Genomic DNA, 55376 nt, shown 5'->3' on the forward strand with positions numbered 1-55376 from the left:
CAAACCATCGCGATGGGCGCAATTCGGGGCTTCAAGGATGCGAAGACTACCTTCCTGATCGGGCTGGCGAGCTACTGGATGGTCGGCGCGCCGCTGGCGTGGGGCCTCGGGTTTCCCGCTCAGCAAGGCGCGGTTGGCGTGTGGTGGGGTCTGGCGGTGGGCCTGCTGTGCTCGGCAGTGGCGCTGACCTACGCGTTCGAGCGCAAGAGCGCGCAATTACTGCGCAAGGAGGCCACGGGCGTCGTGGTGATGGGCTGACCCACGAACTGCGCGGCTTACAAGCCTCGGCTCAACCGCGCCTTGCCCTGATCGAACATCAGGTAGTCGAGCAGTTCCGGCAGCGCCAGCGGGTGGCTGATCAGATAGCCCTGAGCCTGATCGCAGTTGAAGCTGCGCAGCAGCGCCAACTGTTCCGGTGTTTCGACGCCCTCGGCCACAACTTCCAGACTGAGGTTATGCGCCAGATTGATCATGGCGTGCACCAGCTTGCGGTTTTCCTCGCGCTGCTCCATTTCTCCGACGAAGCTTTTGTCGATCTTCAACAGCGTGATCGGCAGGCTGTTCAAGTGGACGAACGACGAGAAACCGGTGCCGAAATCATCGAGGGAGAAACGCACGCCCAGTCTGCCCAACGCGTCCATGGTCTGTTTGACCAGATCACTGCGACGCATGACGGCCGTTTCAGTAAGCTCGAACTCCAGCCATTGCGCGTCGATGCCGCGTTCGGCTATCAGCCGGCTCAATGTAGCCAGCAGTTGGTTGTCCTGGAACTGGCGGAACGACAGATTGATCGCCATGTGCAGCGGCGGCAGGCCTTTCTCGCGCAGGGTCTGCATGTCGCGCAGCGCGCGCGAAATAACCCAGTATCCCAATGGGACAATCAGCCCGCTCTGCTCGGCCAGCGGTACGAACTCGCTGGGTGGCAGCAGACCTCGCTCTGCGTGACGCCAGCGCACCAGCGCCTCCAACCCCAGAATATGCCCGGTTTTCAGGCACAGCCGCGGCTGATAATGCAGCTCAAGCTCGTCGCGACGCAGCGCTCTGCGCAACTCGCTTTCCAGGTCGGCGAGGCTGCGGGCGTTGCGGTTGATGCGTTCATTGAAGACATGAAACGTGCAGCCCTGAATCCCTTTGGCCTGTTGCATCGCAATGTGCGCGTGCCACATCAACGGGTCGGCGCCGCCATCGGCACGGGCGTGAGCGATGCCCAGGCTGCAGCCGATCAATAGGCTTTCTCCGTCGACCCAGTAAGGCTCAGACAATGCCTCAGTGATGCGCTCGGCGACACATTCGGCCCGGCCTGACGCGCGTCGCGTGTCGATCAAAAGGGCGAACTCATCACTGCCCAGGCGGGCCAGTTGATCGCACGCTTCCAGCTGGCTTTTCAAACGCGCAACCACCTGCAGAATCAGCCGATCACCCGCCTGATGACCCAGCGCATCGTTTGCACGGCGGAAGTTATCCAGATCCAGATGCCCTAACGCCAGACCACGGCCATTAAACTCGGCCAGGCGCGCGGCGAGCAGCGTCTGAAAGCCCTGCCGGTTGGCGATGCCGGTCAGCGGATCCTGCTCGGCGAGGCGATTGAGCGTGTTTTCGAGCACACCGCGCTCGCGCACATGGCGCAAGCAGCGCCGCAGGCTTTGGGTCGTGAGCGTGTCACGCACGAGCCAGTCGCTGACGCCGATGGGATCGTGATCGGGTTCATCATCGAGCAACAACACTGTCGGCCAGTTGCATTGGCCAGCGGCCGGCTGCAATGCCACGGTGGTGAGCAGAATGCGCGATTGAAGGGGCTCGTCTGGATGGGCGATAGCTTCCCAGCTCGACGCGCAGTCAAGGATCGCGGCGTCTCCAAGCGGCGCCATGCACTCGCGCAGCAATGCCGGCCATTCGGGCGATTCCGCCAGAAGCAGCAAACGCAAGGGTTCGACAGGCGTAGACAAGCTAGCTCCCCACACAAACGAAAGACATTGGCGAGCCCTCAAACGAGGGTCGTCAAACGCGAGTATGAATCGCGCGATGCGCAAATGTAACAAAACGGCGAAATATAGATAGCGTGACGCATCACAGTGTCGGACGGTCGCTGCACAATCCGCCGACCCTGTTAAAATGCCCGCCCTTTTTACAAGCGATCCCATTTTTCCTCATGTCCCGACTCAATCCCCGGCAACAAGAAGCCGTGAACTACGTCGGCGGCCCTCTTTTGGTGCTCGCCGGTGCAGGCTCCGGCAAGACCAGCGTGATCACGCGCAAGATTGCTCACCTGATCCAGAACTGCGGCATTCGCGCGCAATACATCGTGGCCATGACCTTCACCAACAAGGCGGCGCGCGAAATGAAAGAGCGGGTCGGCACCCTGCTGCGCGCAGGCGAAGGGCGCGGCCTGACAGTGTCGACGTTCCACAACCTGGGTCTGAACATCATCCGCAAGGAGCACGCACGCCTGGGCTACAAGCCCGGTTTCTCGATTTTCGACGAAACTGACGTCAAGGCGCTGATGACCGACATCATGCAGAAGGAATACTCGGGCGACGACGGCGTCGACGAGATCAAGAACATGATCGATTCCTGGAAAAACGACCTGATCCTGCCCGCAGAAGCCCTGACCAACTCGCGCAATCCCAAGGAGCAGACCGCCGCCATCGTCTACACCCACTACCAGCGCACGCTCAAGGCGTACAACGCGGTGGACTTCAACGACCTGATCCTGCTGCCAGTGAAGCTGTTCCAGGAACACGCCGACATCCTCGAAAAATGGCAGCACAAGGTCCGCTACCTGCTGGTGGACGAATATCAAGACACCAACGCCAGCCAGTATCTGCTGGTGAAAATGCTCATCGGCACGCGTTGCCAGTTCACCGTGGTGGGCGACGACGACCAATCGATCTACGCATGGCGTGGTGCGCGGCCAGAAAACCTCATGCTGCTCAAGGACGACTATCCGTCGCTCAAAGTGGTGATGCTGGAGCAGAACTACCGTTCGACCAGCCGCATTCTGCGCTGCGCCAACGTGCTGATCTCCAACAACCCTCACGCGTTCGAGAAGCAGCTGTGGAGCGAAATGGGCCACGGCGATGAAATCCGCGTGATCCGCTGCAAGAACGAAGACGCCGAAGCCGAACGCGTGGCGGTCGAGATTCTCAGTCTGCACCTGCGCACCGACCGTCCATACAGCGATTTCGCCATCCTGTATCGCGGTAACTATCAGGCCAAGCTCATCGAGCTGAAGCTGCAGCACCATCAGATTCCCTATCGTCTGTCGGGCGGCAACAGCTTCTTCGGGCGTCAGGAAGTGAAGGATCTGATGGCCTACTTCCGCCTGCTGGTCAATCCGGATGACGACAACGCGTTCCTTCGGGTGATCAACGTCCCGCGTCGGGAAATCGGCTCGACGACACTGGAGAAACTCGGTAACTACGCCACCGAGCGCAAGGTGTCGATGTACGCCGCCACGGACGAAATCGGCCTGGGCGAACACCTTGACGGCCGTTTCACTGACCGTCTCAAGCGCTTCAAACATTGGATGGACGGTGTGCGTCAGCAATGCGCGACCCAGGATCCGATTGCGGCGCTGCGCAGCATGGTCATGGACATCGACTACGAAAACTGGATTCGTCAGAACAGCTCCAGCGACAAGGCCGCCGATTACCGCATGGGTAACGTGTGGTTCCTGATCGAAGCGTTGAAAAACACGCTGGAGAAAGACGAAGAAGGTGGCATGACCATCGAAGAGGCGATCGGCAAACTGGTCCTGCGCGACATGCTCGAACGTCAGCAGGAAGAGGAAGATGGCGCCGAAGGTGTGCAAATGATGACCTTGCACGCGTCCAAGGGCCTGGAATTTCCCTACGTGTTCATCATGGGCATGGAAGAAGAAATCCTGCCGCACCGCTCCAGCATCGAGGCGGACACCATTGAAGAAGAACGTCGTCTCGCCTACGTGGGCATCACCCGCGCCCGTCAGACGCTGGCGTTCACGTTCGCCGCCAAACGCAAGCAGTACGGGGAAATCATCGACTGTCTGCCGAGCCGCTTTCTCGATGAGTTACCGCCGGATGACCTCGCCTGGGAAGGCAACGATGACACGCCGACCGAAGTGAAAGCCGTACGCGGCAACACTGCGCTGGCGGATATACGGGCCATGCTCAAACGCTAAGCTTTGACAGACCCAAAACCACCGTTCAAATTTTTATTTCGCGCATTTGCGCCCTGAGGACCACCCACGTGGAAGCACTGCACAAGAAAATTCGCGAGGAAGGCATCGTACTTTCCGACCAGGTATTGAAGGTCGACGCGTTTCTCAACCATCAGATCGATCCGGTCCTGATGCAGCAGATCGGTGACGAGTTCGCCACGTTGTTCGCAGACTCAGGGATCACCAAGATCGTCACCATCGAAGCTTCAGGCATCGCGCCAGCGGTAATGACCGGTCTGAAGCTCGGCATTCCGGTGATCTTCGCGCGCAAGCATCAGTCGCTGACGCTCACCGAAAACCTGTTTTCGGCAACGGTGTATTCGTTCACCAAACAGACTGAAAGCACCATCGCGATCAGCACCCGTCACCTGAACAGCAGTGATCGCGTGTTGATCATTGATGACTTTCTGGCCAACGGAAAGGCGTCGCAGGCGCTCATTTCAATCATCAAACAAGCGGGTGCGTCGGTGGCCGGATTGGGCATCGTGATCGAGAAGTCATTCCAGGGCGGCCGTGCCGAGCTGGATTCGCAGGGCTATCGTGTGGAATCGCTCGCGCGGGTGAAATCGTTGAACGGTGGAGTGGTCACCTTCGTCGAATGATACCCCGCGCTCGTACAGCGCCTCACACCCAGTGTGAGTGGAGTTGCTCACGAAAGCTGGCCTTCGGACGCTGATGCATCTGTGAACGTAACGGCCCCTTCGTGAGCACGCTCGTTCCCTCAGGTCCTGTGTACCAAGTAGAACTGGAGATAGCTTATGAACATCGGCGAAAAACTGAGCGTTGAAGCCTTCTTCGACCCGCAGACCTCGACCATCAGCTACCTGGTCATCGACCGCTCGACAGGCAAAGCCGCGCTGATCGACAGCGTGCTGGATTACGATCCGAAATCCGGCCATACCCGCACGGAGTCTGCAGACAAGCTCATCGCTCGCGTGCGTGAACTGGCGCTTGAAGTGGAGTGGATACTCGAAACCCACGTTCATGCCGACCACATCTCCGCTGCTGCTTACCTGAAGGAACAGCTCGGCGGCAGCATCGCCATCGGCAGCCATATCACCCGCGTGCAGAAGGTCTTCGGCACGCTGTTCAACGCAAAGGGTGAGTTCGCACGCGACGGCAGCCAGTTCGATCAACTGCTGGAAGACGACGCATCGTTCGGCATCGGTACGCTTCGGGGCAAGGCGATGCACACGCCCGGTCACACGCCGGCATGCATGACGTACCTCATCGAGACCGAAGATGAAAGCGTCGCGTTCGTTGGCGACACGCTGTTCATGCCGGACTACGGCACCGCCCGCTGCGACTTTCCGGGCGCTGACGCTCGCACGCTGTATCGCTCGATCGGCCGGATACTCAGCCTGCCGCCGCAGACACGGCTGTACATGTGTCACGACTACCTGCCAAACGGCCGGGAGCTGATGTACATGACGACCGTCGCCGAGCAACGCGCCAGCAACATCCATATCCGCGAAGGCATCGATGAAGATGCGTTCGTCGAAATGCGCGAAAAACGCGACGCCACCCTTGAAATGCCGGTGCTGATCTTGCCTTCGGTGCAGATCAACATGCGTGCAGGTCATTTGCCGGAAGCCGAGGACAACGGCGTGCGCTATCTGAAGATTCCGATCAACGCGTTGTGAATAACTGGCGTACAGACCGATTGAAGAACCTTGTCATCGCGCACCTGAAAGTCTCTCTCAACTATGGATGAACACGAACTGATCGGAGCCGGCCTCGGCACGATCATCGGAGCGATATTGGCGCTGACCGGCGCAGGCGGCGGCATTCTTGCGGTCCCGCTGCTGGTGTTTGCCTTGCACTTGTCGATGGTCGAAGCCGCCCCGGTGGGACTGTTGGCGGTGGGGCTGGCCGCGGCAGTTGGCGCGCTGCTCGGCCTGCGACAAGGCATCGTGCGTTATCGTGCCGCGCTGTTCATCGCGATGATCGGTATTTGTTTTGCACCTCTGGGGCTGTGGCTCGCCCATCAGGTGCCGAATGCGCCGCTGGCGCTGGGATTTGCGCTGATATTGACGTATGCGTGCGGCCGCATTTATCGCAAGGCCGCTCACGAACTGCGTCACGGAAAGCCGCCGGAACGCGCGGATTTCCTGCCTTGTGTGCTGAACCCGCTTGAAGGTCGACTGCGCTGGACGCTGCCTTGTGCCCGTTCACTGGCAATCACGGGCGTGTGTTCCGGCGTGTTATCCGGATTGCTGGGCGTCGGCGGCGGGTTTGTCATTGTCCCCGCATTGACCCGTTACACCGATCTGGACGTCAAAAGCATCGTCGCCACATCGCTGACCGTAATCGCGCTGGTTTCCACAGCCAGTGTCGTGACCGCCAGCGTTAGCGGCGTAATGCACTGGACCGTCGGCCTGCCCTTCGCCGCAGGTGCAGTGGCTGGATTGCTGGCTGGACGGCAGCTGGCGGGCTTTCTGGCAGGCCCTCGGCTACAGCAGTTGTTTGCGATCAGCGGGTTCTGCGCGGCGGTCTTGCTGATCATCAAGACCCTGTCCTGATCACCCACATCGGTAAGAACGCGCCTCCCGCGATGATTGCATGTCTGTCACAGCCACGTTGACTGACATATCGCATTCGCGGGCAAGGAGGACCGCCACGCCGGTCGCTCCTACGGTGGGGAAAATTCAGACGTGAGTGGCCTGCAACCCTGCCAGCAACAGGCGCTGGTACAGCTCCTCGCGCAAGCCCTGTGGCCGATCCAGCCCCATGCGCTGCAAGTGCTCGGGAAACGCCTCACCCTCGGACGCTTCGAGCGTCGCTTTACCCAGCTCGATGATTTCAGTGAGCTTGAATTTGCTTTTGATCCAGTTCAAAGCCCGCAGCAAATCACGCTCCTCGGGCGTGAAGTCTGTGCCCAGCGGGTATTCGATGAACAGCGAGGCAAACCGGCCACGAATATCTTTCAGACGCTCCGGGGTGTTCTGCGTAAAGAGCGGGTCGAGACGGAAACCCTTCGGTAACTTGCCAGCCTTCTGCGCCTGATCGATCAGGCCGGGCTGAAAGCGTGAATCGCTGACATTGAGCAGCGCCTCAATGACCGCTGCGTCGGTCTTCCCGCGAAGGTCGGCAATGCCGTACTCGGTGACGACGATGTCGCGCAGATGCCGAGGGATGGTGGTGTGCGCGTAATCCCACACGATGTTCGAACTGACTTCCCCGGCAGATTCGCGCCAGCTGCGCAGGATCAGCACCGACCGCGCACCTTCCAGCGCGTGGGCCTGAGCGACGAAGTTGTACTGTCCGCCGACGCCGCTGACCACTCGCCCATCCGCCAGTTGATCCGACACCGCCGCGCCCAGCAGCGTGACCGTGAAGGCGCTGTTGATGAACCGTGCATCGCGACGCTGCGCACGCTTGAGCGCTTCATCGCCATACAGCTCATTGATGTAACTGATGGCCGTCATGTTGATCTGCGCCAACTGCGCGCTGGGCAGCTCGCGCAATCGCTCATAGAAACTGCGCGGCCCCAGGAAGAATCCGCCGTGGATCAGCACGCCCTCCGGATGCGCCGATTCGTCCAGCACACCGCTGTCTGCCAGTTGCTGCAGCGCGACATCCGGGTAAACCTTGCGCCGAATGATCCCGGCGTCGAGCAGCACCAACAGCCCGTTCACCAGCATCTCGCTACAGCCGTAAAGGCCGGTGGCGAATGGCATTACCCCGCCCTGCGCTTCAATCAGCGGCCGCCATGTGGAAATGCCGTCCAGCTCGGCGAGGCATGCGCGGTAGGTTTCGTTGTCTGCCTGACGTGCCAGCAACGCGGCGGTCAACGCATCGCCCATCGAACCGATGCCGATCTGCAAGGTGCCGCCATCGCGCACCAGCGTACTGGCGTACAAACCGATGAAATGGTCCTGGAAACCAACGGGCATATTCGGCGTGGAGAACAGCGTGCTGCGTTCTTCGTGCTCGATCAGCAGGTCGAACGTGTCGATATCAACCTCCGAATCACCCGGGATATAGGGCAGATCAGCGTGAACGTGACCCAGCAGCAAAATGCTCTCGCCTGCCGCTCGACGCTTTTCCAGCATCGGCAGCAGGTCGAGGGTGATGTCCGGATTACAGCTCAGGCTAAGGGTCCCCGGACGTGTCGAGTCGGCGGCCACCAGTTGCGCGACGAGATTCAGACCGCTGGCATTGATGTCCCGGGCCGCGTGGCTGTAGTTGCTGCTGACATAGTCCTGCTGCGCCGACGTGCTATTGAGCAGGCTGCCGGGCTGCATGAAAAACTGCTCGACCTGGACGTTGGAAGGGAGGTTGTCCTTGCGCAGATCGGCCAGAAAGTCGAGTTCGGGGTAGTCGCCAAACACCCGCTCCAGAAAAGGCTCCAGAAACCGGCCCTGCAAGCCATCGCCCGCATCCGGGCGACCCAGACACAACGCCGTATAGATCGTGAGTTGCCGCTCGGGAAGCGTTTTGATGCGCGCGTAAAGCGCGTTGGCAAACCGATTGGGCTTGCCCAGTCCTAGCGGCATGCCCAGACGAATATGCGCGGGTAACTCGGCCAGTACATGATCGACAGCTTGCTCGATCGAGCAGGAATGCGGCATCCGGCCTCTCCTGGTTTGTTATTCGATGGTGCTTGGACCGGGCATCGACGGGATTTGCTGCAAACCGTCAGGGAGGAAAGCCGATTTGATTCCGGGTGACCTGCGCAGGCGCAAGTTACCTTGCGCCGCAGTACAGTCGTCGAGCAGCTGCAGCATCAATCCCGGCGGGTATCAATCGCCACCAGCTTGTCTTCGATGAATTTCAGATGTTGAGAGGCGCCATTGCGCGGCCCGTAGACCCAAAGACTGACCTTTACGGCATTGAGCTTGGGCACTCCGTTGACTCGGGCAACCGGATTCTGGTCCTCGCTGCGATCAGGCGCCCCGCACTTCTCACGCACAACGCTCGCCGTGTCTCCCAGGCTGACCAGCGCTGTCCCGCAGCGCATGGTCGCGCTGGCAACGCCTGTGAACATCAACAACGAAAGTCCCGACAGCAGCAGTGATTTTCTGAACATGAAGCCTCGTTTCTGGCAATGCTCCCGGCGTGTTACAGCCCGGACATCTTCTTGATCGCACCTTTGAGCTCGTCATCCGAACAATCGGCGCAAGTGCCTTTAGGCGGCATGGCGTTGATGCCGGTGATGGCTTTGGCCAGCAGCCCGTCCAGCCCGCCCTGCTCCTTGGCGCGCTTGTCCCACTCCGCGTTGTCGCCAATTTTCGGCGAGCCCAGCAGACCGGTGCCATGACAGGCGTTGCAGTGTTTGCCGATGACATCGTCCGGACTTTTTGCGCCACCGCCGCCCGCGGTCGCGGCGACATCCATGCCCGGACATTCCTTGCCTTGAACACAGACTTGTCCGACAGGTTCGAGCCGTTTGGCGAGGTCATCACGGGTGGCGGCCTGGACCGCGAACGCCCAGAACGAAAGGAGTGCCACGACAGCCAGGATCTTATTAGTTATGTTCACGCTCTCACCCTCATGGTGGCTATACAGCGCCCGCGGCCACGGTATCGGCAGGTTGCGAAAGTATAGCGGGTCGCCCGGCGGCCTCAACGTCCCTCAAACCAGCAGGGTTATCGGCGCCGCAACCAGAGGCTCGCATGCCCTGGCCTGCCTTGAGGCCAGGGCATGCAAGGTGATGCGGGTCAGAAGTTCGCCGGCGTGGCGGCGCTGATCAGACGCGCCGGGACGTCGAACGGGTTGCGAAAGCGGTGCGGTCGGGTGCTCTCGAAATAGTAGCTGTCGCCCGCCTCGAGCACATAGGTATCGAGGCCCACCACCAATTCGAGTCGGCCCTCCACCAGAATTCCGGTCTCCTCGCCTTCGTGCACGAGCATCTCGTCGCCGGTGTCGGCGCCCGGCGGATAGACCTCGGATAGAAACGCAATGGCGCGGCCCGGATGGGATTTGCCCACCAGTTTCATGGTGACAGCGCCGTCGGAGATATCGATCAGTTCGCTGGCTTTGTAGACCACTTGGGTCGGATTTTCTGGCTCGAGCTCTTCGGAAAAGAACTCCACCATGGACATCGGTATGCCGCCCAGCACCTTGCGCAGCGAGCTGATCGAGGGACTGACGCTGTTCTTCTCGATCATTGAAATGGTGCTGTTGGTCACGCCCGCTCGTTTGGCGAGTTCACGCTGGGACAGACCTTTGAGTTTACGAATGGATTGCAGTCGTTCACCGACGTCCAATGCTGGAGTCCTCCTGATGATCGAGTGGGGTCAAGTGGTCGCCATCATCGCAACAGCGTTCAGTATTTACAACACTTGAGCCCCTTACCCGATCAGCAAAGGGACTAGCGGCCGCCATGGGCCACGGAGGGTGAACGACAGTCAGCCTGCTCGCGCGTGGTCAAGCCCCGGAATAGAGCCTCGGCAAGCGTTTCAGATTGCAGAATATCTGATAAGGGATGGTGCCGGCGCGGGCTGCGACGTCGCTCGCCAGCACGTTCTTCCCCCACAGTTCGACGCGACTGCCCAGGCCTGCACCCGGTACGTCGGTCAGGTCGACGCACAACATGTCCATCGACACTCGACCCAGCAACTGGCTGCGATGTCCGTCAATCATCACCGGCGTTCCGGTCGGTGCCTGACGGGGATAGCCGTCGGCATAACCCAAGGCCACAACGCCGATGCGCATAGTGCGCTCGGCAACGAACGCACCGCCGTAACCCACCGGCTCGCCGGCTGGCAGATCGCGCACGCAAATGACACGGGATTCCAGCGTCATGACAGGTTGAAGTCGATCCGCAACCGCCTGCGGCTGATCGAAGGGCGTTGTGCCGTACAGCATGATGCCCGGACGAACCCAGTCACTCGGTACATTGGGCCAGCCCATGACGCCCGGCGAATTGCGCAGGCTGACTTCAGCTGCCAATGCTCCGCGGGCTGATTGAAAAATCGCCACTTGCTCTTCAGTCCGCACGCTGTCCAGTTCGTCGGCACGGGCGAAGTGAGTCATCAGCACGACCTTCGAAGCCTTGCCACTCGCCAGAAGGCGCTGATACGCGGCTTGATAGTCGTCAGGATGAATACCGACGCGATGCATCCCCGAATCCATCTTCAGCCAGATGTTCAGCGGCTTGCCGACCGCAGTTTTTTCGATGGCTTCAAGCTGCCACAGCGAATGCACCACGCACCAGAAGTCGTGCTCGACGATCAGTGCCAGTTCATCGGCGTCGAAAAAGCCTTCCAGCAGCAGAACCGGCGCGTTGATGCCCGCTTGACGCAACTCCAGCGCCTCTTCGATACACGCCACGGCGAAACCGTCCGCTTCGGATTCCAGAGCCTGCGCCACACGCACCGCCCCATGCCCGTAAGCGTCGGCCTTGATCACGGCGAGCGCTTTTGCGCCTGTGGTTTCGCGGGCGAGTTGGTAGTTGTGGCGCAGGGCGGAGAGATCGATGAGGGCGCGAGCTGGACGCATGGCGGTGAGGTTCCGTGAAGGAAGTTGAGAACCTGCGGGAGTGAGATTGCTCACGAATGCGGCGAGGAAGACAACACATCTGCGTCGTCTCTCAGCACGCCTTCGCGACCAAGCTCGTATCCACAGGGACGGTGTTGGGTCAGCGATTCAAGGCAGTGCAGCGATGACCGACATTTCCACCAAGACATTCGGTGCGGCCATCTTCGCCTCGACGGTGGCGCGGGCAGGCGCGAAACCCTTCGGCAACCACGTGTCCCAGATGCCGTTCATGGCGGCGAATTGCGTGCCGATGTCATTCAGGTAGATCGTCACCGACAACAGCCGGCTCTTGTCGGTACCCGCAAGATCCAGCAGGCGCTCGATATTGCCCAGCACCTCGCGGGTCTGTTGCTCGATTCCCGCATTCAGGTCGTTAGCCACTTGCCCGGCAAGGTAAACGGTGCCGTTGTGGACAACGAGCTGACTCATGCGCTCATTGGTGAGCTGGCGCAGGATTGACATGTTTTGCGATCTCCCTGGAATTGCCGTAACGAGAAATATCAAGGCCTTCGGCGCTGATCTGAGGTTTCTTGCGGGCGATCAGGTCGGCCAGCAATCGGCCCGAGCCGCAGGCCATCGTCCAGCCAAGCGTACCGTGCCCGGTGTTGAGGAACAGATTGCGATACGGCGTGGCACCCACAATCGGCGTGCCGTCCGGCGTGGTCGGCCGCAAGCCGGTCCAGAAACTGGCCTGAGCCAAGTCACCGCCCTGAGGATAGAGGTCGTTGACGATCATCTCCAGCGTTTCGCGCCGGCGAGGATTGAGCGACAGATCGAAGCCCGCGATTTCCGCCATGCCGCCTACGCGAATGCGGTTGTCGAAACGGGTGATCGCGACTTTGTACGTCTCATCAAGAATGGTGGAGGTCGGCGCCATCTCAGGCCGGGTGATCGGCACGGTGAGCGAATAACCCTTGAGCGGGTAAACCGGCGCTTTGATCCCCAGCGGCTTGAGCAATTGCGGCGAGTAGCTGCCGAGGGCGAGCACGTAACGATCGGCCGTTTCCAGCTTGCCGTCGATGCGCACGCCGTTGATGCGGTCGCCGGCAAAATCGATCGACTCGATGGATTGCCCGAACCGGAACTCGACGCCCAGATTCACGCACATTTCGCCCAGGCGAGTGGTGAACAGCTGGCAATCGCCGGTCTGATCATTGGGCAGACGCAAGGCGCCGGCGAGAATATTGCTGACATTGGCCAGAGCGGGTTCGACGCGCGCGATACCAGCGCGGTCGAGCACTTCGTAAGGCACGCCCGCCTGCTGCAGCACGGCGATGTCTTTGGCCGCGTTGTCCAGTTGCTCCTGCGTGCGGAACAGCTGAGTCGTGCCCAGCGTACGCCCCTCGTATGCGATGCCGGTCTCGGCACGCAACTCGTCGAGGCAATCGCGGCTGTACTCGGACAGACGCACCATCCGCTCCTTGTTCACCGCGTAGCGATTCTGCGTGCAGTTACGCAGCATTTGCGCCATCCACAGGTACTGATCGATATCGGCAGTCGCCTTGATCGCCAGCGGCGCGTGGCGTTGCAGTAACCACTTGATGGCCTTGAGGGGGACACCCGGGGCAGCCCAGGGCGACGCATAACCCGGCGAAACCTGGCCGGCGTTGGCAAAGCTGGTTTCCATGGCTGCGGCTGGCTGACGGTCCACGACAGTCACTTCGAAGCCTGCACGAGCCAGATAATAAGCACTGGTGGTACCGATTACGCCACTTCCAAGGACCAGAACGCGCATGTTGATTCCCTCATCGCGGATATCCGCTGACGTTTTGATATTTAAAGCAAGGATGTGCGCAGTATAAAAAGCATCGAGCAGTGCTTTTCACTATATAAACGCCTATATTCGGATTTAAGTCTCGGCAACCATCGTTTTGGCAGAGGAGGTATTTCGATGCGCACTCAGCATCAATCAAAGCGTGAACTCGACAAGATCGACCGCAACATTCTGCGCATCCTGCAAAGCGACGGCAGAATCTCTTTTACCGAGCTGGGCGAGCGTGTGGGTCTGTCCACGACCCCATGCACTGAACGCGTCCGCAGGCTGGAGCGTGAGGGCATCATCATGGGCTACAACGCCCGGCTCAATCCGCAGAACCTGAAGGCTAGCCTGTTGGTCTTCGTCGAGATCAGTCTGGATTACAAATCGGGCGACACCTTTGAGGAATTCCGCCGGGCAGTCCTGAAGCTCCCGCACGTGCTGGAATGCCACCTGGTTTCGGGAGATTTCGACTATCTGGTGAAAGCTCGTATTTCGGAGATGGCTTCATACCGCAAATTGCTGGGCGACATCCTGCTGAAACTGCCGCACGTGCGTGAATCGAAGAGCTACATCGTGATGGAAGAAGTGAAAGAGAGCCTGAGCCTGCCAATCCCGGAGTGACGGACCCTGCGCACAACAGGATAGGCTCGCGCCCACAGACAGGGCTGCTCCGCCTTCATTGCGTCAAACCAGGACCTGCCGCGTCGATGCGATGAATTCATGCACCTGTTTCTCGACCCGCGGATGGATCAGCGTTTCCGGGCGGCGCCCGTTGGGGCATGGCAGGCGCTCAGTGGTTCCGAACAGACGGCAGATCAGCGGTCGCTCTTCGTAGACCGTGCATCCGTCGGGCCCCAGGTGAACGCAGTTCAACGCCTCAAGCGCGGCGTCCTGCTCGGCCGCTGTCTTACGTGGCAGTCGAGCCATTTCTTCGGACGACGTGGTCACCGGACCACAGCAATCGTGGCAGCCCGGCACGCATTCGAACGATGGAATCTGTCGCCGCAGATCGCGGATTTTCTGGCTGTTGCAGCCCATTGCGTGATTTTTCCCTGTGCTGGAGCCGCTATTGTGCCCCACTGTCGCCCAGCTCGACAGTCGCCGGCGTTCCTTGCCCCTGCAGCGCAGCGCGGCTACCCTCCGTAAAATTTTCCAAACAGTGCTCTCGGGATATCCAACATGAATGCTCGGCCTCCGCAGCCCGGCTCATCCAGCCACGTAGCGTCCTACTACGCCGCCAGCAGTCACACTCAACCTGCCTATCCGGTGCTTCTGGGCGAAGTCATCGCCGATGTGTGCGTGGTGGGCGGCGGGTTTTCGGGCTTGAACACCGCCATCGAGTTGGCCGAGCGAGGGCTGAGCGTCGTGTTGCTCGAGGCGCGCACCATCGGCTGGGGCGCCAGCGGACGCAACGGTGGGCAGTTGATCCGCGGCGTCGGCCACCATGTCGAGCGCTTCCAGAACGTGATCGGCAGCGAAGGGGTTCGCGAACTCAAGCTGATGGGGCTTGAAGCGGTGGAAATCGTTCGTCAGCGCGTCGCCCGGCACCAGATCGATTGCGATCTGACATGGGGTTACTGCGACCTTGCGAACAAGCCCAAAGAATTCGACGGGTTTGCCGAAGATGCCCAGGAACTGCGAGGCCTGGGGTATCGGCATGAGCTGGAACTGATCGACGCCACACAGCTTGGCAGCGTCATCGGCTCGACCAACTATGCAGGCGCAATGCTGGACATGGGCTCGGGGCATCTACATCCATTGAACCTGGCCATTGGCGAAGCCGCCGTTGCGCAGTCTCTGGGGGTGCAGCTGTTCGAGCACTCAGCCGTGACGCGCCTGGAGTATGGCGCGCAGGTCAGGGTTCACACGGCACAAGGTCTGGTCAGGGCGCAGACGCTGGTGCTGGGATGCAACGCGTATCTCAACGAGCTTGATCCCGATTTGAGCGGGAAAGTCTTGCCCGCCGGCAGTTACGTCATCGCCACCGAGCCGCTTGGAGAAGAGCTCGCCCGGCAACTGATCCCGCGCAACACTGCGATGTGCGACCAGCGAGTGGCGGTGGATTATTTCCGCCTCTCAGCGGACCGGCGGCTGCTGTTCGGCGGGGCCTGTCACTATTCCGGGCGCGACCCGCAGGACATCGGCGCGTACATGCGGCCCAAGATGCTGAACGTGTTCCCGCAGCTCAAGGATGTGAGGATCGATTATCAATGGGGCGGAATGATCGGTATTGGCGCTAATCGCCTACCGCAGATCGGGCGACTGCAGCGTCATCCGAATGTGTATTTCGCTCAGGCGTATTCCGGACACGGCCTGAATGCCACGCATCTGGCGGGCAAACTGCTGGGTGAAGCCATCAGCGGCCAGCACAGCGGCGGCTTCGACCTGTTCGCCAAAGTCCCGCACATGACGTTCCCCGGCGGCAAGCATCTGCGCTCGCCGTTATTGGCCCTGGGAATGCTGTGGCACCGGATGAAAGAATTGCTGTAATCCCGGTTCATTCGGGAGAGCGAACGCCTTTACGAAACAGCGTCGGGCATGGATTTGCATCGTGGCGAACAGTCGTTCGCAAGCGCATTCGCTTTCACAAGAACTGCGATTCATCCTGAAAGATTCAGTCGGCATTACTCCCTCCAGAACGGCTTGAGCCCTTCCTGGCGCGCCTGCTCGTAGCTCAAACCAATGTCTTTGAGCTGCTCGGCGCTAAGGTTCAGCAACGCCCGCCGGGTGCTCCGGCGGTGTTGATACAACCCCAAGAGTCCCAGCCCGCGCGGGGCGTTGGTCCTGACAACGTCTTCCTGACTGCGTTGAAGTTCTACTGCATACAGACTTAACCGGACATCACTGATACCGCTCATTTCCAGACACCTCATCATGGGTTTCGTGTGATTCCATGATGCGTTCGTATGGAAAACCATTACAGATCCAAAAAATTCTAATTTTTTGCATACAGATTCCGCACTTCGATGCCTGAATGCTGTATTTTCGCCTTATCTGTATTGGTCAGCCGCCAGACCGAAACCTTGGAGTACGCCATGACCCTTTACGTCAATCTCGCCGAACTGCTGGGCACTCGTATCGAGAACGGCTTTTACCGGCCGGGCGATCGACTGCCCTCGGTTCGCGCCCTGAGCCTTGAACACGGGGTCAGCCTGAGCACCGTGCAGCAGGCGTATCGGTTACTGGAAGACAACGGCCTGGCGTCGCCCCGTCCGAAATCGGGATACTTCGTGCCAGCCGGACGCACGACCCCGGCGCTGCCCGCTGTCGGACGTCCCGCGCAGCGCCCTGTGGATATCTCGCAGTGGGAACAAGTGCTCGAACTGGCCGAAGCCATTCCCAGCCCTGACGTCGTGCAACTGGCGCGCGGCATGCCGGATATCACCAGCCCGACGTTGCGTCCCCTGACTCAGGCGCTGGGCAAGATCAGCCGCCGCATGGACATGCCGGGCCTGTATTACGACAACATTCATGGCACTCAATGCCTGCGCGAACAGATCGCCCGGCTGCTGCTGGACTCAGGCACCAACATCGACCCCGAAGATTTGGTCATCACGACCGGCGCTCAAGAAGCGCTCGCCGTAAGTATCCGTTCTATCTGCCAACCGGGCGATATCGTGGCAGTGGACTCCCCGAGCTTTCATGGCGCCATGCAAGCGCTCAAAGGCTTCGGCATGAAAGCCCTGGAAATCCCGACAGACCCCATTACCGGCATCAGCCTGGACGCGCTGGAGCTGGCACTCGAACAGTGGCCCATCAAAGCCATACAGCTGACGCCCAACTGCAATAACCCGCTGGGCTACATCATGCCGGAGGAGCGCAAGCGCGCGTTGCTGACCCTGGCGCAGCGCTTTGATGTGGCAATCATCGAAGACGACGTGTATGGCGACATGGCCTACACCTATCCGCGCCCGCGCACGATCAAGTCCTTCGACGAAGACGGCCGTGTCCTGCTGTGCAGCTCGTTTTCGAAAACCCTGGCGCCCGGACTGCGCGTCGGCTGGGTGGCGCCGGGCCGTTATCTGGATCGCGTGCTGCACATGAAATACATCAGCACCGGCTCCACCGCGACTCAACCGCAGCTCGCGATCGCGGAGTTTCTTCAGGCCGGGCATTACGAGCCGCACATGCGCCGCATGCGCGGGCAATATCAGCGCAGCCGGGACGTCATGACCGATTGGGTGACGCGCTATTTTCCCGAAGGCACTCGAGTCAGCCGGCCACAGGGCGGCTTCATGCTCTGGGTCGAACTGCCGGAAGATTTCGACTCGCTGAAGCTCAATCGCGCCTTGCAAGGTCAGGGAGTCCAGATCGCGGTCGGCAGCATCTTTTCCGCGTCGGGCAAATACCGGAACTGCCTGCGCATGAACTTCGCAGCCAAGCCGACAGCCCGAATCGAAGACGCGGTTCGCAAAGTCGGCGCAGCGGCAAAACAACTACTGGCACACACCGATTCCGCCTGACATAACCTTTTGCAGAATGTGCGGTCATATCGCCATGGTTTGACTTCCGGATGACTGCGTTGACGAATAAATGGGCGCTGCCCTTCCTTCTGGCATTAGCCCTTTGCGTTGGCGGCTGCGCGCATGCGCCCGTTGCAGACAAACCGAGCCAGGCGCTGCCCTTTGCGCAATCGTCGTTCGGCCGCTCGATCATGGCCCAGGCGGCGCCACACGAAGGCCGCTCGGGTTTTCGCCTGCTGCCCAACAGCACCGAAGCGTTCATGGCCCGGGCCGAACTGATCCGCAATGCCAAAACCAGCCTCGATTTGCAGTACTACATCGTGCATGACGGGCTCAGCACCCGCGCGCTGATCGATGAATTGCTGCAGGCCGCCGATCGCGGCGTTCGCGTGCGCATTCTGCTGGACGACACCACCAGTGACGGCCTGGATGAAGTCATCGCCACCCTCGCTGCACACCCGAACATTCAGATCCGCCTGTTCAATCCCCTCAATCTGGGTCGCAGCACTGGCGCGACGCGCAGCCTGGGGCGGCTGTTCAATCTGTCGCAACAGCATCGACGCATGCACAACAAGCTTTGGCTGGCAGACAGCGCAGTAGCCATCGTCGGCGGGCGGAATCTGGGCGACGAGTATTTCGACGCCGAGCCAAATCTGAACTTCACCGACATCGACATGCTCAGCGTTGGCCCGGTTGCCGAGCAGTTGAGCCACAGCTTCGATCAGTACTGGAACAGCACGCTGAGCAAGCCCATCGATGACTTCATGTACTGGACGCCGGACGCTAAAGACCTGGCCGAAGCCCGCCAGCGGCTGACCCACTCGCTCAACGAGGCGCATGTAGAAAAGAAGGATTTGTACGAGCGACTGATGGCCTACAAGACCCAGCCGCGCATGAAAACCTGGCTCAACGAGCTGATCTGGGCGCACAACCAGGCGCTGTGGGACGCGCCCACGAAAGTGCTGTCGCGCGGTGAGCCGGACCCGCATCTGCTGCTGACCACCCAACTGAGCCCTGATCTGCTGAACGTGCACCGGGAATTGATGATGATTTCGGCGTACTTCGTGCCGGGCCAGCAAGGTCTCACTTACCTGACCGGCCTGTCCGACAAGGGGGTGTCGGTGAGCTTGTTGACCAACTCTCTGGAGGCCACGGACGTGCCTGCGGTGCATGGGGGTTATGCGCCTTATCGCAAGGCGCTGCTCGAGCACGGAGTGAAGTTGTTCGAGTTGCGGCGTCAGCCGGGTGATCCGAGCAATCGAGGCAGCGGCCCGGCATTCCTGCGCACCCGGACGCTCAAGGGTGGCTCCGAGTCGAGCCTGCACAGCAAGGCGATGATCTTTGATCGTCAGAAAACCTTCGTTGGCTCATTCAACTTCGACCCCCGCTCGGTGCTCTGGAACACCGAAGTGGGGGTGCTGGTGGACAGTCCGGAATTGACCGAATACCTGCGCGAGCTGGCCTTGCAGGGTATGGCGCCGGCCATCAGCTACCAGGCGCGACTGGAGAATGACAGAGTCGTCTGGGTGACCGAGGACAACGGCAAGATACACACGCTGTACAAAGAGCCGGGCGACTGGTGGCGACGCTTGAACGCCTGGTTCAGCAGCGCGGTGGGTCTGGAGAGAATGCTCTAGACGGCCACGGGCTGCGCACCGAACGCGCGCTCACGGCGCGACAATAACACCAGGCCAAAGGCACCGGCGGCCATCAAAAGCGGCAGCGCCTGACCGCTCACCCACTGGCTTCCCGCCCCTGCTGCCAGCGGCCCTAGCAGGCATCCGATGCCCCACAGCTGAGCGACGTGGGCATTGGCGCGAACCAGCGCATCGTCGCGGTAACGTTCCCCGATGAGGATCAACGACAAGGTAAACAGCCCGCCCGCACTGGCACCGAACAGCACCCACAACGGCCAGATCAGGATCGTGTCGACCAGCAGCGGAATGGCCAGGCTCGACAACATCAGCAACAGAGCGCAGCCCGAGAACAGGCGACGTCTGGACATTCTGTCTGCCAGCGCGCCGATCGGCAGCTGTAATAGCGCGTCACCCACCACAACCGTACTGACCATCGCCAGCGCAATTTCCGGCGTGAAACCCTGCTGCAGGCAATACACCGGAAGTAGCGTGAGAATCATCGCTTCAAACCCTGCAAACAGCGCGATGGCCCACGCGATTGCCGGAAGCCCGCGACAGAACCCGCCCAAATCCCGAAGCGAGACGTGGCTGGCCTCCGCGCTCGGCGCGCCGGATCTGCCCAGCAGAAGAAACGGCGAAATCGCCAGTAACGCGGTACCCACCCAAAAGCCGTAATCGGCCTCGGTACCGACCACGCCCAGCAGCAAAGGGCCGCCCAGCTGACTGAGCGCGTAGCTGCTGCCGTAGAGCGCAACCAGCTTGCCGCGCAGACGCTCAATGACCAGTTGATTGATCCAGCTCTCTCCGAGAATGAACACCATCGTCAGAATCACGCCCAGCATCAGCCGCAGGACCAGCCAGACCCAGTAATCGGGCAGCAACGCGAGCAAACCGACCGAAACGGAACCGCCCCACAAGCACAAGCGCATCAGGTTTGCGGTGCCGAGCATCGAGGCCAGCCGACTGGCGAGGCTTGCACCCAGCAGCACGCCGATTGCCGGCATCGCCGCCATGACGCCGATGGGGAACGCGCCGTAGCCCCAGGCTTCCAGTCGCAGCGAGACCAGCGGCATGCTGACGCCCAGCGCCAGGCCGACGCTCAAGACCGACGCCAGCACGGCGAAATAGGTACCCCAACGCATTACCACGCTCCTGTGGCTCAAAGGCTTGAGACGAAACAGCCGGGCTCTTCGAGAACCCGGCTGTCTGATGTAGCTGAAGTACTTGAATCGAGTTCCTGGGCCTGACCGGGCTACGACCGGGCGATGCCCTGCGGACTTACAACTTGATCCAGGTCGCTTTCAGCTCGGTGTACTTGTCGAACGCGTGCAGCGACTTGTCGCGACCGTTGCCCGACTGCTTGAAGCCGCCGAACGGCGCAGTCATGTCACCGCCATCGTACTGATTGACCCACACGCTGCCTGCGCGTAGAGCCTTCGCCGTCAGATGCGCCTTGGACAGATCCGCCGTCCAGACCGCAGCCGCCAGGCCGTACGGCGTATCGTTGGCAATCTGCACCGCTTCTTCAGCGGTATCGAACGTCAGCACCGAAAGCACCGGGCCGAAAATCTCTTCCTGAGCGATTTTCATGGCGTTGGTCACGCCGTCGAAAATCGTCGGCTCGACATACGTGCCGCCGGTTTCCTGCAGAATCCGCTTGCCGCCCACGACCAGCTTGGCGCCATCGCTGTGACCGGCCTCGATGTAGGACAGCACCGTATTCATCTGCTGCGTGTCGACCAGCGCGCCCACATTGGTAGCCGGATCCAGCGGGTTGCCGGGCTTCCAGGCCTTCAGTGCCTCGATCACCATCGGCAAGAATGTGTCCTTGATCGAGCGCTCGACCAACAGACGCGACCCGGCCGTGCACACTTCGCCCTGGTTGAAGGCAATGGCACTGGCGGCGGACTCGGCAGCCGCTTGCAGATCCGGCGCATCGGCAAAAACGATATTCGGGCTCTTGCCGCCCGCTTCCAGCCAGACGCGCTTCATGTTCGATTCGCCCGCGTAGACCAGCAGCTGCTTGGCGATTTTGGTGGAGCCGGTGAACACGGCGGTGTCGACGTCCATGTGCAGCGCCAGGGCCTTGCCAACGGTGTGGCCGTAACCTGGCAAAACGTTCAGCACGCCTGCCGGGATACCGGCCTCGATGGCCAATTGAGCGACGCGGATGGCTGTCAGCGGGGATTTTTCCGACGGTTTGAGAATCACGGAGTTGCCGCTGGACAGCGCCGGGCCCAGCTTCCAGGAAGCCATCAGCAGCGGGAAGTTCCAGGGCACGATGGCCGCGACGACGCCAATCGGCTCGCGGGTCACGAGACCCAGTTGGTCGTGTGGGGTCGCAGCGACTTCGTCATACAGTTTGTCGATGGCTTCACCGCTCCAGCTCAACGCTTGCGCGGAGCCCGGGATGTCGATGCCGTAGGAATCACTGATTGGCTTGCCCATGTCGAGGGTTTCGAGCAGCGCCAGTTCTTCGATATTTTCTCTGATCAGCGCGGCGAAGCGAATCATCGCTGCCTTGCGCTTGACGGGCGCCAGACGCGACCAGACGCCTGAGTTGAAGGTAGCGCGAGCGTTTTCGACGGCGCGTTGCGCATCGGCGGCATCGCAGCTGGCAACATGGGCGAGGAAGCGGCCATCGACCGGGCTGATGCAGTCGAACGTGGCGCCGGAAGCGGCGGCGGTGTATTCACCGTTGATGAAAGCGCGACCTTCGATCTTCAAATCCTGGGCGCGTTTTTCCCAGTCAGCATGAGTCAGGGTGGTCATGAAATGTCCTCCTCTTATGAAATGGGGCCCGCCCTGGCGCACGTGACGACTGCGACAGAACGCCGTCCGAAGCACGACGGACTCGGCCAAAGGCATTCGTCACCCTAAACCAGCACACCGCTAATTTCCAATATATTGGACAAAAACGGGTAAAACGGCGCGAGATCGTGCATTTTATTCAACAGCGCGAAAAACCAGTGTCGGCACTCTCCGCGCCGCTACCCCTCTAACGAAATCTCGCATCGTTTATCCAGGAGCCATGGGACATGAGCATCGAAAGCATCGTCGATTTCAGCGAAGCCACCACGCCAGCGGAGCGTTTCAAGCCCGCCCCCGAGAAGATCCTGAAAGGTGACCCTGGACAAACGATCTACAACCATTACAACAGCCCGTGCGGGCAGATGAATGCGGGCGTCTGGGAAGGTGAAATCGGACAGTGGACGGTCAACTACACCGAACACGAATACTGCGAAATCGTTCAGGGCGTTTCGGTGCTGCGTGACGAAGCCGGAGGTGCGAAGACTCTGCGCGCTGGCGACCGCTTTGTGATTCCGGCCGGATTCAAGGGCACCTGGGAAGTGCTGGAGGCGTGCCGCAAGATTTACGTGGTGTTCGAACAGAAGGCATGAAGCGAGCTTTGACTGCGGGCGCAGGCGTGTCGCGATAGTGCGTTGACCCAGACGGCGCCATCGCAACACGAACATCTCGCCCACAAAAAAGCCCGCATCACTGCGGGCTTTTTCGTAAGAGGCGAAAATCAATTACTTGATTTTGGCTTCTTTGTAGATCACGTGCTTGCGAGCAACCGGATCGAATTTTTTAATTTCGATTTTATCCGGAGTAGTGCGCTTGTTCTTGTCGGTGGTGTAGAAGTGGCCGGTGTTAGCGGTCGACACCAAACGGATCAATTCACGCATGATTCTCTCCCTTAAACCTTAGCGCCAGCGCGGCGGATTTCGGCCAGAACGACCGTGATGCCACGCTTGTCGATGATGCGCATGCCTTTGGCAGATACGCGCAGACGTACAAAGCGTTTCTCTTCTTCAACCCAGAAGCGGTGATGCTGCAGGTTTGGCAGGAAACGACGACGGGTTTTGTTGTTCGCGTGGGAAATGTTATTCCCGGTTACCGGACCCTTACCGGTAACTTGACAGACTCTCGACATGCCTCAGCCCTCTAAAACCACATGCCCAACCCGGCATGGGTTGGCCGCTTAATCTCTCAGTCATTTGGCGCCAGGCGCCGCGTTTCTTCAGGGGTCTTACCGGCCACACCAGCGGTGAAGGCAGCGGGCCCCTAGAAAAGAGCGCTGCTTTATACCAGAAAGCCTTGGGTGCAACAACAGAAACGACGAATTACCTGCAAGAAACTCAGGGCTTTTAGTCTGGCAGCGCCAGCAGCATCGGGCGCGACGGGAAATATACCACTCGTCGCGCCGCAGCGATTGTCCTGCGCCTATCCATGGTCTAGGGTAACTCCCTCACCAGACTGCGCCGGCAGATGGGCTATCTCTGAAAGGAAAATCGCCATGCGCCTAGCCGTTTTACCCTTTTTGCTCGCGTCCTTGTCCGCGCCGTTGATGGCTCAGGCGGCAACGGCTCTGAGCGTGTGCACGGAAGCCAGCCCCGAAGGCTTCGACGTGGTGCAATATAACTCGCTGACCACCACCAACGCATCGGCAGATGTGCTGATGAACCGGCTGGTGGACTACGACGCCCAGACCGGAAAGCTGGTCCCCAGCCTGGCTGAAAGCTGGAGCGTATGGCCCGACGGCCTCACGTATGACTTCAAGCTGCGCCAAGGCGTGAAATTCCATCACACCGACTATTTCACCCCGACTCGTGCGCTCGACGCGCAAGATGTCGTGTTCAGCTTCCAGCGCATGCTCGACCCGGCCAATCCGTGGAACAAGGTCGCCGCGCAGGGTTTCCCGCACGCGCAGTCGATGCAGTGGCCATCGCTGATCAAGAAAATCGAAGCACCCGATGCCAATACCGTGCGCATTACCCTCGATCACCCGGACGCGACATTCCTTGCCACCCTGAGCATGGGTTTCGCTTCTATTTATTCTGCTGAATACACAGCCCAACTGATGAAAGCCGGTACGCCGGAGAAGCTCAACAGCCAGCCAATCGGTACCGGCCCGTTCGTCTTCAAGCGTTTCCAGAAGGATTCGGTGGTGCGTTACGAGGCCAACCCGGATTATTTCGCGGGCAAGCCGGCGGTCGACACGCTGATTTACGCCATCACACCGGACGCCAACGTGCGCTTGCAGCGCCTTCGCCAGAATGAATGCCAGATTGCCTTGTCCCCCAAGCCGCTGGACGTGGCTGAAGCCGGCAAGGATCAGAACCTCAACGTCGAAAAAACCGACGCTTTCATGACCGCATTCCTGGCGATCAACAGCCAGCACCCGCCGCTCGACAAGCCGCAGGTTCGTCAGGCGATCAACCTGGCGTTCGACAAGGACACTTATCTCAAAGCGGTGTTCGAGGGTTCTGCCAGAGCGGCCAACGGCCCGTACCCGCCCAATACCTGGGGCTACGCCAGCGACTTGCCCGGCTACAAGCACGACGTGGCCAAGGCCAAGGCATTGCTCGCCAGCGCAGGGTTGAAAGACGGATTCAAAACCACGATCTGGACTCGCCCTTCCGGCAGCCTGCTTAATCCGAACCCGAGCGCGGGCGCACAATTGCTGCAGAACGATCTGGCGGCCGTGGGTATCAAGGCGGAGATCAAAGTCATCGAATGGGGTGAACTCATCCGTCGCGCCAAAACAGGCGAGCATGACCTGTTGTTCATGGGCTGGGCAGGCGACAACGGAGACCCGGATAACTTCCTCACTCCGCAGTTCTCGTGCGCCGCGGTCAAGTCGGGTACCAACTTTGCCCGTTATTGCGATGACGGTCTGGACAAGCTGATCAGCCAGGGCAAAGCGGTGACCGACCAGGGTCAGCGCGCCAAGCTTTATCATCAGGCCCAGGAGCAGATCCAGAAGCAGGCGCTCTGGCTTCCTCTCGCGCACCCGACCGCTTTCGCCCTGACGCGCAAGAACGTCGTGAACTACAGCGTCAGCCCGTTCGGGCGCCAGGACTTCTCGAAAGTCAGCCTGAAATAAGCCAGCACCTTGAAGCAGTCCCGCCAGCGGGGCTGCTTCAAGCCATCGCCCTCCTCTACCGGATCAGGCCATGCTCGGCCATCGACAGCGGATCGCCGTCGCCAATGATCAGGTGATCCAGCACCAACACATCGACCAGAGCCAGCGCCTGTTTCAGGTGCCGGGTGAGCTCGATATCGTCCTCGCTGGCGTCACGCACGCCGGACGGATGATTGTGACAAAGGATCAACGCCGCGCAGTTGTGCGCCAGCGCGCGTTTGACGACCTGGCGGGCATGCACGTGAGCCATGTTGATCGTTCCGTGGAACAGCACCTCGAACGCCTGCACGCGGTTTTTACTGTCCAGAAAGAGGCACCCGAAAACCTCATGGGGTTCGTGTCGCAGCAACGCTTTGAGGTAGCGGCGGACCTGACTGGGGTTTTCCAGGACCGAATCGCGCTTGAGGTCTTCACCCATGTTGCGCCGGGCCATTTCCATGACCGCCTGTAACTGCGCGTACTTGGCGGGGCCCAGCCCCAGCTCTTTGCTGAACGCTGTCAGGTTCGCCTCGAGCAGGGATCGCAGGCTGCCAAACTGATTCAACAGATGCCGGGCCAGATCGACCGCGCTTTTTCCCGAGACGCCGGTGCGCAGAAAAATTGCCAGCAATTCGGCGTCCGACAGGCTCGCGGCTCCTCGCTCGAGCAGCTTCTCCCGCGGCCGTTCAGCCATGGGCCAATCACGAATACTCATAGCACCTCCCTGTATGTGGGCGCCGCTGTTCCCGTGCGGTCGCTGTGCTATCTTAGCCCTCTTTTCAACGCGACATTCAGGCCTGGGGAGGCGTCATGATTGCCGCGTGTTAACTCGACCAAAAGGCAGGCCTATGCAGCGGCTGTATCGGAAACGCATCGTTCTCGGCGTCGGCGGAGGCATCGCGGCCTACAAGAGCGCCGAACTGGTCCGTCGATTGCGCGACCACGGTGCCGAGGTCCGGGTCGTCATGACCAAGGGCGGAGCCGAGTTCATCACCCCACTGACCATGCAGGCATTGTCCGGGCATCCTGTGCACCTGGACTTACTCGACCCTGCGGCCGAAGCGGCCATGGGGCACATCGAACTGGCGAAATGGGCGGACATGGTGCTGATCGCCCCGGGCACCGCCGACCTCATCGCGCGTCTGGCCCAAGGCATCGCCAATGATCTGCTGACCACCGTGGTACTGGCGACCGATGCCATCGTCGCAGTAGCGCCTGCCATGAATCAGGCCATGTGGCGCGATCCTTCGGTACAAGCCAACCTGCAAACCCTCGAAACACGTGGCTTTCGCATGTTCGGGCCGGCCAGTGGCAGCCAGGCCTGCGGCGATGTGGGCTACGGACGCATGCTTGAGCCCAATGATCTTGCGCAGTCGGCTGCCGACTGTTTTCAGCGCCTGACGATGACCGGCAAGCACGTCCTGATCACGGCCGGGCCGACGCAGGAAAACATCGATCCGGTGCGCTACATCACCAACCACAGTTCCGGAAAAATGGGCTTTGCCCTGGCCGAAGCCGCTGCGGAAGCGGGCGCACGGGTCACGCTGATCACCGGCCCGGTTAATCTTCAGACCCCGGATCGCGTGTCGCGCATCGATGTCGTCAGCGCCCGCGACATGCTCGCCGCGTGCGAAGCGGCCATGCCCTGCGACCTGTTCATCGCCTCTGCTGCGGTTGCCGACTACCGCCCGGAAGTCGTTGCACCACAAAAATTGAAGAAAGATCCCACCAACGGTGATGGCCTGCTCCTGCAGATGGTCCGCAATCCGGACATTCTCGCCACCATCGCCCAACGTGAAGATCGCCCGTTCAGTGTCGGCTTTGCCGCCGAGACCGAACACTTGCTCGACTACGCCGCACGCAAGCTCAAGGATAAAAACCTCGACCTGATCGTCGCCAATGACGTGGCCAATCCCAGCATTGGCTTCAACAGCGAAGAAAACGCGTGCAGCGTGATCGACCGAGCGTTGCAGGAAACGCTCTTCGCCCAGACCAGCAAGGCCAAAATAGCCCGCCAGCTGGTGACTTTTATCGCTGATCGTATGAACCAGGTTTAATCACGTATGCATGCTCTACAAGCCAAGATCCTCGACCCTCGCATTGGCAGCGAATTTCCACTCCCGGCCTACGCCACTATCGGCTCCGCCGGCCTGGACCTGCGCGCCATGCTCAAAGAGGACACAGTGCTCGAACCGGGTCAGACCCTTCTGATTCCGACCGGACTGTCGATCTATATCGCAGATCCGGGCCTTGCCGCGCTGATTTTGCCGCGCTCAGGCCTGGGCCATAAGCACGGCGTGGTGCTGGGCAATCTGGTCGGCCTGATCGACTCCGATTACCAGGGCGAGCTGATGGTCTCCTGCTGGAACCGCGGCCAGACGGCGTTCAAGATTTCCATCGGCGAGCGTATTGCGCAGTTGGTCCTGGTGCCGGTGGTTCAGGCGCACTTCGACATCGTTCAGGAGTTCGACGAGAGTCAGCGCGGTGCTGGCGGCTTCGGTCACTCTGGCAGCCATTGATTGACCCGACTTAACCTTGGCAACAATCGCTCATGGCCGTTGAGGTCTTGAGCGAATGCGAGAACTTAAGGCCGCCTAAGGCAGATCGAGCAGGGAGAGTGAAGTTTGAAAGGCATCAAGCGCGAAGCCAAGGCGACCTCCATTCAGGACACCACTGACACCCCAGTCAAGGACCCCAGTCTGAGCCTGGCAAGCCCGGGCCTCATTCCTTCGCTCATCGGCCTGCTCGCCTCTGCCGTGCTGGTCTGGCTTGCCATTCAGAGCCAGCCGCAACAGCACGAGCAACTGCTGCAAGCCTGGGGCAGCACGCAGGCTGGCGCAGTGAACAGAGCGTTGCGCCAGATCAACGCCGACACTCTGGCCGCTGCCACCGACGGCACACTCGCGCAGACCTTGCAAAGCGGTGATCCGACGGCAGTCGAAAGTGCGCAGAATCGCTTGCGCTTCAGAGACGGCGTGGTGGGTGCTCGCCTGAATCCGCCAGGGTTCAACAACGTCGACAATCAGGGCGCCATTCCTGTCAGCTTCGCCACGCTGGACATGCTGGCCAAGGCCGGCAAAGGCGAAACGCCAGCCCCTGAAGCGCGCAAGGTCGGCGACGCCTGGCTGATTTACAGCGTTGCACCGCTGCGGACCGCGCCGGACGCCCCGATCACCGGCACACTGCTGCTGGCCTACAACCTTCAACGTCTGACCAGCGCGCTGCCGGACGCACCTGCAGATGTGGGCCAGATCGTCCTTAGCCAGCAATTCGGCACAGCGGCCGCGCAAACCTTTCTGACGCGAGGGCAAAGCGACGGCGGTCAAGCGATCGACTTCGCCACCGGCTATCCGAACTGGAAGCTCACGTTTGCGGCCGGGCCTGCGCTGCAAGGCTCAACGCCTTGGCTGATGTTGCTGCTGGCGTTGCTGGTTGCCATTGGCAGCGTGCTGCTGGGGCTTTATCTCAATGAAAGCGCGATCAAACGCCGCGTCGCCGCCGACGCCCGACAGCTGGAGCAATTGCTGCAAGAACTCTCGGGTGGCAAAGCCGTCAAAGCCTTCGGCCTCAGCTTGCCGGCCCTGAACGGACTGGCGCAAAGCATGGCCAGATTCTCGTTGCGCGCAGCAGGGCCTGCGACAACCAGTCCGTCGGCGGACAACGCCTTACCCACCACAGCACCGGGTTCAACAAGCAACGCCGCCACTTTTTCGCCCGTGATTTCAGAAGAAAGCGATCTGACTGACCCGTTGTTTCAAGACACCGACATTCTCGATATCGACCTGCTCGATGAACCACAGGACTTGCTGGAGTCGGAGCATTTTCACGCTATGAGCAGCACCGTTTCCATCGCACCGGAGTTTCCGGACAGCATTTTCCGCGCATACGACATTCGCGGCATCGTGGGCGAAACGCTGACGGCCGAGACCGCTTACTGGATCGGACGCGCCGTCGGTGCGCAGAGTCTGGCGCAAGGTGAACCGAACGTCTCCGTCGGCCGCGACGGTCGTTTGTCAGGGCCGACGCTCGTGGCTCAGTTGATCAAAGGTCTGTATGACAGCGGCTGCCATGTCAGCGACATCGGCCTAGTCCCGACGCCCGCTCTGTATTACGCGGCCTGCGTTCTGGCGGGCAGAACCGGCGTCATGCTGACCGGCAGCCATAACCCGAAGGACTACAACGGCTTCAAGATTGTGATCGCTGGCGACACGCTCGCCAACGAGCAGATTCAGGCGCTGCATGCACGGATCAAAAGCAACCATTTGCCGTCCGCCAAAGGCAGCATCACGCAGGTCGACATTCTCGACCTGTACGCCGGTCAGATCACCAATGACGTGGTTCTCGCCCGCCGCATGAAGGTGGTCGTCGACTGCGGCAATGGCGCGGCTGGCGTGATTGCGCCGCAGTTGCTCGAAGCCCTGAACTGCGAAGTCATCCCGCTGTTCTGCGAAGTGGACGGCAACTTTCCCAACCATCATCCCGATCCGGGCAAGCTGGAAAACCTTCAGGACCTGATCGCCAAGGTCAAGGAAACCGGCGCGGATGTAGGGCTGGCGTTCGATGGCGATGGCGACCGCGTAGGTGTCGTCACCAACGCAGGCAGCGTCGTATACCCCGATCGCCTGCTGATGCTGTTCGCCCGCGACGTAGTCAAGCGCAATCCAGGTGCCGACATCATCTTCGACGTGAAATGCACACGCCGACTGATACCGTTGATCCAGGAATACGGCGGCCGGCCTGTAATGTGGAAAACTGGTCACTCGCTGATCAAGAAGAAGATGAAGGAAAGCGGCGCATTGCTGGCCGGTGAGATGAGCGGGCATATCTTCTTCAAGGAGCGCTGGTTCGGCTTCGACGACGGAATTTACAGCGCAGCGCGTCTGCTGGAGATTCTCAGCCAGGAAAAACTCAGCGCCGAAGAACTGTTCGCAACGTTTCCCAACGACCTGTCGACTCCGGAAATCAACGTCAAAGTCACCGAGACCAGCAAATTCAGCATCATCGAAGCGCTGGAGCGCGATGCACAGTGGGGCAATGCCAACCTGACCAGCATCGATGGCGTACGCGTCGACTACCCGAAGGGCTGGGGTCTGGTTCGCGCTTCCAATACCACCCCAGTGCTGGTATTACGCTTTGAAGCCGAAACCGAAGCGGAGCTGCAGCGCATCAAGGACGTGTTCCGCGCCCAGCTGAACAACGTAGCACCGGACTTAGAACTTCCTTTTTGACCAATTTTTTGAGTGGAGCCCAAATGACCCTCGAACGTGATGCCGCAGCCAATGCCGCCAAGGTCCTTTCCGAAGCGTTGCCCTACATTCGCCGTTTTGTCGGCAAGACGCTGGTCATCAAGTACGGCGGCAACGCCATGGAAAGCGAAGAGCTGAAGACCGGCTTCGCACGCGACATCGTGCTGATGAAGGCTGTAGGCATCAACCCGGTCGTGGTTCATGGCGGTGGTCCACAGATCGGCGACCTGCTCAAGCGTCTGTCCATCGAAAGCCACTTCATCGACGGCATGCGCGTTACCGACGCACAGACCATGGACGTCGTCGAAATGGTCCTGGGCGGCCAGGTCAACAAAGACATCGTCAACCTGATCAACCGCCACGGCGGCAGTGCGATCGGCCTGACCGGCAAAGATGCTCAGTTGATCCGCGCCAAGAAGATGAATGTCACTCGCCAGACGCCGGAAATGACCAAGCCTGAAATCATCGACATCGGCCACGTCGGCGAAGTCGTTGGCATCAATACCGACCTGCTGAACATGCTGGTCAAGGGCGATTTCATTCCAGTCATTGCGCCAATTGGCGTGGGCGCGGACGGCGAGTCCTACAACATCAACGCCGACCTGGTCGCCGGTAAAGTGGCTGAAGCGCTGAAGGCCGAAAAGCTCATGCTGCTGACCAACATCGCCGGCCTGATGGACAAGGAAGGCAAGGTTCTGACCGGTCTGACGACCGAGCAGGTAAACGGCCTGATCGCCGACGGCACCATCTACGGCGGTATGTTGCCGAAGATTCGCTGCGCGCTTGAAGCGGTCCAGGGCGGCGTGACCACCTCGCACATCATCGACGGTCGCGTGCCGAATGCCGTGCTGCTGGAAATCTTCACCGACACCGGCGTCGGTACGCTGATCAGCAACCGCAAGCGTCACTGATCGCACCAAGCAGAATGAAAAAGGCCCCGTCGGCGACAACCGGCGGGGCCTTTTCATTTTGCGACCTCGGAGACGACGGCCGTTATTGCGGAATCAGCTGCTGCAAGCGCGCGCGATCCTGCGCGAAATCACGATCAGCCTGCTGCCGCGTGGTCTGATAGCGCAAGATATCGACTTTCAGGTTCTGCTGCTGATCGCGCACGTCGTTCATCTGATCGATCAGGTTCTGAGACACCGGGTGCCCTGCGCGCTCTTGATCCGCAGCCTGGCTCTGAAGCGTGCCGAGTTGGGTCGTCAGCCCCTGAATGTTGCCTTGCGCCACGGAAATCAGCGCGTCCAGCTCAGCCAGTTTGCGAGTTCGGGCGCGGTCGACATCGGCAACGCTGCTGTAAAGATGCAGCAACTGGGCGTCCGCGTCAGCCTGCAGCTTCGCAGCCTGGGCGGCGGCCTGAGCTTCACGCGCCTGATCGGCTGTCGGCGCTGGCGGGACGACCTGAACCACACGGCCGCGCTGGTTGAGCACCTCATAGCCTTTGCCGGCGTATTCAGCAGGTACGCCCTGACGATCGAGGACCGTCACTCCACGGTTGTCGACGTAGCGATAGAACACGATACCCGGCGCATCATCAGCGTGAACGGCAGTGACGCAGCCCAGACCCAGCGACAGACAAAGACCCAATGTGCCCAGCTTGAGCATAAAAGCGAGATCCCTAGACGACTCAGATGCCGTACTGCGCGCGATAGGCTTCGACCGCCGGCAAGTGCTGTTTGAGCTGCGGATCATCGGCCAGGAACTCGAGAACCTGATTCAACGAAACGATGCTCACCACAGGAATGCCGAAGTCGCGCTCGACCTCTTGAATCGCGGAAAGCTCGCCATTGCCGCGTTCCTGACGATTCAACGCAATCAATACGCCTGCCGCGTTAGCGCCTTGGGCCTGAATGATCTGCATCACTTCACGGATCGCGGTGCCGGCAGTGATCACGTCGTCGATGATCAGCACATTGCCGGTCAACGGCGCGCCGACCAGACTGCCGCCTTCACCATGAGCCTTGGCCTCCTTGCGGTTGAAACACCACGGCAGGTCCAGGTTGTGATGATCGGCCAACGCCACGGCGGTCGCGGCCGCCAGCGGGATACCCTTGTAGGCTGGCCCGAACAGAACATCGAACGAAATACCGCTTTCGACGACCGCGGCCGCATAGAACTTGCCCAACTGGGCAAGCGCCGAACCGCTGTTGAAAAGACCGGCATTAAAGAAGTAAGGACTGGTGCGCCCTGACTTCAAAGTGAATTCACCGAAGCGCAAAACCCCGCGATCGATGGCAAAACGAATAAAATCGCGCTGATACGCCTGCATGAAAAAAGCCCCGAATACCACGGATTTAGCTAATTAGGTAGAGCTCGGGTATCATACACGCACGTGATTTTTGGGGCCATTTATGCGGATCATCAGTGTGAACGTTAATGGTATTCAGGCTGCAGTCGAGCGTGGTTTGCTCAGTTGGCTGCAAGCCCAGAATGCCGACGTCATCTGCCTTCAGGACACCCGCGCCTCCGCCTTTGAACTGGACGACCCAGCCTTCCAACTGGACGGCTACTTCCTATATGCCTGCGATGCCGAAGTCCCTGCCCAAGGTGGCGTGGCACTTTATTCGCGGCTGCAACCGAAGGCGGTAATCAACGGTCTCGGCTTCGAGACAGCCGACCGTTACGGGCGTTACCTGCAAGCAGATTTCGATAAAGTCAGTATTGCCACCTTGCTGCTCCCGTCCGGGATGAACGGCGATGAGGACTTGAATCAGAAATTCAAGCTCATGGACGATTTCGGCAAGTATCTGGACAAGCAGCGGCGCAAGCGTCGCGAGTACATTTATTGTGGCTCGCTGTACGTGGCCCAGCAGAAGCTGGATATCAAGAACTGGCGCGACAGCCAGCAATCTCCGGGCTTCCTGGCACCTGAACGTGCCTGGATGGACGAGATCGTGGGCAACATGGGCTACGTCGATGCCCTGCGCGAAGTCAGCCGCGAAGGCGACCAGTACAGCTGGTGGCCCGATAACGAACAGGCCGAGATGCTCAATCTGGGCTGGCGGTTCGACTATCAGTTGTTGACCCCGGGTCTGCGCCGCTTCGTACGTAGCGCACGCCTGCCACGCCAGCCGCGCTTCTCGCAACACGCGCCGCTGATCGTGGACTACGACTGGACGTTGACCATCTGACGTTCAGTTGCTCAAAAGAAAGCCGACGTGAAGTCGGCTTTTGTTTTTTCTGCACCCTGAACGTTTTACCTGCGGGAGCGGGCTTGCTCGCGAAAGCGTCCGACCAGGCAAGGATTACTTGATCAACCGCCAGGTAAACGGATAACGATACGCGACCCCGTCATTGGCCTTGATGCCTGCAATGATCGTCAGCACCAGCGCGCCGACGCCCACGAGCATCAATAACGGAAAGCCAATGACGATGATCATCAGCAGGAAGCAGATCATTGCGGCAATGGCCACGGTGATCTGAAAATTCAGCGCTTCCTTGCCCTGTGCGTCGATGAAGGGGTCAGCCTCTTTCTTCAGCTGCCAGACAATCAGCGGCCCCAACAGATTGCCGAACGGAAAGATCAGTCCGAAAAACGCTGCAAAGTGGCACAGCATCGCCCACTGACGAACTTCTTTGCTGGGTGCCGGTAGCGGCGGCTGACTGTCGATCATCATGCTTTCCCTGTTATGACGGTATTCAAAAGACTCGCTGAAACGGCAATCAGTCGGCCAGTGCAGCAAGCTGCTTCTCGAACAGCTCGCTCATGCCCTTCTGTGCCAGAGCCAACATCGCGTTCAGCTCTTCTGGCTGGAACGGCGCGCCTTCGGCGGTGCCCTGAACTTCGATGAAGCCGCCAGCGCTGGTCATGACGACGTTCAAGTCGGTTTCGGCAGCCGAGTCTTCCAGGTAGTCCAGATCCAGCACCGGCTCACCCTGGTACATGCCCACCGACACAGCGGCGATCATCTGCTTGAGCGGGTCGCCGCCCTTGAGGCCGCCGCGCTTCTTGATGGATTTAAGCGCATCGACCAGCGCAACCATGGCGCCTGTGATCGACGCGGTGCGAGTGCCGCCGTCGGCCTGGATCACGTCGCAATCGACATACAGCGTGACGTCGCCGAGCTTGGACATATCCAGCGCGGCACGCAGAGAACGGCCGATGAGGCGTTGAATTTCCAGGGTACGGCCACCTTGTTTGCCACGGCTGGCTTCACGCTGATTACGCTCACCTGTCGCACGCGGCAGCATGCCGTACTCGGCGGTCAGCCAACCTTGACCCTGACCTTTCAGAAAACGTGGAACGCCGTTTTCGACGCTAACGGTGCAGATGACTTTGGTATCACCAAACTCGACCAGCACAGAACCCTCGGCGTGCTTGGTGTAGTTGCGGGTGATGCGGATCGAGCGGAGCTGATCGGCAGCGCGACCACTTGGACGTTTCATTCGGGATACCTGTACTGAGACGGAAAACTGACGTGCATTATAGAGGCGCAAGCACGCCCTTGGGGCATCTAATGCGCGATCGATGACCATCGGCCGCGCGAAAAGGCGCGACCAGGCAGTGAAGCCGCAGCACCGCGCATCGCTTGCGACAATGCTGCATTTGGGCGCCAACCTCGCACTGAGCTACAATCCTGCGCCTTTATAGCCTGTCGTTTTTTCACGACACTCAACCGGGCAGATCACCGCCCCGAGCAGGCTATTTCCAACGCCTGACTTTATAGAGGTACTTCCCATGGTGCACAGCATGACGGCTTTTGCCCGCGCTGAACGAGCAGGCCCACAAGGCACGCTGAGCTGGGAACTGCGCTCGGTCAACCATCGTTATCTCGAACCCCACCTGCGCCTGCCGGAATCATTTCGCGATCTGGAAAGCGCCGTGCGTGAAGCACTGCGTCAGGGGCTTTCTCGCGGCAAGATCGAATGCACCTTGCGCTTCACCGAGGAAACCGCCGGCAAGCCGCTGCAGGTCAATCGCGAACGCGCCGGGCAACTGGTCGCTGCGGCCGAGCTGGTTGCCAGCCTGATCCAGCAACCCGCAGCGCTGAACCCGCTCGAGGTGCTTGCCTGGCCGGGTGTTCTGGTCGCCGATGCAACCGATCCTCAGGCGCTGAACAACGACGCGCTGTCGCTGTTCAACCAGGCACTGGACGAGCTCAAGGCCGGACGCGCCCGCGAAGGTGCCGACCTGGCGAAACTTCTCGACGAACGGCTCACCTCGATCAAAACCGAGGTGGCCACGCTGCGCACCTTGGTGCCGCAGATGCTCGCGACCCAGCGCCAGAAAGTGCTCGACCGCTTTGCCGACATGAAGGCCGAGCTGGATCCGCAACGACTGGAGCAGGAAATGGTGCTGCTCGCGCAAAAAAGCGACGTCGCCGAAGAACTCGACCGCTTGAGCACTCACGTCACTGAAGTGCGCCGCGTGCTCAAAGCCGGTGGACAGGCTGGGCGCCGCCTGGATTTCCTTATGCAGGAACTCAACCGAGAAGCCAATACACTGGGCTCCAAAGCCTTCGATCCTCGAAGCACGCAAGCCGCGGTCAACCTCAAGGTGTTGATCGAGCAGATGCGCGAACAAGTGCAAAACATTGAGTAAGGCCTACCCCGACATGACCCACAGCACCGGCACCCTGTACATCATTTCCGCCCCATCGGGCGCGGGCAAGACCAGCCTGGTCAAGGCCCTGATCGATGCTCAGCCACAGATTCGCGTCTCCGTTTCCCACACCACTCGGGCCATGCGCCCGGGTGAAGCGGACGGCGTGAATTACCACTTCGTCGACCGCGAAGAGTTCGTGCGCATGATTGAGCACGGCGACTTTCTCGAACAGGCCGAAGTATTCGGCAACCTGTACGGCACTTCGCAAAGCCGTCTGCAGCAGACGCTGGACGAGGGTCACGACCTGATTCTTGAGATCGACTGGCAGGGCGCCGAGCAGGTGCGCAAACTGATGCCGCACGCACGTTCGATCTTCATCCTGCCGCCGACTCAGCAGGCACTTCGTCAGCGCCTGACCAACCGTGGTCAGGACAGCGATGAAATCATCGAAGGCCGTATGCGCGAAGCCGTCAGCGAAATGAGCCACTACGTCGAATACGATTACATCGTGATCAACGACGATTTCGCCACCGCCCTTGAAGATCTGAAAGCGATTTTCCGCGCCAACCTGCTCAGCCAGGAACACCAGCAGCAGCGCCATACCGAGTTGCTGAAACAGCTCCTTGCATAATCAACTGCAGGAGCGCGCTTGCCCGCGATGGTGTCGGTGAATTAAACACATTCATTGCCAGACATACCGCCATCGCGGGCAAGCGCGCTCCTACACGGGCGGTGCAAAGCGCGTCGAAACAGCGCCAAAACCGACCGCTCGTGGCATGCCGCTTGAAGCTTTGAGCGCTCCGCTTGTAAACTACCGAGTCCGCTCGCCCATCCGGGCACCGCGCATATCGCATTTGCTACGAGGAATACCCATGGCCCGCGTGACCGTTGAAGACTGCCTGGAACATGTAGATAACCGCTTTGAGCTGGTCATGCTCGCCACCAAACGTTCGCGTCAGCTGGCGACCGGCGGCAAAGAGCCAAAGCTGGCCTGGGAAAACGACAAGCCTACCGTTGTTGCCCTGCGCGAAATCGCAGCGGGCCTGATGGATTACGCTGTCATCGCAGAAGCTGAAATCGTTGAAGATGAACCATTGTTCGCAGCGTTCGAGGACGAGTCCAGCGAGGCCGTCTAAGCCTATGCCCGGTCGACGTAGCAAGGCGCAGGGTCAACGCCATCGGCAAGGAGTCTTATCTTGCCGAGCATAGACGCCCTCGCCGATCGCCTGTCGACCTACCTCGGCAAAGACCAAGTCAATCTGGTTCGCCGAGCGTATTTCTACGCCGAACAAGCCCACGACGGCCAGCGCCGTCGCAGCGGCGAAGCCTACGTCACGCACCCGCTGGCGGTGGCCAATATCCTTGCCGACATGCACATGGACCATCAAAGCCTGATGGCCGCGATGCTGCATGACGTGATCGAAGACACCGGCATCGCCAAAGAGGCGCTTTGTGCGCAGTTCGGCGAAACCGTGGCCGAACTGGTCGACGGGGTCAGCAAACTGACCCAGATGAATTTCGAGACCAAGGCCGAAGCGCAAGCCGAGAACTTCCAGAAAATGGCCATGGCCATGGCGCGCGACATTCGCGTGATCTTGGTCAAGCTCGCCGATCGCCTGCACAACATGCGCACGCTCGAAGTCCTGTCCGGCGAGAAGCGCCGCCGCATCGCCAAAGAAACCCTCGAAATCTACGCCCCCATCGCCAATCGCCTTGGCATGCACAGCGTGCGTATCGAATTCGAGGATCTGGGTTTCAAGGCGATGTATCCGATGCGCTCCTCCCGCATTGGCCAAGCCGTGAAACGCGCGCGTGGCAATCGCAAGGAACTGGTCAACAAGATTGAAGAGTCGCTGAGCCACTGCCTCGCCGTCGACGGCATCGAAGGCGAGGTCAGCGGTCGACAGAAACACCTGTACGGCATCTACAAGAAGATGCGCGGCAAGCGTCGCGCCTTCAATGAGATCATGGACGTCTACGCGTTCCGGATCATCGTCGACAAGGTTGATACATGTTATCGCGTACTCGGCGCTGTACATAATTTGTACAAGCCATTGCCCGGCCGCTTCAAGGATTACATCGCAATCCCCAAGGCCAACGGCTATCAGTCGCTGCACACGACGCTGTTCGGCATGCACGGCGTCCCGATCGAAATCCAGATCCGCACGCGCGAAATGGAAGAGATGGCCAACAACGGCATCGCGGCGCACTGGTTGTACAAATCTTCCGGCGATGAGCAACCGAAGGGCACCCATGCTCGCGCACGTCAGTGGGTCAAAGGCGTGCTTGAAATGCAGCAGCGCGCCGGCAACTCGCTGGAATTCATCGAAAGCGTGAAGATCGACCTGTTCCCGGATGAGGTCTATGTCTTCACGCCCAAAGGCCGAATCATGGAGCTGCCCAAAGGCTCCACGGCCGTCGACTTTGCCTACGCCGTGCACACAGACGTCGGCAACAGCTGCATTGCCTGTCGGATCAATCGCAGGCTCGCGCCGCTTTCCGAACCCTTGCAAAGCGGCTCGACGGTCGAGATCGTCAGTGCCCCCGGCGCTCGGCCAAATCCTGCGTGGCTCAACTTCGTGGTCACCGGCAAGGCACGCACCCATATTCGTCACGCGCTCAAGCTGCAACGCCGCTCCGAATCCATCAGTCTGGGCGAACGCCTGCTGAACAAGGTTCTCAACGGTTTCGACAGCAGCCTGGACAAGATTCCGACTGAAAGGGTGCGCTTGATTCTTGCCGAGTACCGGGTCGAAGTTATCGAGGATCTTCTCGAAGACATCGGCCTGGGCAACCGCATGGCGTATGTCGTTGCCCGTCGGCTGCTTGCGAGCGAAGGTGACGAATTGCCGAGCGCTGAAGGCCCGTTGGCAATCCGCGGCACGGAAGGTCTGGTTCTGAGCTACGCCAAATGCTGCACGCCGATTCCCGGCGACCCGATCGTCGGTCATCTGTCTGCTGGCAAAGGCATGGTCGTGCACCTGGACAATTGCCGGAACATCAGCGAAATCCGTCATAACCCGGAAAAGTGCATTCAGCTGTCGTGGGCCAAAGACGTCACCGGCGAGTTCAACGTCGAGTTGCGTGTTGAGCTGGAACATCAGCGTGGCCTGATCGCATTGCTGGCCAGCAGCGTCAACGCCGCCGACGGCAACATCGAAAAAATCAGCATGGACGAACGCGATGGCCGCATCAGCGTGGTTCAACTGGTGGTCAGCGTGCACGACCGTGTGCATCTGGCCCGCGTGATCAAGAAACTACGCGCCCTGACCGGCGTGATCCGCATCACCCGGATGCGCGCGTAGCCAAACCGCAAACAGGAGTTCTTCATGAGCAAGACCGTCATCTCCAGCGACAAAGCCCCTGCCGCCATCGGCACCTATTCTCAGGCGATCAAAGCTGGCAATACCGTCTACATGTCCGGGCAGATCCCGTTGGACCCGAAAACCATGGAGCTGGTCGAAGGCTTCGAGGCTCAGACGACTCAGGTGTTCGAGAACCTGAAAGCGGTGGCTGAGGCGGCAGGCGGTTCGTTCAAGGACATCGTCAAACTGAATATCTTCCTGACCGATCTGAGCCATTTCGCCAAGGTCAACGAGATCATGGGCAAGTACTTCGAACAGCCTTACCCGGCGCGTGCGGCCATCGGCGTAGCGGCTCTGCCTCGCGGCGCTCAGGTTGAAATGGACGCGATCCTGGTCATCGAGTAATCGTCTCGCGGAGCGCATCCACGCTCCGCCATCTCCTCAGAGAAAAAGGAAGGACTCCGCTTATGCGCGTTGCGTTCGCCCTCTCACTGCTGGCCGCGCTGCTCAGCGGCTGCGCCAGCCACTCCAATGAAAGCCCGGACGGCACCTGGATCAATCAGGCCGCCATCGACGCCGCAGCCGAAGGCGGCAACCTGCGTCAGGCACTGCTGGCGTACGGTCCGAACCTGGAATGGAACATCAACACCAAGGCCGGTCAGGCTACCGCATCCAATGGCTTCGAGCTGAGCGAAGGCAAGATTGCCAGCAACGCCGAAGGCGCGCTGCGGGTCGATTTCTACGGCAACTCCTCCGAAACGCTGGCACTCAAGGGCGACGACCTGGTGCAGAGTGCGAGCGATACCGGCCCCGAGCAGCATTTCCGGGCGCCCAAGGAAGCCGCACCAGCGGGTGCCCAGCCCGGCACCAGTTTTGAGCGAGCGCTCTATACCGCTTATTTGGGCGGGAAATGGAACATCGTCAGCGGTGAAGGCCAAGGCAGCACCGTCGAGTTTCAACCCGACGGCAGCGTAAGCGGCCTGCCAGGCAATGATCGCTACGCGCTGTGCCTTGCGGGCGATTGCGCAGCCATGAGCGGGGAATATGACAGCATGTGGCTGGAACGTAACGAGCGCGGCAATCCGTGGATTTTCGTTCGCAACGGTAAACAGCTGGAAATTTTCCAGGCCGTTAACAACGCGCAGCCCACCGAAATGCCTGATTTGCGCCCCGGCGAGCGGCATTGGGTGCTGGAGAAAAACTAGTCCTCAGGCATCGCGAGCAAGCGCGCTCCTACAAGTCTTGCGTCTAGCCGGAGCATTCCGCAAAGCCTGGAGATTCGTGTGGGAGTGAGCCTGCTCACGAAGGTGTCAGCTCAGACAACGCGTCGTTGACTGATACGCTGCATCCGTCAGCAAGCTGAACTCCCACCGGCGCCGGCCGGATCAACAGATCGCAGCGGGCTCAATTCTCCTGAGCCAACATCGCTTCATACCCTTCTTTATAGCTCGCATAACGCGGCGCCCATCCCAGCGCGCGGGCCCGGGCATTACTGCAACGCTTGCTGCCCGCGCGGCGGACGCTGTTTTCGTCCGACCATTGCGTGACGCCCAGGCGCTGGCGCATCCAGTCGACGACCTCGGAGAGAGGAACTGGCGCATCGTCCACACCCAGATAGCAGTCATCCAGCGTCGCGCCTTCGGATGCTGCCTGCAGCAGAAATGCCAGCAGACCGGCAGCGTCGTCCGCATGAATCCGATTGCCATACAACGGCGGCTCTTCGGCAACGCTGTAGCCTTGACGCACACGGTTCATCAGGTCACTGCGCCCCGGACCATAGATGCCCGTAAGCCTGACGAGCGTGGCAGGAAGCCCGCTGGTGAGCGCCACTTGTTCCGCTTCCCGCATGACCTGCCCGGAAAATCCGGTGGCGTGTGCAGGCGAGGTCTCATCGATCCATTCGCCGTGCTGTTGTCCGTACACGCTGCTGCTTGAGACGAACACGACACGTTTGGGCCGCTGGCCGCTGCGCTGAGTCCATCCAAGGACATGCCGCAGCCCCTCTATATAAGCAGCGCGATATCCGGCCTCGTCACGCTGGGTCGGGGTGGCGCAATACACGAGGTAATCGATGCGCCCTTCCGGCCACTGATCCGGGATGCGGGCGTCGAACAGATCGCCACTCACACCAAGCACGCCTTTGGGCAGCTTCCCCACAGACCGGCGCAAGCCGTAGATCGTCCACCCCAGTGGCAGCAATTGAGTGGCCAGCCGACCTCCGATATCTCCACACCCAGCAATCAAAACGGAAGGCCCTGCCATGAACAATCTCCACATGAAAATAGGTTTGAACCCGTAAAACCGGCGCTTTGGACGACCGTCGGAATGCGCTCTACGGAAAAAAAGATACTCTATTACTTTTGTTAACAAGAATTACTTGCAATAATAACGGCCCTTTGTTCTCCTCCGCTCGCCTTGCGCCAGCGTGACGCACTTAGAACGAACACCTATTTTCATATCAGGTCGGGCCAGCATGACACCTATCCAATCCCCTGCTTCGTCTATCACGTCCAAAGGTCTGCCACGCGCAGGGCGCGCCATCGCCGCGGTGCTGTTCAGCCTGATGCTGACGCCGGTCGCGATGGCAGACTCCAATGCTCCGGCACAGAACGCTCCCGCGACACAAACCGTTGCACCGGCGGCCACTCCTGTTGACTCCTCGGCCGCTCCGGCGGTTCAAGATGCTTCTTCAACTACGCCGGCCGAGACACTTGAGGCGGCTGCCGAAGACAACAGCCTTGGCATGTCGCACGACCTGTCGCCGTGGGGCATGTACAAAAATGCCGACATCGTCGTCAAAGCCGTCATGATCGGTCTAGCTATCGCGTCGATCATCACTTGGACCATCTGGATCGCCAAAGGCTTCGAACTGCTGGGCGCCAAGCGTCGCCTGAAAGGCGAAATCGCGGCCCTCAAACGCGCACGCACGTTGGACGAAGCCAGTGCCGGCGCCAAAAAAGAAGGCACGCTGGCCAATCTGCTCGTGCATGACGCCCTTGAAGAAATGCACCTGTCGGTCAACAGCCGCGAGCGCGAGGGTATCAAAGAGCGTGTGAGCTTCCGCCTCGAGCGTCTGGTTGCAGCTTGCGGCCGCAACATGAGCATGGGCACCGGTGTGCTCGCGACCATCGGCTCGACCGCCCCTTTCGTGGGTCTGTTCGGTACGGTGTGGGGCATCATGAACAGCTTCATCGGTATCGCCAAGACCCAGACCACCAACCTTGCCGTCGTCGCGCCCGGTATCGCCGAAGCGTTGCTGGCAACGGCTTTGGGCCTGGTTGCAGCGATTCCTGCGGTGGTCATCTACAACGTCTTCGCCCGCTCGATCGCAGGCTACAAGGCTCAGGTGTCGGATGCCTCGGCGCAAGTTCTGTTGCTCGTCAGCCGCGATCTGGATCACCAGCCTGCCGCCGACCGTGGCCAACAGCCGCACATGGTAAAAATGGGGTAAGCCATGGGCCTGCATCTTAACGAAGGTGGCGACGACCTCGCCGAGAACCACGAAATCAACGTGACGCCGTTCATCGACGTCATGCTGGTGCTGTTGATCATCTTCATGGTGGCAGCGCCGCTGGCCACGGTCGACATCAAGGTCGACCTGCCCGCCTCCACGGCCAAACCGGCGCCCCGACCCGAGAAGCCTATCTTCCTCAGCGTCAAGGCCGACCAGAGCCTGTACCTGGGCGACGACAAGGTCGCGCGCGAGCAGCTTGGGCCGGTGCTGGACGCCAAGACCAAAGGCAAGAAGGACACGACGATCTTCTTCCAGGCTGATAAAGGCGTCGATTACGGCGACCTGATGGAAGTGATGAACGCGCTGCGAGGCGCCGGCTACCTGAAGGTCGGTCTGGTGGGTCTTGAGACGGTTGGTAAGAAATGATCAATACGCGCCAAAAACTGACGCGCTATAGCGGTAGTCTGTTGTTGGTGCTGGCGGTGCACGCCATTGCGATTGTCGTCGCGCTGCGCTGGCCCTCCTCTCAGGCCATCGAGCTGCCGCCGGCAGCGATGATGGTCGAGCTGGCGCCCGTACCCGAGCCCGCTCCGCCTCCGCCGCCTCAAGTGGTGCAACCGCCGCAGCCGCCAGCGCCGGAAGAAGAACTGCCGATTCCGCCGATCGCCGAAGCGCCCAAGCCGGAAATCGCGATTCCCAAGCCGGTCAAGCCTAAGCCCAAGCCACAGCCGCCCAAGCCTGTGAAAAAGGTCGAGCCACCGAAGGAGGAAAAGCCCGCTGACGAGAAGCCAGTGGACACACCACCGTCGAATGCCAAGCCTGAGAAATCGGCTGCACCGGAACCCGCGCCACCCACGCCGCCGAGTACCGCATTGCCAAGCTGGCAGGGTGATCTGTTGCGTCACTTGAGTAAATTCAAGCGCTATCCGGAAGACGCTCGTCGTCGGGGGATGCAAGGCATTAACCGATTGCGGTTCGTGGTCGATGCGGAAGGCCGGGTGTTGTCCTACGAAATCGCTGGAGGGTCGGGAAGTGCGGCGCTGGATCGCGCAACGCTGGAAATGATCCGCCGGGCGCAACCGTTGCCCAAGCCGCCTGCAGAATTGCTCAACAACGGCACGCTGGAAGTGGTCGCTCCCTTCGTTTATTCGCTGGATAAACGTTGAAACGCTGATTTTGTGATATCAGAGGGTCTGATAACGTGCGTCTATCGATTGCACCCGCTATGCTGGGGCCGCAACTTCATGGACGCACGCTATGACCCTCACAGAATTGCGCTATATCGTTACCCTCGCTCAAGAGCAGCACTTCGGCCACGCGGCCGAGCGCTGCCATGTCAGCCAGCCGACCCTGTCGGTCGGCGTCAAGAAGCTGGAAGATGAACTCGGTGTGCTGATTTTCGAGCGCAGCAAGAGTGCGGTACGTCTTACGCCGGTTGGCGAGGGCATCGTGGCTCAGGCTCAGAAAGTGCTCGAACAGGCGCAAGGCATTCGCGAGCTGGCTCAAACCGGCAAAAACCAACTGACGGCCCCGCTGAAAGTCGGCGCGATCTACACCGTCGGTCCTTACCTGTTTCCTCATCTGATTCCGCAACTGCATCGGGTCGCCCCGCAAATGCCGTTGTACATCGAAGAAAACTTCACCCACGTGCTGCGTGACAAGCTGCGCAACGGTGAGCTCGATGCGATCATCATTGCCCTGCCGTTCAACGAAGCCGACGTACTGACGATGTCGCTGTATGACGAGCCGTTCTACGTGCTGATGCCGGCCGACCATCCCTGGACTCAGAAAGCTACCATCGACGCCTCGGCGCTCAACGACAAAAGCTTGCTGCTGCTGGGCGAAGGCCACTGCTTCCGGGATCAAGTGCTTGAAGCCTGCCCGACGCTGGTCAAAGGTGGCGACAGTGCCAAGCACACCACGGTCGAATCCAGCTCGCTGGAAACCATTCGCCACATGGTTGCTTCGGGTCTGGGCGTTTCCATTCTGCCGATGTCCGCCGTCGACAGCCATCATTACGCCCCTGGCGTGATCGAAGTCCGCCCGCTGTCGCCGCCGGTGCCCTTCCGCACTGTCGCCATCGCCTGGCGCGCAAGCTTCCCTCGGCCCAAAGCCATCGAAATCCTCGCCGATTCGATTCGTCTCTGTTCAGTCGCTCGCCCTAAAGCCCAGGCGCAAGCGAGCTAAGTGGCGGTATGACGGAGCTGTCCCACGTCTCGGTTACGGCGCTTAAGGGCGTCGGCGAGGCAATGGCCGAAAAGCTGGCGAAGGTCGGCCTGGAGAATATTCAGGACGTGCTGTTCCATCTGCCGTTGCGGTATCAGGACCGCACCCGCGTCGTGCCGATCGGTGCGCTGCGGCCCGGACAGGACGCGGTCATCGAAGGCGTGGTCAGCGGCGCTGATGTAGTGATGGGCAAGCGCCGCAGCCTGCTGGTGAGGCTGGGCGACGGGACCGGCGTGCTGAGTCTTCGTTTCTATCATTTCAGCAATGCGCAGAAGGATGGCCTGAAACGCGGCACGCACGTGCGTTGCTACGGCGAAGCGCGCCCCGGTGCGTCAGGTCTGGAGATCTATCATCCGGAATACCGCGCCATCATTGGCGATGAACATGTCGCCGTGGAGCAGACGCTCACGCCGATTTATCCAACGACCGAGGGGCTGACGCAGCAACGCCTGCGCCAGCTGTGCCAGCAAAGTCTCGGCATGCTGGGCCCTAAAAGCCTGCCTGACTGGCTGCCGGATGAGCTGGCCAGAGATTACCAATTGGCGCCGCTGGCTGACGCTATTCACTACCTGCACAACCCGCCAGCCGATGCCGACGTCGAGGAACTCGCGTTGGGTCATCACTGGGCGCAGCACCGACTGGCGTTCGAAGAACTGCTCACGCATCAGCTTTCCCAGCAGCGCCTGCGCGAAAGCCTGCGGTCACAGCGGGCGCCCGCATTGCCGCTCGCCAAACGCCTGCCGAAACAATTTCTCGCCAACCTGGGTTTCCCTCCGACCGGCGCTCAGCAGCGTGTCGGTAAGGAAATCGCCTACGACCTCAGTCAGCAAGAGCCGATGCTCAGGCTGATTCAAGGTGACGTGGGCGCAGGCAAGACGGTAGTCGCGGCGCTTGCCGCGTTGCAAGCCCTCGAAGCGGGTTATCAAGTCGCACTGATGGCACCGACCGAGATCCTCGCCGAGCAGCACTTCATCAACTTCACCCGCTGGCTGGAGCCGCTCGGCATCGAGACGGCCTGGCTCGCCGGCAAACTCAAGGGCAAGGCCCGGGCCGCCTCGTTGGAGCAGATAGCCAATGGCGCGCCCATGGTCGTCGGCACGCACGCGCTGTTTCAGGATGAAGTGCAGTTCAAAAACCTTGCGCTGGTGATCATCGACGAACAGCACCGTTTCGGCGTTCAGCAGCGTCTGGCCCTGCGCAAAAAAGGCGTGGGCGGGATGATGTGTCCGCACCAGTTGATCATGACGGCGACGCCGATTCCGCGCACGCTGGCGATGAGTGCGTATGCCGATCTCGACACTTCGATTCTCGACGAGCTGCCGCCAGGCCGCACACCGGTAAACACGGTGCTGGTGGCCGATAGCCGCCGCATCGAAGTGGTCGAGCGAGTGCGAAATGCCTGCGCCGAAGGCCGCCAGGCTTATTGGGTCTGCACCCTGATCGAGGAATCCGAAGAACTCACCTGTCAGGCCGCGGAAACCACGTTTGAAGAACTGACCAGTGCCCTGGGCGAGCTTAAAGTCGGCCTGATTCATGGACGCATGAAGCCTGCGGAGAAGGCGGCGGTCATGGCTGAGTTCAAGCAAGGCCATTTGCAGCTGCTGGTGGCGACCACCGTTATCGAGGTCGGCGTGGATGTGCCCAACGCCAGCCTGATGATCATTGAAAACCCGGAGCGACTCGGCCTGGCGCAACTCCACCAATTACGCGGCCGAGTGGGACGCGGCAGTGCTGCCAGCCATTGCGTACTGTTGTACCATCCTCCTCTTTCCCAGATCGGCCGCCAGCGGTTGGGGATCATGCGCGAAACCAACGACGGCTTTGTGATCGCCGAGAAAGACCTGGAGCTTCGCGGGCCCGGAGAGATGCTCGGAACACGCCAGACCGGTTTGCTACAGTTCAAGGTCGCCGACCTGATGCGCGATGCCGATCTGCTACCGGCAGTGAGGGATGCAGCCCAGGCTTTGCTTGAACGCTGGCCTCAACATGTCAGCCCGTTGCTGGAGCGCTGGTTGCGCCACGGCCAGCAATACGGCCAAGTGTGAAGCAGTCAGCGCTATAAATGAGTGTCTCACCTATATAACAACTAAGCTGGTTATACTTCAGCAATTGTAGGAATCTGGATACAGCCATGACAGAAGTTGCCCACATCGACGCCGCCCAACACGCCCCGTCTGTCATCCGGCAGTTGCTTGGCAGGTCTGCCATCAACTACCGCGAGGTCATGGACGACGAATCGCTGCCATCCGCACAGAAAGTACAGGCCATTCTGGTGCATGACTCTGTCGGCGCGTTGCTGATCCTGTTCCCGCAAAACCAGCTGCTGGACCTCAACCGCATCACCGAATTGACCGGGCGCAAGCTGACCGCCGTGTCGCAAGAGCACCTGGATCAGATGCTCGGCAAGAACAACCTGCACAGCCTGCCCGCCCTTCCGGCACTGACCAGCTCGCCTTGCCTGTACGAAGAGCGCATCCTTCAGGAACCTTGCGTACTGATCGATTCCGGCGAGCCGGGCCTGTTGCTGGAAATCGGCAGAGATGATTTCAAGAGCCTGTTGACCAAAGCCAGCGCCGCCACTTTCGGCGAGCCAGTCACGCTGGTGCAGCCAAACCTGACGCGTCCTGACGACGACCGCGAAGAAATCACCAAGGCCGTGCAGAACTTCACTGCCCGACGCATCCAGCAGCGCCTGGAAGCGACCGTGGAGATTCCGCCACTGGCCGACACGGCGCAGAAAATCATCAAGCTGCGAGTCGATCCGGACGCCACGATCGATGACATCACGGGCGTTGTAGAAACCGATCCGGCGCTCGCTGCCCAAGTCGTCAGTTGGGCCGCATCGCCTTATTACGGCTCTGCCGGCAAGATTCGCTCGGTTGAAGACGCCATCGTTCGCGTACTGGGTTTTGATCTGGTCATCAATCTGGCGCTGGGTCTGGCTCTGGGCAAAACCCTGGCGCTGCCCAAGGACCATCCGCAGCACGCAACGCCTTACTGGCAGCAGTCGATCTACACCGCAGCGGTCATCGAAGGCCTGACCCGCGCCATGCCCCGCGCCAAGCGCCCTGAAAGCGGCCTGACGTACCTGGCAGGTCTGCTGCACAACTTCGGCTACCTGCTGCTGGCGCATGTGTTCCCGCCTCACTTTTCGCTGATCTGCCGTCAGATCGAGGTGAACCCGCACCTGCATCACAGTTTTGTCGAGCAACACTTGCTGGGCATTACTCGCGAACAGATCGGCTCCTGGCTGATGCGCAACTGGGACATGCCAGAAGAGCTGGCCACCGCGCTGCGCTTCCAGCACGATCCGCATTACACGGGCGAGCATTACGAGTATGCGAACCTGGTTTGCCTGGCTGTGCGCATGCTGCGCAAGGAAGGGATCGGATCAGGCCCGATGGAAAGCATTCCGGACGAACTGTTCGAGCGCCTCGAACTGCCGCGCGAAAAAGCTCAGGATGTCGTGCAGAAGGTGCTTGAAGCCGAGACGCTGCTGCGCGAACTGGCTTCTCAGTTTCATTGACCGTTTACGCCAACCGCCAGTAATGCCTGGCGGTTGGAAACCTGCTCGCGAGCGCGGCGGCCTCAGCAAGACATCCTCGTCAGATGGGCTTGCCCCTTCGCGAGCAACCCTGCCCCGCACACGCCGACCGCCCAGCGCCCTGCGCAAATCGACCAGTGACCCGCTGGCGGCGCCCCAAGCCCTACTTCTTCTTCCTCGGCTGCAAATACTTCATCAAGCCCTGAAACCACATCACCAGCCCGGTATTGCCGACGACCTGGATGTGCTTGTCCTGGATGCCCTGCATGAACGCCAGTTGCTTGTTTTTAGCCTGCATCGTGGCGAAGCCGTAAGCGGCGTCCTTGAACGAGATTGCAAACGCCGGCGATGGAACCGTACCGCCGTGGCTGCTGACACGCTGGTCGCGCACCACGTAATGGCGTGCAACCTTTCCGTCGGTGGTCTGCAACTGGAAAACCAGGTCCTTGCCCACCAGTTGTTGCTGGAAAGCCGGGTTTCTGCGGCTCGCGCGAGACATCAGCAGGCCGAGCATCCAGAGAAGAAAGCGAAATTTCATGTTCGACGCCTCATGCGATCACGTGCGGACAGCGCACAGGCGGCAGTGTAACGAGCTTGGACGTGACACGAACGAGCAGAACCGGCCGGTCGCAAAATGGCGAGCTAGACACGTCTTCAGCATTCAACCCCGGTGGTTATCTCGGCCTGCGCTGGCGAGCTGACACCTGAATCGCAGGCATAAAAAATGGGCACCCAATTCGATTGGCGTGCCCATTTCATGCTGTTCGCCTTCCGCAAGGCGTCCAGCGATTTATTTTTTCTTCGACGCAGGCGCTTTTTTCACCGTCTCGGGGTTGACGCTGTCTTTCAGGAACTTGCCAGGCTTGAATGCCACCGTGTTGCTGGCCTTGATTTTGACGGGCTCGCCCGTCTGAGGGTTTTTACCGGTGCGCGCGCCGCGATGACGCTGCAGGAAGGTACCGAAGCCAACCAGAGTCACGCTGTCCTTTTTGTGCAAGGCGTTGGTGATTTCATCGAGTACGGCATTGAGAACACGATTGGCTTGTTCTTTGGTGAGATCTGCTTTTTCAGCAATAGCGGCTGCGAGTTCTGGTTTACGCATATAAAGCCTCTTTTACGGTTTTTTGTTTTTATGTCCCGTGCTGCCGGATAAGGGCAGCGAGCAGGTGCCGCAACGGCTCTACGTTGCGGCAGACGGGAATGAGGATGGCATGCCGCCGAGGCCCGCGCCAGTACGTGAGCCACGTTTGTTTGATCTAAAACGTGGCTTATCCGACAGAACGACCGTTATTTATGCCAACAAGGCGGGCAAGGCTTTGTTCAGTGCGAGTTTCTCCATCACAGCGGCGCCGGTCAGCGCATAGCCCAGCAGATTTCCGCTGCTGTCCCTGCACAGTGCCTTGATGTCGGCGCCCTCACCTTCCACGCTCCACTCGCCCGCCGAGCCTTTAGGAGGCGGCGACACGACCAGCGGGCAGACCGGCGTTTTGACCGTCACCGGCATCGGCCCGTATTTGACGGGTGTCGGGGTGCCAGCAAGGGTTTGTGCCAAGGCGCGAGCGCAGCTCATTAACGGCATCACGTAGAGCAGATTCAACCCATCGACCTCGGCACAGTCCCCCAAGGCGTAAATGTTGGCGTGGGAAGTCTTGAGATGACGATCAACAACAACGCCACGTCCGATTTCCAGACCGGCCGCAGCGGCGAGATCCGTGCGAGGCCGCAAGCCGATGGCCGAAACCACCAGATCACAGCGCAACACCTCGCCATCGGACAGATGCGCCTCGAGACCGTCCTCAACGCGCGCCAGCCGCGTCAGCACTGGCCCGAGATGGAAACGCGCACCAAGACTTTCCAGCCCGGCCTTCACAGCGCCTGCCGCAGCCGGGTGCAGCAACGTCGGCATGACCTGCTCACACGGCGCAACGAGGTCGACTTCGTAGCCGCCCAGCATGAGGTCGTTGGCAAACTCACAGCCGATCAGGCCGACGCCCAGAATGAGCACGCGACGTTTGCCAGCGGCGGCTGCGCGAAATCGCGCGTAGTCCTCCAGATCGTTGATCGGGAAGATCGCGTCTGCTGCATCGCCGTCCACCGGAACGCGCACGGTTTCCGCGCCCCAGGCGAGAATCAGATCGCGGTAATACACCGACTCCTCGCCGATCCACAGACGTTTGTGTCCCGGATCAATGCCGCTGACGCGGGTGTGGGTGCGCACCTCTGCGTTGAGTTGCTCAGCCATCGCGCCGGGCTCGGCCATGCTCAATCCGTCGGCTTCCTTGTTCTTGCCGAAGCCGGTCGAAAGCATGGGTTTGGAGTAGGAGCGGCCGTCATCGGCGGTGATCAGCAACAACGGTGTTTCGCTGTCCAGCTTGCGAAACTCTCGCGCCAGGTTGTAGCCGGCAAGGCCGGTGCCGACGATCACGACAGGTGCGCTCATTCATTTCTCCATACAGTCGGGGAAAGCAGCTTCTCAGCCGATTTCGATCATCTCGAAGTCCATTTTGCCCACGCCGCAGTCGGGGCACAGCCAGTCTTCAGGCACATCTTCCCAGCGAGTGCCGGGCGCAATACCGTCGTCCGGCCACCCGTCTGCTTCGTTGTAAATCAGGCCACAGACAATGCATTGCCACTTTTTCATCGCTCGGTTCTCTTGGTTTCAGGCTAGACGTCCCAGACGCTCCGCTGTCGTCGCGAAGTTTATCGAATGGGTCAGGCCTTTTACTGATCACAGCGGCATGACGCAAGTTTCATCGATTCACCGCCGGTGCATTTTCCAGCGAGCGCTGGCTATGCCGGTCCTTCCTGCCACCTACTGCGCGCGCTCTGTAGGACCGGCTTTAGTCGGGAAGACTCAGGGTGCCTCAACGCGAAAAGGGTCGGTGCTCCGGTCGTCGGCCGGAATCCGCAATCATGTTAAGCTCGTCGCCTCGATTGCCGCCAATATCTGCAGACCGTGATCCAGCAAAAACCAGCATGTGCGCTGCCTGAATGGCGTTCGCGCGACGAACTGATCGACACACCAGAGCCTGTTGTTCTTGAATGGCTGTTCCACGAAGACTCCCTGACCCGACGGCTGACCCGGCTTTCCAACGAACGTTTCAGCGTTCTGCCGCTGTTCGAGGGATGGCAACGCCTGCGGGCCGACGAGTGCGCGGCGCTGCGGTTGCCTGAAAGCAGCGAGGGCTGGGTACGCGAGGTCTACTTGCTGGGCCACGGCGAGCAGTGGGTATTCGCGCGCAGCGTCGCGGCACGCAGCGCACTGGAGCAGGACGGGTTGCACATGGACGAATTGGGCACCCGTTCGCTGGGTGAATTGCTGTTCAGCGACAAAGCGTTCAGCCGAGGGCCGCTGCAGATTTGCCATTACCCCGCGTCGTGGTTGCCGGCGGCAGATCGGGATCAAGGTCTGTGGGGGCGCCGCTCGTGTTTCACCCGCGCCGCGCTGAGCATTCTGGTCGCAGAGGTTTTTCTGCCAACCGTGTGGCGAGCCATTGATGCCGCCGATTCGACGAATCAGGAGCGCCATTGATGTATCTGTCGTTGCTCAAATCCCTCAACCGCCTGCATCCGCGCGCCTGGGATTTCATTCAGTTGACTCGTGTCGACAAACCCATCGGTATCTATCTGCTGCTGTGGCCGACGCTCTGGGCGGTCTGGATCGCAGGCAAGGGTTCGCCCTCTCTGAGCAACGTACTGATTTTCATCATCGGCGTGTTTCTGATGCGGGCTGCAGGTTGCGTGATCAACGACTTCGCCGATCGCAAGGTCGATGGTCACGTCAAACGCACCGAACAGCGCCCTCTGGTGAGCGGCAAGGTCAGCTCGAAAGAGGCCTTGGTGCTGTTTGCGGTGCTGGTGGGACTCAGCTTTTTACTGGTGCTGCTCACCAACTCGACGACCGTCTGGCTGTCGTTCGGTGGTTTGGCGCTGGCGGCCTGCTACCCCTTCATGAAGCGCTATACCTATTACCCTCAAGTGGTGCTGGGCGCTGCGTTCTCATGGGGCATGCCGATGGCGTTCACTGCGCAGACCTGCGAACTGCCTGCCGCTGCCTGGCTTCTGTACATCGCCAATCTGTTGTGGACGGTGGGGTATGACACCTACTACGCGATGACTGACCGCGAAGATGATTTGAAGATCGGCGTGAAATCCACGGCCGTGCTGTTCGGCGATGCCGACCGGGTCATCATCCTGACGCTGCAGGGACTGGCGCTGTTCTGCCTGATGCTGGCCGGGTCGCGCTTCGAGCTGGGTCTGTATTTCTTCCTCGGACTGCTGGTGGCCGCAGGGTGCTTTGCGTGGGAGTTCTGGTCGACCCGCAACAAGGAGCCGCAGGCGTGCTTCAAGGCTTTCCTGCACAACCATTGGGCGGGACTGGCGATCTTCGTAGGGATTGTGGTCGATTACGCGCTGCGGTGACCGCCATGCGGTCAACGCAGCACACGATCAGTCAGGGTTTGGCTACGTGCCAGACGTCGCCTTTGCCGTCGCCAGTCTTGTCACCCGCGGCCTTGTCGTTCTTGAAGGTGTACAGCGGTTTGCCTTTGTAGACCCACTGGGATGCGCCGTCGTCGCGTTTGATGATGGTCCAGTCGCCTTCGGCCTTGTCCCCCGAGCTTGCGGTCAGCGGCGGCCAGTTGGTCGCGCATTGGTCATTGCACACGGATTTGCCGGCGGACGTGTCTTTGTCGAAGGTATAGAGAGTCAGGCCGTCATGGGTGGTGAGCACGCCACCGGTGGTCATGGCAGGCGCGGCAGCGAAAGCCATACCCGAGGATGCGAGCGCCGCGGCTGCCAACAGGCTCATCAGTGCGGAAGAAATTTTAGCCATAGATCAATCCTCTTTTTGTAAGTCGTTTTTATGGACATTCTTTGTAGGACAAGTCGACAAGCTTAGCGCTAGACCCAGCAATACGCCTAGCCCGAACTAACCTGTCACACGACTGCAATAATTCCGTTATCTAATGCGCCCCAAGACAGTTAAATGACATGAGGTTCGAGGCATGGTTGGCAGGAGCATTCTGATCGTCGACGACGAAGCGCCCATTCGCGAGATGATTGCCGTCGCACTGGAAATGGCCGGCTATGACTGCATGGAGGCAGAGAACTCGCAGCAAGCCCATGCCGTCATCGTCGACCGCAAGCCTGACCTGATTCTTCTCGACTGGATGCTGCCGGGCACATCCGGCATCGAGCTGGCCCGCCGCCTCAAACGCGACGAACTGACCGGCGACATTCCGATCATCATGCTGACCGCCAAGGGCGAGGAAGACAACAAGATCCAGGGTCTTGAAGTCGGCGCCGATGATTACATCACCAAACCCTTCTCTCCTCGCGAACTCGTAGCGCGCCTCAAGGCGGTGCTGCGTCGCGCAGGGCCTAACGATGGCGAATCGCCGATTGAAGTCGGCGGCCTGCTGTTGGACCCGATCAGCCATCGCGTGACCATCGACGGCAAGCCTGCTGAAATGGGGCCGACCGAATACCGCCTGCTGCAATTCTTCATGACTCACCAGGAGCGCGCCTACACCCGCGGCCAGTTGCTCGATCAGGTCTGGGGCGGCAACGTATACGTCGAGGAGCGCACGGTCGATGTCCATATCCGCCGTCTGCGCAAAGCCCTCGGCGACGCTTATGAAAATCTGGTACAAACCGTCCGCGGTACTGGCTACCGTTTCTCCACCAAAAGCTGAAAAAGCGTTTGGCAGCGACTCAGACCGCTGAAAACAAGGACGCGTTAATTGAACCACAACTGGCATGGCACTCTGATCCGCCACCTGCTGCTATTGGTCACGGCCTCGCTGCTGGCCGGCCTTGTCAGCGGCCATTACGGCTGGTGCCTGGCGATCGGTCTGGGGCTGTACCTGGCCTGGACGCTCAAACAGTTGCTGCGCCTGCACGACTGGCTCCGCCATCACAAACCCGATGAGCCGCCGCCGGACGGTTACGGATTGTGGGGCGACGTCTTCGACAGCATTTATCACCTGCAAAAGCGCGATCAACGGGTTCGCGGACGCCTGCAAGCGGTTATCGATCGTGTGCAGGAGTCCACGGCAGCGCTGAGAGACGCGGTGATCATGCTCGACAGCGAAGGCAATCTGGAATGGTGGAATCGGGCGGCCGAGACGCTGCTGGGGCTCAAGACACCTCAGGACAGCGGCCAGCCGGTGACCAACCTGGTGCGTCATCCGCGTTTCAAAGAATATTTCGAACACGCCAATTACGCCGAACCGCTGGAGATTCCTTCGCCGGTCAACGATCGCCTGCGCATTCAGATGCTCATCACCCGCTACGGGAATAACGAACACTTGATGCTGGTGCGCGATGTCACGCGCATTCATCAATTGGAGCAGATGCGCAAAGACTTCGTCGCGAATGTGTCCCATGAGCTGCGAACGCCGCTGACGGTGATCTGTGGTTACCTGGAAACCCTGCTGGACAACGTCGATGACGTGAACCCGCGCTGGGTCCGCGCGCTGCAGCAGATGCAGCAGCAAGGCGGCCGCATGCAGACGCTGCTCAACGACCTGTTGCTGCTGGCCAAGCTGGAAGCCACCGATTATCCATCGGACAACCAGCCCGTCGACGTGCCGACGCTGC

The 55376-nt window shown here is 60.2% G+C and carries 57 protein-coding genes (2 of these 57 only partly in view); 32 read left to right on the forward strand and 25 right to left on the reverse strand.

The genetic code is table 11. The annotated features are described in order from the left end of the window. A protein-coding gene (locus tag AAGQ88_RS26070; protein WP_342654004.1) for a NorM family multidrug efflux MATE transporter crosses the window boundary here: on the forward strand, positions 1 to 258 show its 3' end. It extends 1125 nt beyond the left edge of the window; only the last 258 of its 1383 coding nucleotides appear in the window; the start codon falls outside the window, past its left edge; the stop codon is at positions 256 to 258. A gap of 17 nt (positions 259 to 275) precedes the next feature. Here AAGQ88_RS26070 and AAGQ88_RS26075 read toward each other — a convergent pair whose 3' ends face one another. Continuing rightward, on the reverse strand, positions 276 to 1946 hold the full coding sequence (locus tag AAGQ88_RS26075) for a bifunctional diguanylate cyclase/phosphodiesterase (protein WP_342654005.1): 1671 nt from the start codon (positions 1944 to 1946) through the stop codon (positions 276 to 278). A 203-nt stretch (positions 1947 to 2149) separates the two neighbouring features. On the opposite strand from AAGQ88_RS26075, the gene rep reads away from it, so the two are divergent. From rep to AAGQ88_RS26095, 4 genes are all read left to right on the forward strand, one after another. After that, positions 2150 to 4159 carry a DNA helicase Rep gene (gene rep, locus AAGQ88_RS26080; protein ID WP_342654006.1) on the forward strand — a complete coding sequence of 670 codons (2010 nt, stop codon included), beginning with the start codon at positions 2150 to 2152 and terminating at the stop codon, positions 4157 to 4159. Between the two features lie 68 nt (positions 4160 to 4227). After that, on the forward strand, positions 4228 to 4800 hold the full coding sequence (locus AAGQ88_RS26085) for a xanthine phosphoribosyltransferase (protein WP_342654007.1): 573 nt from the start codon (positions 4228 to 4230) through the stop codon (positions 4798 to 4800). 156 nt (positions 4801 to 4956) lie between these two features. Further along, positions 4957 to 5841, forward strand: a complete 885-nt coding sequence (locus AAGQ88_RS26090) for an MBL fold metallo-hydrolase (RefSeq protein ID WP_285422925.1) — start codon at positions 4957 to 4959, stop codon at positions 5839 to 5841. A 63-nt stretch (positions 5842 to 5904) separates the two neighbouring features. Beyond that, positions 5905 to 6720: a sulfite exporter TauE/SafE family protein gene (locus tag AAGQ88_RS26095; RefSeq protein WP_285422924.1), complete on the forward strand. Its 816-nt coding sequence runs from the start codon at positions 5905 to 5907 to the stop codon at positions 6718 to 6720. Positions 6721 to 6846: 126 nt separating this feature from the next. Here AAGQ88_RS26095 and AAGQ88_RS26100 read toward each other — a convergent pair whose 3' ends face one another. The 7 genes from AAGQ88_RS26100 to dadA all read right to left on the reverse strand — a co-directional run bounded on the left by AAGQ88_RS26100 (position 6847) and on the right by dadA (position 13418). Then, positions 6847 to 8772 (reverse strand): acetyl-CoA hydrolase/transferase C-terminal domain-containing protein, encoded by a 1926-nt coding sequence (locus AAGQ88_RS26100; RefSeq protein WP_342654008.1) that lies wholly within the window; start codon positions 8770 to 8772, stop codon positions 6847 to 6849. A gap of 155 nt (positions 8773 to 8927) precedes the next feature. After that, complete coding sequence (locus AAGQ88_RS26105; protein WP_342654009.1) at positions 8928 to 9230, reverse strand: DUF2845 domain-containing protein; 303 nt, start codon at positions 9228 to 9230, stop codon at positions 8928 to 8930. Between the two features lie 32 nt (positions 9231 to 9262). Next, positions 9263 to 9682: a c-type cytochrome gene (locus AAGQ88_RS26110; protein ID WP_285422921.1), complete on the reverse strand. Its 420-nt coding sequence runs from the start codon at positions 9680 to 9682 to the stop codon at positions 9263 to 9265. 179 nt (positions 9683 to 9861) lie between these two features. After that, positions 9862 to 10410 (reverse strand): cupin domain-containing protein, encoded by a 549-nt coding sequence (locus AAGQ88_RS26115; protein ID WP_093466220.1) that lies wholly within the window; start codon positions 10408 to 10410, stop codon positions 9862 to 9864. 160 nt (positions 10411 to 10570) lie between these two features. Next, the gene (gene alr / locus AAGQ88_RS26120) at positions 10571 to 11644 is read right to left on the reverse strand and encodes an alanine racemase (protein WP_342654010.1); all 1074 of its coding nucleotides are present in this window, start codon (positions 11642 to 11644) and stop codon (positions 10571 to 10573) included. A gap of 147 nt (positions 11645 to 11791) precedes the next feature. Beyond that, the gene (locus tag AAGQ88_RS26125) at positions 11792 to 12145 is read right to left on the reverse strand and encodes a RidA family protein (RefSeq protein ID WP_342654011.1); all 354 of its coding nucleotides are present in this window, start codon (positions 12143 to 12145) and stop codon (positions 11792 to 11794) included. After that, on the reverse strand, positions 12117 to 13418 hold the full coding sequence (gene dadA / locus AAGQ88_RS26130) for a D-amino acid dehydrogenase (protein ID WP_342654012.1): 1302 nt from the start codon (positions 13416 to 13418) through the stop codon (positions 12117 to 12119). The genes AAGQ88_RS26125 and dadA overlap by 29 nt, the downstream gene beginning before the upstream one ends. A gap of 156 nt (positions 13419 to 13574) precedes the next feature. On the opposite strand from dadA, the gene dadR reads away from it, so the two are divergent. Next, positions 13575 to 14063, forward strand: coding sequence for a transcriptional regulator DadR (gene dadR / locus AAGQ88_RS26135; protein ID WP_093466232.1), 489 nt, complete (start codon positions 13575 to 13577; stop codon positions 14061 to 14063). 63 nt (positions 14064 to 14126) lie between these two features. Here the strand turns inward: dadR and AAGQ88_RS26140 are convergent, their stop codons facing one another. After that, positions 14127 to 14480 carry a YkgJ family cysteine cluster protein gene (locus tag AAGQ88_RS26140; RefSeq protein WP_285422917.1) on the reverse strand — a complete coding sequence of 118 codons (354 nt, stop codon included), beginning with the start codon at positions 14478 to 14480 and terminating at the stop codon, positions 14127 to 14129. A 141-nt stretch (positions 14481 to 14621) separates the two neighbouring features. Here AAGQ88_RS26140 and AAGQ88_RS26145 point away from each other — a divergent pair, with 141 nt between their 5' ends. Continuing rightward, positions 14622 to 15932, forward strand: a complete 1311-nt coding sequence (locus tag AAGQ88_RS26145) for an FAD-dependent oxidoreductase (protein ID WP_342654013.1) — start codon at positions 14622 to 14624, stop codon at positions 15930 to 15932. Positions 15933 to 16066: 134 nt separating this feature from the next. On the opposite strand, the gene AAGQ88_RS26150 is transcribed toward AAGQ88_RS26145, so the two are convergent. Then, positions 16067 to 16300, reverse strand: coding sequence for a DUF1127 domain-containing protein (locus tag AAGQ88_RS26150; RefSeq protein ID WP_342654014.1), 234 nt, complete (start codon positions 16298 to 16300; stop codon positions 16067 to 16069). Positions 16301 to 16477: 177 nt separating this feature from the next. On the opposite strand from AAGQ88_RS26150, the gene AAGQ88_RS26155 reads away from it, so the two are divergent. Continuing rightward, a complete protein-coding gene (locus AAGQ88_RS26155; RefSeq protein WP_342654015.1) occupies positions 16478 to 17905 on the forward strand; it encodes a PLP-dependent aminotransferase family protein in 1428 nt (475 codons plus the stop codon). A 59-nt stretch (positions 17906 to 17964) separates the two neighbouring features. Further along, positions 17965 to 19542, forward strand: coding sequence for a phospholipase D family protein (locus AAGQ88_RS26160; protein WP_342655892.1), 1578 nt, complete (start codon positions 17965 to 17967; stop codon positions 19540 to 19542). On the opposite strand, the gene AAGQ88_RS26165 is transcribed toward AAGQ88_RS26160, so the two are convergent. Together AAGQ88_RS26165 and AAGQ88_RS26170 are read right to left on the reverse strand one after the other, a co-directional pair. Beyond that, on the reverse strand, positions 19539 to 20684 hold the full coding sequence (locus tag AAGQ88_RS26165; protein ID WP_342654016.1) for an MFS transporter: 1146 nt from the start codon (positions 20682 to 20684) through the stop codon (positions 19539 to 19541). The two genes, AAGQ88_RS26160 and AAGQ88_RS26165, sit on opposite strands and share 4 nt — an antisense overlap. Positions 20685 to 20820: 136 nt before the next feature. Continuing rightward, positions 20821 to 22314, reverse strand: coding sequence for an aldehyde dehydrogenase (locus tag AAGQ88_RS26170; protein ID WP_285422912.1), 1494 nt, complete (start codon positions 22312 to 22314; stop codon positions 20821 to 20823). A 266-nt stretch (positions 22315 to 22580) separates the two neighbouring features. On the opposite strand from AAGQ88_RS26170, the gene AAGQ88_RS26175 reads away from it, so the two are divergent. Next, positions 22581 to 22943, forward strand: a complete 363-nt coding sequence (locus AAGQ88_RS26175) for a cupin domain-containing protein (RefSeq protein WP_342654017.1) — start codon at positions 22581 to 22583, stop codon at positions 22941 to 22943. A 132-nt stretch (positions 22944 to 23075) separates the two neighbouring features. Here the strand turns inward: AAGQ88_RS26175 and rpmG are convergent, their stop codons facing one another. Next, positions 23076 to 23231 (reverse strand): 50S ribosomal protein L33, encoded by a 156-nt coding sequence (gene rpmG, locus AAGQ88_RS26180; RefSeq protein ID WP_062379766.1) that lies wholly within the window; start codon positions 23229 to 23231, stop codon positions 23076 to 23078. A gap of 11 nt (positions 23232 to 23242) precedes the next feature. After that, on the reverse strand, positions 23243 to 23479 hold the full coding sequence (gene rpmB / locus AAGQ88_RS26185; protein ID WP_037016669.1) for a 50S ribosomal protein L28: 237 nt from the start codon (positions 23477 to 23479) through the stop codon (positions 23243 to 23245). 363 nt (positions 23480 to 23842) lie between these two features. Here rpmB and AAGQ88_RS26190 point away from each other — a divergent pair, with 363 nt between their 5' ends. After that, complete coding sequence (locus AAGQ88_RS26190) at positions 23843 to 25432, forward strand: ABC transporter substrate-binding protein (RefSeq protein ID WP_285422910.1); 1590 nt, start codon at positions 23843 to 23845, stop codon at positions 25430 to 25432. Positions 25433 to 25487: 55 nt separating this feature from the next. Here AAGQ88_RS26190 and radC read toward each other — a convergent pair whose 3' ends face one another. Continuing rightward, positions 25488 to 26165, reverse strand: a complete 678-nt coding sequence (gene radC, locus AAGQ88_RS26195) for a DNA repair protein RadC (RefSeq protein ID WP_093466252.1) — start codon at positions 26163 to 26165, stop codon at positions 25488 to 25490. Between the two features lie 133 nt (positions 26166 to 26298). Here radC and coaBC point away from each other — a divergent pair, with 133 nt between their 5' ends. From coaBC to argB, 4 genes are all read left to right on the forward strand, one after another. Next, entirely contained in the window at positions 26299 to 27507 is a 1209-nt protein-coding gene (coaBC, locus tag AAGQ88_RS26200) for a bifunctional phosphopantothenoylcysteine decarboxylase/phosphopantothenate--cysteine ligase CoaBC (protein ID WP_342654018.1), read from the forward strand. A 6-nt stretch (positions 27508 to 27513) separates the two neighbouring features. Continuing rightward, the gene (gene dut / locus AAGQ88_RS26205; RefSeq protein WP_342654019.1) at positions 27514 to 27969 is read left to right on the forward strand and encodes a dUTP diphosphatase; all 456 of its coding nucleotides are present in this window, start codon (positions 27514 to 27516) and stop codon (positions 27967 to 27969) included. Positions 27970 to 29280: 1311 nt separating this feature from the next. Continuing rightward, entirely contained in the window at positions 29281 to 30678 is a 1398-nt protein-coding gene (locus AAGQ88_RS26210) for a phosphomannomutase/phosphoglucomutase (protein ID WP_342655893.1), read from the forward strand. A 23-nt stretch (positions 30679 to 30701) separates the two neighbouring features. Further along, complete coding sequence (gene argB / locus AAGQ88_RS26215; protein WP_062379782.1) at positions 30702 to 31607, forward strand: acetylglutamate kinase; 906 nt, start codon at positions 30702 to 30704, stop codon at positions 31605 to 31607. An 82-nt stretch (positions 31608 to 31689) separates the two neighbouring features. On the opposite strand, the gene AAGQ88_RS26220 is transcribed toward argB, so the two are convergent. Continuing rightward, a complete protein-coding gene (locus tag AAGQ88_RS26220) occupies positions 31690 to 32304 on the reverse strand; it encodes a DUF4124 domain-containing protein (protein ID WP_285422907.1) in 615 nt (204 codons plus the stop codon). A gap of 22 nt (positions 32305 to 32326) precedes the next feature. Then, the gene (gene pyrE, locus AAGQ88_RS26225) at positions 32327 to 32968 is read right to left on the reverse strand and encodes an orotate phosphoribosyltransferase (RefSeq protein WP_093466265.1); all 642 of its coding nucleotides are present in this window, start codon (positions 32966 to 32968) and stop codon (positions 32327 to 32329) included. An 82-nt stretch (positions 32969 to 33050) separates the two neighbouring features. On the opposite strand from pyrE, the gene AAGQ88_RS26230 reads away from it, so the two are divergent. Continuing rightward, positions 33051 to 33830 carry an exodeoxyribonuclease III gene (locus tag AAGQ88_RS26230; protein ID WP_037016693.1) on the forward strand — a complete coding sequence of 260 codons (780 nt, stop codon included), beginning with the start codon at positions 33051 to 33053 and terminating at the stop codon, positions 33828 to 33830. 114 nt (positions 33831 to 33944) lie between these two features. On the opposite strand, the gene AAGQ88_RS26235 is transcribed toward AAGQ88_RS26230, so the two are convergent. Next, positions 33945 to 34313: a DUF4870 domain-containing protein gene (locus AAGQ88_RS26235; protein ID WP_285422906.1), complete on the reverse strand. Its 369-nt coding sequence runs from the start codon at positions 34311 to 34313 to the stop codon at positions 33945 to 33947. 49 nt (positions 34314 to 34362) lie between these two features. Continuing rightward, complete coding sequence (gene rph, locus AAGQ88_RS26240) at positions 34363 to 35085, reverse strand: ribonuclease PH (protein WP_093466271.1); 723 nt, start codon at positions 35083 to 35085, stop codon at positions 34363 to 34365. A 292-nt stretch (positions 35086 to 35377) separates the two neighbouring features. On the opposite strand from rph, the gene AAGQ88_RS26245 reads away from it, so the two are divergent. The 6 genes from AAGQ88_RS26245 to AAGQ88_RS26270 all read left to right on the forward strand — a co-directional run bounded on the left by AAGQ88_RS26245 (position 35378) and on the right by AAGQ88_RS26270 (position 40754). Beyond that, positions 35378 to 36241 carry a YicC/YloC family endoribonuclease gene (locus AAGQ88_RS26245; RefSeq protein ID WP_342654020.1) on the forward strand — a complete coding sequence of 288 codons (864 nt, stop codon included), beginning with the start codon at positions 35378 to 35380 and terminating at the stop codon, positions 36239 to 36241. 13 nt (positions 36242 to 36254) lie between these two features. After that, entirely contained in the window at positions 36255 to 36875 is a 621-nt protein-coding gene (gmk, locus tag AAGQ88_RS26250) for a guanylate kinase (protein ID WP_342655894.1), read from the forward strand. Positions 36876 to 37116: 241 nt separating this feature from the next. Further along, the gene (gene rpoZ / locus AAGQ88_RS26255; protein WP_025257879.1) at positions 37117 to 37380 is read left to right on the forward strand and encodes a DNA-directed RNA polymerase subunit omega; all 264 of its coding nucleotides are present in this window, start codon (positions 37117 to 37119) and stop codon (positions 37378 to 37380) included. Between the two features lie 60 nt (positions 37381 to 37440). Continuing rightward, positions 37441 to 39549, forward strand: coding sequence for a bifunctional GTP diphosphokinase/guanosine-3',5'-bis pyrophosphate 3'-pyrophosphohydrolase (gene spoT, locus AAGQ88_RS26260; RefSeq protein ID WP_093466278.1), 2109 nt, complete (start codon positions 37441 to 37443; stop codon positions 39547 to 39549). 24 nt (positions 39550 to 39573) lie between these two features. Beyond that, positions 39574 to 39954 (forward strand): RidA family protein, encoded by a 381-nt coding sequence (locus AAGQ88_RS26265; RefSeq protein ID WP_093466280.1) that lies wholly within the window; start codon positions 39574 to 39576, stop codon positions 39952 to 39954. Positions 39955 to 40016: 62 nt separating this feature from the next. Then, positions 40017 to 40754: a hypothetical protein gene (locus AAGQ88_RS26270; RefSeq protein ID WP_342654021.1), complete on the forward strand. Its 738-nt coding sequence runs from the start codon at positions 40017 to 40019 to the stop codon at positions 40752 to 40754. Positions 40755 to 40953: 199 nt separating this feature from the next. Here the strand turns inward: AAGQ88_RS26270 and AAGQ88_RS26275 are convergent, their stop codons facing one another. Next, on the reverse strand, positions 40954 to 41811 hold the full coding sequence (locus AAGQ88_RS26275; RefSeq protein ID WP_342654022.1) for an NAD-dependent epimerase/dehydratase family protein: 858 nt from the start codon (positions 41809 to 41811) through the stop codon (positions 40954 to 40956). A 211-nt stretch (positions 41812 to 42022) separates the two neighbouring features. Between AAGQ88_RS26275 and exbB the strand changes: the two genes are divergently transcribed. The 6 genes from exbB to AAGQ88_RS26305 all read left to right on the forward strand — a co-directional run bounded on the left by exbB (position 42023) and on the right by AAGQ88_RS26305 (position 48755). Then, entirely contained in the window at positions 42023 to 43000 is a 978-nt protein-coding gene (gene exbB / locus AAGQ88_RS26280) for a tonB-system energizer ExbB (protein WP_342654023.1), read from the forward strand. Between the two features lie 3 nt (positions 43001 to 43003). Continuing rightward, positions 43004 to 43429: a TonB system transport protein ExbD gene (gene exbD, locus AAGQ88_RS26285; RefSeq protein ID WP_285422901.1), complete on the forward strand. Its 426-nt coding sequence runs from the start codon at positions 43004 to 43006 to the stop codon at positions 43427 to 43429. Continuing rightward, positions 43426 to 44169, forward strand: a complete 744-nt coding sequence (locus AAGQ88_RS26290; protein WP_285422900.1) for an energy transducer TonB — start codon at positions 43426 to 43428, stop codon at positions 44167 to 44169. The genes exbD and AAGQ88_RS26290 overlap by 4 nt, the downstream gene beginning before the upstream one ends. Positions 44170 to 44260: 91 nt before the next feature. Then, the gene (locus tag AAGQ88_RS26295; RefSeq protein ID WP_093466293.1) at positions 44261 to 45190 is read left to right on the forward strand and encodes a hydrogen peroxide-inducible genes activator; all 930 of its coding nucleotides are present in this window, start codon (positions 44261 to 44263) and stop codon (positions 45188 to 45190) included. Positions 45191 to 45198: 8 nt separating this feature from the next. Continuing rightward, on the forward strand, positions 45199 to 47274 hold the full coding sequence (gene recG, locus AAGQ88_RS26300) for an ATP-dependent DNA helicase RecG (RefSeq protein ID WP_342654024.1): 2076 nt from the start codon (positions 45199 to 45201) through the stop codon (positions 47272 to 47274). A gap of 86 nt (positions 47275 to 47360) precedes the next feature. After that, positions 47361 to 48755, forward strand: a complete 1395-nt coding sequence (locus AAGQ88_RS26305) for an HDOD domain-containing protein (protein WP_342654025.1) — start codon at positions 47361 to 47363, stop codon at positions 48753 to 48755. 181 nt (positions 48756 to 48936) lie between these two features. On the opposite strand, the gene AAGQ88_RS26310 is transcribed toward AAGQ88_RS26305, so the two are convergent. The 4 genes from AAGQ88_RS26310 to AAGQ88_RS26325 form a co-directional block, all read right to left on the reverse strand. After that, positions 48937 to 49311 (reverse strand): helicase, encoded by a 375-nt coding sequence (locus AAGQ88_RS26310; protein ID WP_342654026.1) that lies wholly within the window; start codon positions 49309 to 49311, stop codon positions 48937 to 48939. A 252-nt stretch (positions 49312 to 49563) separates the two neighbouring features. Then, positions 49564 to 49875 (reverse strand): HU family DNA-binding protein, encoded by a 312-nt coding sequence (locus tag AAGQ88_RS26315; protein ID WP_093466301.1) that lies wholly within the window; start codon positions 49873 to 49875, stop codon positions 49564 to 49566. A 189-nt stretch (positions 49876 to 50064) separates the two neighbouring features. Continuing rightward, the gene (locus tag AAGQ88_RS26320) at positions 50065 to 51213 is read right to left on the reverse strand and encodes an FAD-dependent oxidoreductase (protein ID WP_342654027.1); all 1149 of its coding nucleotides are present in this window, start codon (positions 51211 to 51213) and stop codon (positions 50065 to 50067) included. A gap of 33 nt (positions 51214 to 51246) precedes the next feature. Continuing rightward, the gene (locus AAGQ88_RS26325; RefSeq protein ID WP_062379816.1) at positions 51247 to 51414 is read right to left on the reverse strand and encodes a rubredoxin; all 168 of its coding nucleotides are present in this window, start codon (positions 51412 to 51414) and stop codon (positions 51247 to 51249) included. Between the two features lie 315 nt (positions 51415 to 51729). Here AAGQ88_RS26325 and AAGQ88_RS26330 point away from each other — a divergent pair, with 315 nt between their 5' ends. Next, positions 51730 to 52305 carry a chorismate lyase gene (locus AAGQ88_RS26330; RefSeq protein ID WP_342654028.1) on the forward strand — a complete coding sequence of 192 codons (576 nt, stop codon included), beginning with the start codon at positions 51730 to 51732 and terminating at the stop codon, positions 52303 to 52305. Next, positions 52305 to 53195, forward strand: coding sequence for a 4-hydroxybenzoate octaprenyltransferase (gene ubiA, locus AAGQ88_RS26335; RefSeq protein ID WP_342654029.1), 891 nt, complete (start codon positions 52305 to 52307; stop codon positions 53193 to 53195). Before AAGQ88_RS26330 ends, ubiA begins: the two co-directional genes overlap by 1 nt. A gap of 31 nt (positions 53196 to 53226) precedes the next feature. On the opposite strand, the gene AAGQ88_RS26340 is transcribed toward ubiA, so the two are convergent. Beyond that, complete coding sequence (locus AAGQ88_RS26340; protein WP_285422893.1) at positions 53227 to 53607, reverse strand: hypothetical protein; 381 nt, start codon at positions 53605 to 53607, stop codon at positions 53227 to 53229. Positions 53608 to 53779: 172 nt separating this feature from the next. On the opposite strand from AAGQ88_RS26340, the gene phoB reads away from it, so the two are divergent. Next, positions 53780 to 54469: a phosphate regulon transcriptional regulator PhoB gene (phoB, locus tag AAGQ88_RS26345; RefSeq protein WP_062379821.1), complete on the forward strand. Its 690-nt coding sequence runs from the start codon at positions 53780 to 53782 to the stop codon at positions 54467 to 54469. Between the two features lie 48 nt (positions 54470 to 54517). Then, positions 54518 to 55376 carry the 5' portion of a phosphate regulon sensor histidine kinase PhoR gene (phoR, locus tag AAGQ88_RS26350; RefSeq protein ID WP_342654030.1) on the forward strand. Its footprint extends 443 nt past the window's final position, so the window shows 859 of its 1302 coding nt (coding positions 1–859); its start codon is at positions 54518 to 54520; its stop codon lies beyond the right edge, outside the window.

The organism is Pseudomonas sp. F3-2, assembly GCF_038804275.1.
In the GTDB taxonomy this organism is placed as follows: Bacteria; Pseudomonadota; Gammaproteobacteria; order Pseudomonadales; family Pseudomonadaceae; genus Aquipseudomonas.

What these genes read in the sequence shown, in the direction of transcription:
- AAGQ88_RS26340 (WP_285422893.1), bottom strand. Translation starts at nt 53,607, where the DNA reads ATGGCTAAAATTTCTTCCGCACTGATGAGCCTGTTGGCAGCCGCGGCG.
- dut (WP_342654019.1), top strand. Translation starts at nt 27,514, where the DNA reads ATGCATGCTCTACAAGCCAAGATCCTCGACCCTCGCATTGGCAGCGAA.
- AAGQ88_RS26230 (WP_037016693.1), top strand. Translation starts at nt 33,051, where the DNA reads ATGCGGATCATCAGTGTGAACGTTAATGGTATTCAGGCTGCAGTCGAG.
- dadA (WP_342654012.1), bottom strand. Translation starts at nt 13,418, where the DNA reads ATGCGCGTTCTGGTCCTTGGAAGTGGCGTAATCGGTACCACCAGTGCT.
- exbD (WP_285422901.1), top strand. Translation starts at nt 43,004, where the DNA reads ATGGGCCTGCATCTTAACGAAGGTGGCGACGACCTCGCCGAGAACCAC.
- AAGQ88_RS26245 (WP_342654020.1), top strand. Translation starts at nt 35,378, where the DNA reads ATGGTGCACAGCATGACGGCTTTTGCCCGCGCTGAACGAGCAGGCCCA.
- dadR (WP_093466232.1), top strand. Translation starts at nt 13,575, where the DNA reads ATGCGCACTCAGCATCAATCAAAGCGTGAACTCGACAAGATCGACCGC.
- gmk (WP_342655894.1), top strand. Translation starts at nt 36,255, where the DNA reads ATGACCCACAGCACCGGCACCCTGTACATCATTTCCGCCCCATCGGGC.
- AAGQ88_RS26315 (WP_093466301.1), bottom strand. Translation starts at nt 49,875, where the DNA reads ATGCGTAAACCAGAACTCGCAGCCGCTATTGCTGAAAAAGCAGATCTC.
- AAGQ88_RS26265 (WP_093466280.1), top strand. Translation starts at nt 39,574, where the DNA reads ATGAGCAAGACCGTCATCTCCAGCGACAAAGCCCCTGCCGCCATCGGC.
- rpoZ (WP_025257879.1), top strand. Translation starts at nt 37,117, where the DNA reads ATGGCCCGCGTGACCGTTGAAGACTGCCTGGAACATGTAGATAACCGC.
- exbB (WP_342654023.1), top strand. Translation starts at nt 42,023, where the DNA reads ATGACACCTATCCAATCCCCTGCTTCGTCTATCACGTCCAAAGGTCTG.
- phoB (WP_062379821.1), top strand. Translation starts at nt 53,780, where the DNA reads ATGGTTGGCAGGAGCATTCTGATCGTCGACGACGAAGCGCCCATTCGC.
- coaBC (WP_342654018.1), top strand. Translation starts at nt 26,299, where the DNA reads ATGCAGCGGCTGTATCGGAAACGCATCGTTCTCGGCGTCGGCGGAGGC.
- AAGQ88_RS26165 (WP_342654016.1), bottom strand. Translation starts at nt 20,684, where the DNA reads ATGCGTTGGGGTACCTATTTCGCCGTGCTGGCGTCGGTCTTGAGCGTC.
- pyrE (WP_093466265.1), bottom strand. Translation starts at nt 32,968, where the DNA reads ATGCAGGCGTATCAGCGCGATTTTATTCGTTTTGCCATCGATCGCGGG.
- AAGQ88_RS26140 (WP_285422917.1), bottom strand. Translation starts at nt 14,480, where the DNA reads ATGGGCTGCAACAGCCAGAAAATCCGCGATCTGCGGCGACAGATTCCA.
- AAGQ88_RS26210 (WP_342655893.1), top strand. Translation starts at nt 29,281, where the DNA reads ATGAGCAGCACCGTTTCCATCGCACCGGAGTTTCCGGACAGCATTTTC.
- rep (WP_342654006.1), top strand. Translation starts at nt 2,150, where the DNA reads ATGTCCCGACTCAATCCCCGGCAACAAGAAGCCGTGAACTACGTCGGC.
- recG (WP_342654024.1), top strand. Translation starts at nt 45,199, where the DNA reads ATGACGGAGCTGTCCCACGTCTCGGTTACGGCGCTTAAGGGCGTCGGC.
- AAGQ88_RS26155 (WP_342654015.1), top strand. Translation starts at nt 16,478, where the DNA reads ATGACCCTTTACGTCAATCTCGCCGAACTGCTGGGCACTCGTATCGAG.
- AAGQ88_RS26095 (WP_285422924.1), top strand. Translation starts at nt 5,905, where the DNA reads ATGGATGAACACGAACTGATCGGAGCCGGCCTCGGCACGATCATCGGA.
- AAGQ88_RS26105 (WP_342654009.1), bottom strand. Translation starts at nt 9,230, where the DNA reads ATGTTCAGAAAATCACTGCTGCTGTCGGGACTTTCGTTGTTGATGTTC.
- alr (WP_342654010.1), bottom strand. Translation starts at nt 11,644, where the DNA reads ATGCGTCCAGCTCGCGCCCTCATCGATCTCTCCGCCCTGCGCCACAAC.
- AAGQ88_RS26270 (WP_342654021.1), top strand. Translation starts at nt 40,017, where the DNA reads ATGCGCGTTGCGTTCGCCCTCTCACTGCTGGCCGCGCTGCTCAGCGGC.
- radC (WP_093466252.1), bottom strand. Translation starts at nt 26,165, where the DNA reads ATGAGTATTCGTGATTGGCCCATGGCTGAACGGCCGCGGGAGAAGCTG.
- ubiA (WP_342654029.1), top strand. Translation starts at nt 52,305, where the DNA reads ATGTATCTGTCGTTGCTCAAATCCCTCAACCGCCTGCATCCGCGCGCC.
- AAGQ88_RS26295 (WP_093466293.1), top strand. Translation starts at nt 44,261, where the DNA reads ATGACCCTCACAGAATTGCGCTATATCGTTACCCTCGCTCAAGAGCAG.
- AAGQ88_RS26275 (WP_342654022.1), bottom strand. Translation starts at nt 41,811, where the DNA reads ATGGCAGGGCCTTCCGTTTTGATTGCTGGGTGTGGAGATATCGGAGGT.
- AAGQ88_RS26305 (WP_342654025.1), top strand. Translation starts at nt 47,361, where the DNA reads ATGACAGAAGTTGCCCACATCGACGCCGCCCAACACGCCCCGTCTGTC.
- rpmB (WP_037016669.1), bottom strand. Translation starts at nt 23,479, where the DNA reads ATGTCGAGAGTCTGTCAAGTTACCGGTAAGGGTCCGGTAACCGGGAAT.
- AAGQ88_RS26235 (WP_285422906.1), bottom strand. Translation starts at nt 34,313, where the DNA reads ATGATCGACAGTCAGCCGCCGCTACCGGCACCCAGCAAAGAAGTTCGT.
- rpmG (WP_062379766.1), bottom strand. Translation starts at nt 23,231, where the DNA reads ATGCGTGAATTGATCCGTTTGGTGTCGACCGCTAACACCGGCCACTTC.
- AAGQ88_RS26220 (WP_285422907.1), bottom strand. Translation starts at nt 32,304, where the DNA reads ATGCTCAAGCTGGGCACATTGGGTCTTTGTCTGTCGCTGGGTCTGGGC.
- AAGQ88_RS26190 (WP_285422910.1), top strand. Translation starts at nt 23,843, where the DNA reads ATGCGCCTAGCCGTTTTACCCTTTTTGCTCGCGTCCTTGTCCGCGCCG.
- AAGQ88_RS26320 (WP_342654027.1), bottom strand. Translation starts at nt 51,213, where the DNA reads ATGAGCGCACCTGTCGTGATCGTCGGCACCGGCCTTGCCGGCTACAAC.
- AAGQ88_RS26145 (WP_342654013.1), top strand. Translation starts at nt 14,622, where the DNA reads ATGAATGCTCGGCCTCCGCAGCCCGGCTCATCCAGCCACGTAGCGTCC.
- AAGQ88_RS26325 (WP_062379816.1), bottom strand. Translation starts at nt 51,414, where the DNA reads ATGAAAAAGTGGCAATGCATTGTCTGTGGCCTGATTTACAACGAAGCA.
- AAGQ88_RS26175 (WP_342654017.1), top strand. Translation starts at nt 22,581, where the DNA reads ATGAGCATCGAAAGCATCGTCGATTTCAGCGAAGCCACCACGCCAGCG.
- argB (WP_062379782.1), top strand. Translation starts at nt 30,702, where the DNA reads ATGACCCTCGAACGTGATGCCGCAGCCAATGCCGCCAAGGTCCTTTCC.
- AAGQ88_RS26090 (WP_285422925.1), top strand. Translation starts at nt 4,957, where the DNA reads ATGAACATCGGCGAAAAACTGAGCGTTGAAGCCTTCTTCGACCCGCAG.
- AAGQ88_RS26125 (WP_342654011.1), bottom strand. Translation starts at nt 12,145, where the DNA reads ATGTCAATCCTGCGCCAGCTCACCAATGAGCGCATGAGTCAGCTCGTT.
- AAGQ88_RS26100 (WP_342654008.1), bottom strand. Translation starts at nt 8,772, where the DNA reads ATGCCGCATTCCTGCTCGATCGAGCAAGCTGTCGATCATGTACTGGCC.
- AAGQ88_RS26170 (WP_285422912.1), bottom strand. Translation starts at nt 22,314, where the DNA reads ATGACCACCCTGACTCATGCTGACTGGGAAAAACGCGCCCAGGATTTG.
- AAGQ88_RS26290 (WP_285422900.1), top strand. Translation starts at nt 43,426, where the DNA reads ATGATCAATACGCGCCAAAAACTGACGCGCTATAGCGGTAGTCTGTTG.
- AAGQ88_RS26150 (WP_342654014.1), bottom strand. Translation starts at nt 16,300, where the DNA reads ATGAGCGGTATCAGTGATGTCCGGTTAAGTCTGTATGCAGTAGAACTT.
- AAGQ88_RS26310 (WP_342654026.1), bottom strand. Translation starts at nt 49,311, where the DNA reads ATGAAATTTCGCTTTCTTCTCTGGATGCTCGGCCTGCTGATGTCTCGC.
- rph (WP_093466271.1), bottom strand. Translation starts at nt 35,085, where the DNA reads ATGAAACGTCCAAGTGGTCGCGCTGCCGATCAGCTCCGCTCGATCCGC.